Raw genomic sequence first — 57,481 nt, 5'->3', positions numbered from 1 at the left:
GGCACAACGCCGTCGACAAGGTCATCGGATGGGCGGTCGAGCAGGACCGCATTCCGCTCGCGGGAACCGTGCTGCTGGTCAGCGGACGCGCTTCCTTCGAACTGACGCAGAAAGCCGTGATGGCAGGTATTCCGGTTCTCGCCGCGGTGTCGGCGCCGTCTTCGCTGGCCGTCGACTTGGCCAGCCAGTCCGGGCTGACGCTGGTGGCATTCCTACGGGGGCGGTCGATGAACGTCTACACCCGGCCCGACCGCGTCGTGCACTGAAGCTGACGACGGACGGGCCAATGTTGCGCGCAGACAACGCGTTTCGAGCGTGCGGGTCAGGCGGACTTGTCGCGACGCTCAGGGCGTGAGGGCTTGCGCGGCACGATGGTCGGCAGCACGTTGTCCTGCACGGTCTCCTTGGTGACGACCACCTTGGCGACGTCGTCGCGGCTGGGGATGTCGTACATCACCGGCAGCAGGACTTCTTCCATGATTGCGCGCAGCCCGCGGGCGCCGGTGCCCCGGTGGATGGCCTGATCGGCAATCGCCTCCAACGCCTCGTCGGTGAACTCGAGTTCGACGCCGTCCATCTCGAACAGGCGCGTGTACTGCTTCACCAACGCGTTCTTGGGCTTGGACAGAATCTGCACGAGCGAATCCTTGTCCAGGTTCGTCACCGACGCCACGACGGGCAGCCGGCCGATGAACTCCGGGATCAGCCCGAACTTGATCAGATCCTCGGGCATGACCTCGGCAAAGTGGTCGGCGGTGTCAATGTCGGCCTTCGAGTGCACCTCGGCGCCGAAGCCCAGGCCGCGCTTGCCGACGCGGTCGGAGACGATCTTCTCCAGACCCGCGAACGCCCCCGCCACGATGAACAACACGTTGGTGGTGTCGATCTGGATGAACTCCTGGTGGGGATGCTTGCGGCCGCCCTGCGGAGGCACCGACGCCTGCGTTCCCTCCAGGATCTTCAGCAACGCCTGCTGGACGCCCTCGCCGGAAACGTCGCGGGTGATCGACGGGTTCTCGCTCTTGCGGGCGATCTTGTCGACCTCGTCGATGTAGATGATGCCGGTCTCGGCGCGCTTGACGTCGTAGTCGGCCGCCTGGATCAGCTTGAGCAGAATGTTCTCGACGTCCTCGCCCACGTATCCGGCTTCGGTCAGCGCGGTGGCGTCGGCGATCGCGAACGGCACGTTAAGCATCTTGGCCAACGTCTGCGCCAGGTAGGTCTTGCCGCAGCCGGTCGGCCCGAGCATCAAGATGTTGGACTTGGCCAGTTCGACAGGCTCAGAACGTGAATCCCGCGTCTTCTCTCCTGCCTGAATCCGCTTGTAGTGGTTGTAGACGGCGACCGCGAGCGTGCGCTTGGCGGTGTCCTGTCCGATGACGTAACCCTCGAGGAATTCGCGGATCTCCGCGGGTTTCGGTAGCTCGTCGAGTTTTACGTCGTCCGCGTCGGCGAGTTCCTCTTCGATGATCTCGTTACAAAGATCGATGCACTCGTCGCAGATATAGACGCCCGGACCCGCAATGAGCTTCTTGACCTGCTTTTGACTCTTGCCGCAGAACGAGCACTTCAGCAGGTCACCGCCGTCTCCAATGCGCGCCATGGTGGTGGGGCCCTACTTTCCTCGCAGCCGATGAAGCTTGATTTCTGTGGTTGCCTCGGGTGGTGAACCCGACGCTACCCGTTTGTTCCCGCGCGAGGCGACCGATAAAGCCGAATCGCGCCAGTGGTATTCATCTGTGTTCGCGCCAACATATCGTCTGATTACCCTCGGACCCCGGCGAACGCGCTACCGTGTCTTTGGCGTGTCGTCGCCGTGACCGGACCGAGAGAGCGTCGGCACCCAAAGTACCCGTTAATCAGCGCGACGCACGCCTCCGTCGAGCGGTGTGACGCTGTCGGCGCCCGCGGTCGGCGGGACACACCCCGGCCGGTGCTGAGCAGACCGGGCCCGGCCCCACGGGACCGGGAGCAAACGGTCAGGCGGTCTGGGCGGACAGCTTGCGGTACTCCAGAACCGTGTCGATGACGCCGTATTCCTTGGCCTCTTCGGCGGTCAGGATCTTGTCGCGGTCGGTGTCCTTGCGGATCTGCTCGGGGGTCTTGCCGGTGTGGTTGGCCAGCGTCACCTCCATCAGCGTGCGCATCCGCTCGATCTCCTTGGCCTGGATCTCGAGGTCGGAGAACTGGCCCTGGATGACGCCGGCCAACGCGGGCTGGTGAATCAGCACACGAGCGTTCGGCAGCGCCATGCGCTTACCGGGGGTACCCGCCGCCAGCAACACCGCGGCGGCCGACGCGGCCTGGCCCAGGCACACCGTCTGGATGTCGGCGCGCACGTACTGCATGGTGTCGTAGATCGCCATCAGCGAGGTGAACGAGCCGCCCGGCGAGTTGATGTACATCGTGATGTCGCGGTCGGGATCGAGCGACTCCAGCACCAGCAACTGGGCCATGATGTCGTTCGCCGACGCGTCGTCGACCTGCACACCGAGAAAGATGATGCGTTCCTCGAAGAGCTTGTTGTACGGATTGGACTCCTTGACGCCGAAGCTGGAGTGCTCGATGAACGACGGCAGGATGTAGCGGGCCTGCGGCTGCATCACGGCACCGCCGTGGGGCTGCAGGCGAGCGTCCGCCTGAAGGTGCAAGTGGTCGGTCATTTGTCTAGTCCCGCTCCTGGTCCTGAGCCGTTGACGCTCGCGCTGGTGATGATGTGGTCGACGAAGCCGTACTCAAGGGCTTCCTGCGCGGTGAACCAGCGGTCGCGGTCGGAGTCCGCTTCGATCCGCTCGATGGGCTGCCCGGTGAACTCCGCGTTCAACCGGAACATCTCCTTCTTGATCACCGCGAACTGCTCGGCCTGGATTGCGATGTCGGCCGCGCCGCCGGTGATGCCGCCGAGCGGCTGGTGCATCAGGATCCGCGCGTGCGGCAGGGCATAGCGCTTACCCTTCGTGCCCGCCGCGAGCAGGAACTCGCCCATCGAGGCGGCCATGCCCATGGCGTAGGTGGCGACGTCGCACGGCGCGAGCACCATCGTGTCGTAGACCGCCATGCCGGCGCTGATGGAACCGCCGGGCGAGTTGATGTAGAGATGGATGTCCTTGGTGGGATCCTCGGCGGACAGCAGCAGAATCTGTGCGCAGAGCTTGTTGGCGATGTCGTCATCGACCTGTGAGCCCAGGAAGATGATCCGCTCGGCCAGCAACCGCTCATAGACCGAGTCGACAAGGTTGAGGCCTTGCGAGGCGCCACGCATGTGGGTCACGACTGGATACCTGCTTTCTTCACGAGCTTGATACTCACCGACACTAACCGTCCCGCGCGGACGCGCAGTCCCTAGCCGGGCCGCGTTCGCTCACAGCGTCACTTCGCGTCGGCCGACTCCTCGTCCGCTTCAGCCTCCGCGGTGTCCGGGGCCTCGTCGGCAGCATCCTCGATCTGCGCCTCCTCGGTCTGAGCGTCGGACCGGCCGAAGAACTCCGTGGTGTCGATCACGTTGCCGTCGGAGTCGGTGACGGTGGCGCCCTCGACGACCGCTGCGAGCGCCAACCCCCGACGCACGTCGGCGAACAGGGCGGGCAGCTGATTGTTCTGCTGCAGCGTCTGAATCAGCTGCTGGGGCTGCAGACCGTATTGCTGAGACATCAGCATCAGGCGCTCGCTGATGTCGTTCTGGCCGACCTGGACGTCGAGCTTGTCGGCGATCGCGTCGACGAGCAATTGCGTCTTGACAGCCTTTTCCGCATTGCTGCGGTTGTCGGCGTCGAACTTCTCCCGGCTGCTGCCCTGGGCCTCGAGCACGTCGGCCAAGCGTGCCTCGTCGTGGTCCAACCCGTGGATCGCGTTGTGCAACGCGTCGTCGACCTGGGCCTGCACCACCTTCTCCGGCAGCGGCACCTCGACCTGCTCGAGCAACGTCTCGAGCACCTTGTTGCGGATCTTCTCGGCCTGCTGGGCTCGCTTGACCCGGCGCACCTGGTCGGCCAGCGACTCCTTGAGCTCGTCGATGGTGTCGAATTCGCTTGCCAGCTGGGCGAAGTCGTCATCGGGCTCAGGCAGTTCGCGCTCCTTGACCGACTTGACGGTGACGGTCACCTGCGCGTCCTTGTCCGCGTGCTCCCCGGCGGCCAGCTTGGTGGTGAAGACGCGAGTCTCCCCCTCCTTGAGGCCGACGATCGCGTCGTCGAGACCGTCGATCAGCTGACCCGAACCGACCTCGTGCGACAGACCCTCGGTGGCTGCCTCGGGCAACTCCTCGCCGTCCACGGTGGCCGACAGGTCGATGGAGACGAAGTCGCCGTTCTCGACGGCGCGGTCCACGCCCTTGAGCGTGCCGAAGCGTGCGCGCAGCGATTGCAGTTCGGCGTCGACCTCCTCGTCGGTGACCTCGATGGCGTCGACGGTCACCGTCAGCGCCGACAGGTCGGGAAGCTCGATCTCCGGGCGGATATCGACCTCGGCGGTGAAGGTGAGGTCCTGGCCGTATTCCTTGTTGGTGATCTCGATCTCGGGCTGGCCCAGCGGCTGCACCTCGGAGCTGGTGACCGCCTCGCTGTAGCGGCCGGGTAGGGCCTCGCTGACGACCTGGTCCAGCATCGCTTCGCGGCCGACGCGGGCCTCGAGCAGTTTGCGCGGCGCCTTGCCGGGACGGAAACCGGGGAGCCGGACCTGCTTGGCCAGCTGCTTGAACGCGCGGTCGAAGTCGGGTTCGAGCTCGGTGAAGGGCACCTCCACGTTGATGCGCACCCGGGTGGGGCTCAACTTCTCGACGGTGCTCTTCACGATCTGCTCCTCATAAATCTGGGTGGATCTGGTGTTCGGTCGGTGTCGCAGTCGGGGTGACAGGATTTGAACCTGCGGCCTTCCGCTCCCAAAGCGGATGCGCTACCAAGCTGCGCTACACCCCGTGCTGTGCTCGTCGCGCCGGCGCTTGAGCGCTGCGCCCGCGCGGGCCGTCCGCAAAACACGGAACGACCACGCGAGATACTACGGGCCGGACACGCGAAGCCTTCAATTGGATTTGATTTGGCTGCCGCCGGTACGATCTGGTCTTGCTGTACATGCGGGCGTAGCTCAATGGTAGAGCCCTAGTCTTCCAAACTAGCTACGCGGGTTCGATTCCCGTCGCCCGCTCTGGTGACAATGCGACAGTCGCGGCGCTGTGCGTGGATGCCGGGGTGGCGTCAGATCATGACGATCTGACCGCCGCTGCGCCCCGAGGAGACCAACGAAGTCGTCTCCTCGCCTTGACGCGCGTGCCGTGGCCGGCGACCCCACTCACGACGAACGGCGACGTCTATTCGCTGAAATTGACGCCGCGGGAACAAGAGTGACGCCACCACTTGGCGCGCACCCCAACCCTTGCACTCGGTTCGTCGCCGAGAAGGTTACCCGCGCGAGCGTGATGGACACCCCTTAGCAATTTGCTGTATCTGCGCATTGACGACACATTTTTACATCGCTAATGCAAGCTTTCGACACTCGATGCCGTATTTCGGCGACATCTCGAGCGCCGAGGAAGGCGTTTTTTCGTCGTTGGCTTGACTCATGACCGGAGGTGGCATACCTATCTAGAAGAGACCATTAAAAAGGGCGGTGCGTGGGGCCCAAACGAGGTCTCGTGCGAGTGCCGCAGATCGCCGATCGCGGCCGAACTGGGGCGTGGAGAGCCCCTGTCCCCCTTCCCCCGACTGCCGTCCGGAGCTGCGACTTCGCCCCTTGGTGCCCTCCGTTCGTCTTCCGCAGGCGGCTTCGTGGCGGAACCGCCTCGAGAATGTTTGAATGACCGATCTCATGGACAGACAATAAGTACACTTACCCAGGGTTATGAGTGCGCTTAATTGGGGGGCCAGGTTGCACGTATTGACGGGCTGCGAGCCTGCACATGTCGGTTTGATCCCAGACGGTATGCGCCGGTGGGCAAAAAGCCACGACATTCCGTTGGCTGAGGCGTACCTACGGGGCGCGGAAAAGGTCGCCGACATTCTTCAGGTGCTGCGCCGACACAACGTAGGGACCGTGTCGGTGTACAACCTGAGCCGCGCCAATCTCGCCCGCACTCAAGACGAGCTCCAGCCGGTGTTCAAGGCCTCGATCTACTTCCTGACCTGCCTGATCCCCGCCCGCTTCGAGCCCGGTGAGTGCAGCGTGCGGTTGTACGGTGATCGGACAGCCCTTCCAGAGGAGTACGTCGCGGCGGCTCGGCGCGCCGAGTCCGTCATGCACGGAGACCAGTTCCGCATCAACATCCTTGCCGCCTACGACGCGAACGACGAGCTACGCGCAGCTCTTCGGCGAGCGCAGCAGCGGGGCGGCGAGATTCGCGGTGCCTTTGACATCGAAGACGTCGACCTGGTCATCCGCACCTCTCCCGAGCCCCTGCTGAGCGGCTTCCTTCCGCTGCAGACCCAGTACGCACAGCTGCGGTTTTCGGCGACGCCGCTCAACGAACTCGAGGAGCGGCACATCGACGAGTTCATCGACGACTACCGGCGCACACCGCAGCTGCGGGGACGGTAGGCGCCAATGCGCTCGGACAGGCGGCCCTTGATCATCGGCGCAGGCCCCGCGGGGCTGACCGCCGCTCTCGAACTGGCTAAGAACGGCGTCGCCGCCCGGGTGTTCGAGGCATCGCCCAACGTCGGGGGCCTGGCACGTACTCCGGGTGAGCACGGGTTCCGGGTCGACCCGGGGGGCCACCGGTTCTTCACCAAAAACCAGCAGATCCTCCAACTCTGGAAATCTCTGCTTCCTGCCGACCAGTGGCATGCGGTGTCGAGGCGCTCCGCCATGCTCGTCGACGGCCACTACGTGCCCTACCCGCTTGTCGGTCGAAACCTGCTGACCCAGTTGGGTTATGGACGTGGAGCGCGCGGCCTGGGCAGTCTCTTGTGGTCCAGGCTTCGGCGAGGAATGCGCTCGGTCGACGACTCGGCGACCTTCCTCGAGTGGGGCCGGTACCAGTTCGGCGACTACTGGTACCGCATGTTCTTCGACGGGTATGTCCGCAAGACGTGGCTCGCCGAACCCGCTCAACTCACCAGCGACTGGGCCGAGCAGCGCATCAAGCCGATCGTGTGGGGCGCCCGCGACGCGATGCCCACCGACGCGTTTCTCTACCCCCGCCGCGGGCCAGGTCAGCTGTGGGAGGCCGCAGCGTCGGAGCTGGCGGAGTTCGGTGTCGAACCCTCGCTTCAATCGTCGGTCGTCAAGCTGAGGTTCGACGGCAGGAGGTGGACGATCGAACTGGGCAACGGGGACAACGCGACCGGAGACGCGGTCTTCTCCAGCATGCCACTGCAGATGCTGGTCAATGCCCTGGAACCTGCACCGCCACAGGAGGTTTGGGAAGCTGCCGCTCAGCTCAAGCACCGAGGGCTGATCACCGTCGCAGTAGCACTCGGACAGCACCGCGAACTCCCCTTCAACTGGGTGTACACGCCCGGTGAGAACGTGCGGGTGGGCCGTATCCAGAACTACCGCCGGTGGTCGGATGATCTCACTCCACCGCAGTGGAATGGGACCTACCTGGGGTTCGAGTACTTCATCGGTACAGGATCAGCGCTGTGGACCACCGACGACGAACACATGCGACGGATCGTCGAAAGCGACCTACGCACAGTGGGTTTCGACCCCGCCACGATCGAGCGGGTCATGGTCGTCCGGTCGCAGTTCGCCTATCCGATCTGCAATCCGGCGATGGATACCAGCGTCGCCCGCATCCGGACGTATCTCGGCAAGCACTACCCGTCTCTGCATCCGATCGGACGCAACGGGATGCACCGCTACGACAACCAGGATCACGCGATGCTCAGTGCGATGCACAGCGTCAAGCGGTATTTCGGCGCGAGCGTCGACCCCTGGCAGGTCAACAAGGAACGCCGCTATCACGAATCCGGGTTGCTGAAGGTGTAGCGGCCCTATTCTGCGGGTTTCAGCACCGCGAGAACGGTCAGCAGCAGGATCTTGACGTCGAGAAGAAGCGACCAGTTCTCGATGTAGTAGTTGTCGAATTCGGCCCGGTCGGCGATCGAGGTCTGGCCCCGAAGTCCGTGCACCTGTGCCCAGCCGGTGATGCCCGCCTTCACTCGGTGCCGGTCGCCGTAGCGCCGCACCTGCATCTCGAACAGCTCGACGAACTCCGGGCGCTCGGGGCGCGGGCCGACCAGCGTCATGTCCCCGCGTAAGACGTTGACCAGTTGGGGCAGTTCGTCGAGGGATGTCCTGCGCATGAACTTGCCGATCGCGGTGCGTCGGTCGTCGCCTTCCACTCCCCCCGGCGCCGAGCCCTCCTTCAGTGCGAACGACTTCGTGGCCGGGGCGACAGATCGCATGCTGCGGAACTTCAGGCAGTCGAAAACCTTGCCGTCGCGACCGACGCGCTGCTGACGGAAATAGACAGGTCCCGGGGAGCTCAGCTTGACCAGAATCGCGAGCGTCAGATACAGGGGCGAAATCACCAGGAGCAGGACCGCAGCGATTGCCCGACCCAAGGCGTGCTTGACCGCGAACTGCCAGCCCTTCGGGTCGGTGTGGCGGAGCACCAGCAGAGGTATGCCGCCGAGGTGCTCGACGTAGGTCCCCCCGCCGATGACATCCATCAAGCGGGGCACTACCCGCACGCGCAGTCCGAGGTGGTGCGCCAGCTGAGCCGTGAGGGCCAGCTCATCGTCGGGGGTCGACGACGGCCCGACGATGAGGTCCTTGGCGCCGGTGGCCTGAGCGACGACCTCCAGGTTGGCAGTGGATCCGAAGTACGGCACGTCGCCCAGTTCGGTGGCCGCCGGGCGAACGTCGTCGAGCACGCCGACGGGGTGCAAACCGTAGTCGGGGATCTGGCGCATCCGGGTGATGAGTTGGTTCACAAACGGACCGGAACCGATGATCAGCGCGGACGATCCGAAGCCGTGTCGCCGCCTCAGGTAGCGCTGGGCCAGCGATCTGACGAGACGGTTCGCCGGCAGCAGGACGGCTGCACATATCCAGATGCGGATGATCAGTTCGCTTGGGCGAACGTATTCCTCGACCACCGAGCCGGTCGGCAATGGGGGCACGAGCAACAGCAGAATGGTGAGCGTCGCCAGCGCCGACACCGCCACCGACGTTTCGACGGGTTCGAAGTCGTCGAGGAAGCTGTGGCCGAGCTTGCGCTTGTACATCGACCGGGTGTGCATGACCAACAGGAGGATCGGTACGAAAAGCCACGAGATCGCGGCGATGTTTCGGTCACCAACGGGGCCGGTCGTCCACCATTGGGCGATTGCGACTGCCCACACGGCGGCCCAGATGTCCAACCCGACGGTGAGCGCCACATAGCCCGACTCGGCGCGAAGGGTCTCGATCCACCTCGACTTGCCACCCCGAGACGAGGGCGACGGCACGGCGGTGAGCTGCGGCACCGTGGTCCTGAGTCGAGGTTGTGAATCACGAGTGGACGCGTTCGCGTCTGCCTGCATGATCCCCCCGATGAGAACCCCAGCGTATGGAACTGTCTGCCACCGAAAACGTTGCCAGTTTAAGGCATGCCAGCGAAGTTCCAGCAAGCGATGGGTGTCACGATGGCCTGCCTCATTGCTGCTAGCCCGCGTCGGCGCGGAACATCCTTTCGGCGGCCAGCGCGGCGAGATCACTCAGAACCTGAAGGTGCCCGGTGCTCCAGAGACGTGGCTTCGTGTCGTACACACACAGTGTCCCCACGGCATTGCCGACGTCGTCGATGAGCGGTATGCCGAGATAGGCGACCACCGTTCCGTCTCGTACCGCGGGATGCTGCTTGAAAATCGGATCGACCCTCGCGTCCTCCAGGATCAGTGGCGCCCTATTTGCCACCGCGTACTGACAGACCGATCTCTCCAGCGGCGTCTGCCTGTCCTCCGGTGAGGTGCTCTCTTGACCGGCCGCGCTCTTGAAGAACTGTCGATCGAGATCGACAAGGGAGACCAGGGCGAAGGGCGCGTCGAGCGCGTCGGCGGCGGCGCGGGTGATCCGGTCGTAGATCGCCTCCGGCGGAGAGTCCAGCAAGCCGGTCTGACGCAGGGCGGCGAGTCGGTCGGGGTCGGTGATCGCCGTCGAGACGTCCGGCATCGCGGTCTCCTCGAATACTCCTGACGCCGCCAAGTGAGTTTGCAGTTCGTCGACCCGCGGATCTTTGGCGCGTCGGAGATCGGCGGCCATTTGTCTCGCAACCGCACGGGCGACGTAGGCGTCGACATTCTCGCCCGCCTCACGCGCATGCTGCTCAAGCAGGCGGTTGAGGAAGTCGTCGAATCTACGTACCCACTCCGTCACCCGATTGACGGTACGCAAATTGACGGTCGAACAGAAATCGGGCGGTGCCGTCGATGGAGTTTGCCCAAGACCACCACGAGCCATCTGCGGTGCGGCGCACCGACGGACAACACCGTGACCACCCCGTCGCACCGTTCGCGCTCCGGTGCACGCGTTCACGCTGGGTACGCTGGGTGCCATGAACGGTGTTCTGCTCGTTCTCGTCGTCCTGGTCATCGTCGCTCTCGGCGCCGTTGCCTACGCCGCGATGAGGGCTTCCGACCGGCGCAAGGCCGCTTCGCTGGACGACGCCAAGGCCGACGCCCGTCGCGTCATCGAACGCCTCGGCGGTCAGGTGATCAGCTTGACCGGCACCGACGAGGCGTCCAAGCAGGCGCTGGCCGACGCATCCGAGCGCTACACCGCCGCCGGATCGCAGATCGACCAGGCGAACACCGCCAAGCAGGCATTGCTGGCCAAGGAGAGCGCCCTGGAAGGCCTTTACTATGTCCGCGCCGCTCGCATCGCGATGGGCATGGACCCCGGACCCGAACTCGAGACGCTCGCCGACCAGCGGTCGGCGGGCGCAGTCACTGAGGATCGCAAGGTCGACTTCGAGGGTCGCGAGATCGAGGCGTCGCCGACCCCCTCGGAGCGCACCCCGAACTACTACCCCGGCGGTCGGGTGGCGGGCCGACCGGTGCCTGCCGGCTGGTATTCCGAGCCGTGGTGGAAGCCCGCGCTCGTCGCCGGCGCATGGGGTCTGGGTTCGGTGCTGTTGTTCGACGCGTTGTTCTCGGGCATGCACGGCAGCGGCTACGAGCAGGGTTTCGCCCAGGGCTACGACCAAGGCATCGACCAGGGCCAGGGGGATTTCGGCGGCGACGGCGGAGACTGGGGCGGCGGCGACTGGGGTGGCGGCGACATCGGCGGCGGTTTCGGCGATTTCGGCGGCTTCTAGGTTTCGCGCCAAGCCCGCTCATCTGGGCTTGGCTCCGCCCCAACGGCGGTCGGGCACATCTCTTTACGATTGATCGGTCGGACACCAGAACAGGTTGCGGCCCTCCATCACCTCGGTGCGGATCTCGGTGCCGCACAGTCGGCACGGCTCGCCGGCCCGCCGATAGACGTAAGTGCGGGGGCGGCCGGGCCCATACGACGGCAGCCCGTGGTCGTCCTCCGGACGGATGGTGTGGATCTTGCCGCGCCGCAGCCCGATTCGCATCAGCTCGACGAGGTCGGTCCACATTGCGTCGAACTCGTCCTCGTCGATGCGGATGCCTGGCCGGTGCGGGTCGACACGGTGCCGGAAGAGCAACTCGTTGCGGTAGACGTTGCCCACCCCGGCGATCACTGACTGGTCCATCAGCAACGCCCCGATCGGCCTGCGAGACTTACGAATTCGCGCCCACGCGAGCGATCCGTCGGCGTCGCGGCGCAGCGGGTCGGGCCCGAGCCGGTCGATGACGTCGGCGATCTCCGGCTCGGCGAGCACCTCACACACCGTCGGCCCCCGCAGATCGGTACCGTACTCGGCGCCGACCATCCGCATCCGAACCTGACCGACCGGCGCCGGCGGTGTCGTCCACGCCGGCAGCGGCCACTCGGTGAACGCGCCGTACAGACCGAGATGCACATGCACCACGCGGCCGCCCTCGTAGTGATGGAACAGATGCTTGCCGTACGCGGTGGCCTTCTTGAGAACCCGGCCGTTGACCGCGGCGGCGCCGTCGGCGAACCTGCCCTGCGGACTGGACACCACGACCGGTGCCCGGCCGAAGCGACGCTGGTGCAACCGGGCAAGCCGGTGCAGCGTGTGGCCCTCTGGCATTCCTAGGCGCCGGGCACCGGGGGCGCGACGTGGGTGCGTTCGTACTCGGCGAGGATGTCGATACGACGTTGGTGCCGTTCGGCTTCCGACCACGGCGTGCTCAGGAACGCATCGACGATCGCCAACGCCTCCTCGACACTGTGCATGCGCCCGCCGATGCCGATCAGCTGAGCGTTGTTGTGCTCGCGCGCCAGTTTGGCGGTCTCGACGCTCCACGCCAATGCGCACCGCGCGCCGGGAACCTTGTTGGCCGCGATCTGCTCGCCGTTGCCCGAGCCGCCGAGCACGATGCCGAGGCTGCCCGGATCGGCGACGGTCTTCTCCGCCGCCGCGATGCAGAACGCCGGATAGTCGTCGTCGGGGTCGTTGACGAAGGCTCCGCAGTCGATCGGTTCGTGCCCGGAACCGCGCAGGTGCTCGATCACGGCCTGCTTGAGGTCGAAGCCGGCGTGGTCGGCTCCCAGGTAGACGCGCATGGCGGTCATTGTGGCAGACGTCGCCGGCGCGACCCGGGCGCGATCAGTCGAACTGCGGCGACTCCGTGCGGGTGCGCTTGAGCTCCCAGAAGTGCGGATAGGACGCAAAGGTCACCGACGCGTCCCACAGCTTTCCGGCTTCCTCGCCGCGCGGGATCTTCGACAGCACAGGACCGAAGAAGGCGACACCGTTGACGTGGATGGTCGGGGTGCCCACGTCCTCACCGACCGCGTCCATGCCCTCATGGTGGCTTTTGCGCAGCGCCTCGTCGTACTTGTCGGTGGTGGCGGCGTCGGCCAGATCGGCCGGTAGGCCCACTTCGGCGAGCGACTCCTTGATCACCACGTCGAAGTCCTGGTTGCCCTGGTTGTGGATGCGGCTTCCCATCGCGGTGTACAGCGGACCGAGGATCTCGCGGCCCTTGGCCTGTTCGGCGGCGATGGCGACGCGCACGGGCCCCCACGCCTTCTTCATCGCCTCGGCGTACTCCTCGGGCACGTCCCGTCGCTCGTTGAGCACCGCGAGGCTCATCACCCGGAACCTGACGTCTATGTCGCGGACCTCCTCGACCTCGAGGATCCAGCGCGAGGTGATCCAGCACCACGGACACAGCGGGTCGAACCAAAGTTCTGCGACAGACTTCTCGGACATGGCGAATCCTTCCGGCACGGATTGGGCAGTGGCCAATTCTGAGGCCAATTCTGTGGCCACTTCTGACAACTGCGGTCGCGTATGGAGTGTTCCCGTGTCGTGCGCCCATAGCCGCCCACTTTGCGGACTGCGCTATGAGAAACGCCTAAGAGCGCAAACGGTGACCCAACCGTGCTCCTGATGTGACCAAAGTGAAGAATCGTTACCGAAGTGAATAGACCCGTTGATCGTCGAGTACGCGCTGTGGCGTTTGGGGTCGGTCTGGCGGCGGTCGCAACGACGTTCGCCGCACCGGCCCAGGCCGACACGACCGACGACGCCTTCCTGGCCGCACTTCGCGGCGCCGGCATGGCCGTCGACAACCCCGTGGACATGGTCGCCCTCGGGGAGTCCGTATGCCCGATGCTGGTCGAACCCGGCAAGAACGCCGCGAAGGTATACAGCCGGGTGGCCGACAACGGGGTCCCGCCCGACATCGCGGCGTTCTTCACCGGTATCGCGATCTCGATGTACTGCCCGCAGATGTTGGCCTCGGTGGGTAACGGCACCGTGCTGGACTGGCTGCCCGCGGCGCGGGCGATTCCGGGTTTCTGACGCCGGACGTGCGACGCGCCGCCGCGCGGTGCGGGCTATAGGTTGGTCGTGTGGCACTTCCCAACCTGACCCGCGACCAAGCCGTCGAACGCGCCGCCCTGGTCACCGTCGACAGCTATCGCATCGAACTCGATCTGACCGATGGCACCGGCAAGCCCAGCGAGCGCTCCTTCCGGTCCACGACGACCGTCGAGTTCGACGCCCTTCCCGGCGCCGACACCTACATCGACATCGCGGCCGACGCGATCCACAGAGCCACCCTCAACGGCCGCGACATCGACGTGTCGGGTTATGACGAATCGACCGGCATCCCGCTGACGGGACTGGCCGCCCACAACGTCGTCGTCGTCGACGCCGACTGCCGATATTCCAATACCGGAGAGGGGCTACACCGCTTCGTCGATCCGGTCGACGACGAGGTGTATCTGTACTCGCAGTTCGAAACCGCCGACGCCAAGCGGATGTTTGCGTGCTTCGACCAACCGGACTTGAAGGCGGCCTTCGACATCACGGTGACAGCACCCTCGCATTGGGAGGTCGTGTCCAACGGCGCCACCCTCGACGTCGAGGACGCCGGTGCAGCCAAGCGGCACACCTTCGCCGCGACACCGCGCATGAGCACGTATCTGGTGGCGCTCATCGCGGGTCCGTACGCGCGCTGGGACGACATGTACAGCGACGACCACGGCGACATCCCGCTGGGCCTGTTCTGCCGCAGATCGCTGGCCGATTTCATGGACGCCGACCGGCTGTTCACCGAGACCAAACAGGGATTCGGCTTCTACCACAACAACTTCGGCATCCCCTACGCGTTCGGCAAATACGACCAGTTGTTCGTGCCGGAGTTCAACGCCGGCGCGATGGAGAACGCGGGCGCGGTCACGTTCCTCGAGGACTACGTCTTCCGTAGCAAGGTGACACGAGCGTCCTACGAACGGCGCGCCGAAACCGTCTTGCACGAGATGGCGCACATGTGGTTCGGCGACCTGGTGACCATGCAGTGGTGGGATGACCTGTGGCTCAACGAATCCTTCGCTACGTTCGCGTCGGTGCTGTGCCAGGCGGAGGCCACCGAGTACACCGAGGCGTGGACGACGTTCGCGAACGTGGAGAAGTCATGGGCCTACCGGCAGGACCAACTGCCCTCCACCCATCCCGTGGCCGCCGACATCCCGGATCTGGCGGCCGTCGAGGTGAACTTCGACGGAATAACCTACGCCAAGGGCGCCAGCGTCCTCAAACAACTGGTCGCCTATGTCGGCGAGGAGGAGTTCCTCTCCGGGCTGCGCGACTACTTCCGCGACCACGCCTTCGGCAACGCCACATTCGGTGATCTGCTGGGGGCCCTGGAGAAGGCGTCGGGTCGCGACCTGTCGGGATGGGGCCGGCAGTGGCTCAAGACGACGGGCCTCAACACGCTGCGGCCCGACTTCGATCTCGACGCCGACGGTCGGTTCACCCGCTTCGCCATCGACCAGAGCGGGGCCGCGCCGGGCGCAGGTGAGACCCGTGTGCACCGCCTGGCGGTCGGGATCTACGACGACGACGGGTCCGGCAAGTTGGTACGTGTGCATCGCGAGGAACTCGACGTCGAGGGTCCACGCACGGAAGTGCCTGCACTCCAGGGAGTTTCACGCGGCAGGTTGATCCTCGTCAACGACGATGATCTGACGTACTGCTCGCTGCGGTTGGACCACGACTCGCTGCAGACGGTGCTGACGCGCATCGCCGACATCGCCGAGCCGCTGCCGCGCACCCTGGCGTGGTCTGCGGCGTGGGAGATGACGCGCGAGGCTGAGCTCAAGGCGCGCGACTTCGTGTCGCTGGTCTGCGGGGGCGTGCACGCCGAAACCGAAGTCGGTGTGCTGCAACGGCTTCTGCTGCAAGCCCAGACGGCGCTGAACTCCTACGCCGACCCGGAGTGGGCGCGGTCGTCGGGCTGGCCCGAGTTCGCCGACCGGCTGCTCGACCTGGCCCGCGACGCCGAGGGCGGATCCGATCACCAACTGGCGTACGTCAACGCGGTGTGCGGATCGGTGCTGAGTCCGCGGCATGTCGAGGTGCTCTCGGCGCTGCTGGACGACGACCCCGCGGTCAAGGGACTGCCAGGTCTGGTCGTCGATACCGACTTGCGCTGGCGCATCGTGACGGCGCTGGCCGCAGCGGGCGCCGTCGACGCCGAAGGCATGAAGACACCGTTCATCGACGCCGAAGCACAACGCGATCCGACCGCGGCGGGCAGGCGGCACGCGGCGGCCGCGTCCGCTGCCCGCCCGGAACTTGCGGTCAAGGAAGCGGCGTGGGAGCGGGTCATCGAGGACGACACGCTGGCCAACATCACCGCACGCGCGATCATCGGCGGCTTCGTGCAGCCGGGTCAGCAGGAGCTGCTGCAACCGTTCGGCGCCAAGTACTTCGGCGCGATCTCGGGAGTGTGGCAACGGCGGTCCAGCGAGGTCGCGCAGACCGTCGTCGTAGGGTTGTACCCGTCGTGGGACATCAGCGAGGCCGGCTTGGCCGCCGCCGACGACTTCCTCGCCGACCCCGATGTGCCCCCTCCGCTGCGTCGCCTGGTCGTCGAGGGTCGCGCCGGTGTCGAGCGGTCCCTGCGCGCCCGCGCCTTCGACGTCACCTGACCGTCCCGCACCCCCCTTCCCTGCACCGCGAGAACCGAGTTCCCCTCGCAAGCGGTGGGCCCAGCACACGACACGCCGCCTCGGGCCGTACAACCGCGGTCGCTCGCGGTGCATGCTGAGCGCGTGGCGGTCAGCAGAACTCGTCGGGCCAGGGCGGCCCGCAGGCGCAAGCGTCGACTCGGCGCTGTCGACAACGACCTCACGCCGCAGCAGTGGCAAAAGCTGAAAGACGCGTGGAAAGGCTGCGCCTACTGCGGCGCGACGGATCGGGCGCTACAGCGCGACTGCGTCATGGCGATCTCCCGCGGCGGCCGGTACACCATCGACAACGTCGTACCGGCCTGCGCAGCGTGCAACACCAGCAAGTGCAACGACGAGGTCACCGCGTGGCTGCGGCGCAAGCGTCTGGATGAGCGGCGGTTCCTCGAGCGCTACGTCGAAATCCGTGCTGCGCTCGCACTCGACGCACGGTGACGCGCACCCGAGCGTGCGCGTGACGCTGCCCTGCAGCGGCGTGGCGGGGAACAGACACGCACTCTCGCGCAGCGAGGCGGCGGCTGCTTCAGGCCGGGGGGGTGACGCCGGCGCTCATCACCCGCACCGCGCTGATCAGTCCGTCCATCAGGTTGCCCTCTTTGAAGGAAGCGGCCGCTGCGGAGACACCCAGCGGTGCGGCCTCCTCGATCCCACGTCCCTTGACGTCGGCGCCGTAGACCACCTCGATCGCGCGCTGGTCAGGCGAGACCGCCAGCAGCACGGCGTTGTTCGGAGTGGGTACCTGAGCGAGGATCTCCCGCGCGGTGGCTGCCGTGTCGACGCCGAGATCGCCGATGTACACGGCGAACCGGGCCTTGGCAGCGCGCGAACCGTACTTGAGCGCGTCGTCGAGGAACACCAGATCCTTGGTCGGGAAGGGATAGTCCAGCGACAGCTCACCCGGCTGCGTGACACCGGAGATCCGGCCGCTCGACGTCACCACCCAGCCCAGCGGAAGATCCGTGCGCTCGACCGCGGCCCGATGGCCGGTTACAGCAACGTCACCACTTGCCACTGGCGCCGCCTCCAATCGTCACCGCGTGAGTGTCGTGTTCACCCACGTTTCCACCGTGGGCCGCAGAATCGGCCGCCAGACTGCGTCCGGTGGCGTGACCGTGGTCTGCCGGCTCGTCGGCCGCCCACAGGATGGGGGCGTGCTTCCAGGGGTCGGACATCTTGTAGCTCGCCGGGTGCGGGCCCTTCTTGCTCCAGATCATCACGGCAAGCACGGCCGTCAGCCCGAGCGGCACCAGAGTCAATAGCGCGTATGTCAGTGTGGTGCTCACGTCGCAAACCGTATACCAGCCGCGTTTACGCCGCGCCTTCGCCTAGATATCGCACCCACGACGGGTCGAGTTCCTTGACGCTCGACAGCAGCCGCCAATGTTGGCCCTTCGGCGGCACGGGCACCGTGCGCAGCGACCACCCCAGTTCGCCGAGCAGTCGGTCCGCCTTGCGGTGATTGCACGTCGAACACGCGGCCACGCAGTTCTCCCAGGAGTGCGCTCCCCCGCGGCTGCGCGGCACCACGTGGTCGACCGTGTCGGCCTTGGTCCCGCAGTAGGCACAGCGAAACCGGTCCCGGTGCATCAGCGCCGCGCGCGTCATCGGGATGCGCGCCCGGTAGGGCACCCGCACGTAGGAGCGCAACCGGATCACCGACGGCACCACGATCGAGCGAGTCGCGGAGTGGATCACCGGTCCACCGGGATCGTCATGGACGACGTCGGCCTTACCGCACATCAACATGATGACCGCCCGCCGCATGGGCAGAGCGGTCAACGGTTCGTAGGTGGAGTTCAGCAGTAGGACGCGGCGACGACCCCAGATCGAGCCCTCGTTGGTACTCGGCGGATGGATGTCGACGCTGTGGAGGACGCGTGTCTGCGCGCCCGGTACCACCGACCCGGCCAGGGCGGTCGCGGCACCGTGACTCCGTTGGCCGGCCCTCCTGGACGAGCCTTTCTTGCGATGCGCCATACGTCCTCCGTCCGACAGTTCACCACGGATTCCTGTGAATCGCACGACAATTCTCGACGTGTTCGCAGGTCAGTCAGGTGAACATCGGGTGGTGCGCCCGCCTGACCTGGTCAATCCAGCAACAGGGAACAATGGTGGCGTGACACAGCCACAGAGGTCGTTCTACGACGAAGTCGGTGGCCACGAGACGTTCCGCGCGATCGTGGCGCGGTTCTACGAGTTGGTCCGCGAGGACGAAATCCTGCGTCCGCTGTACCCCGAGGAGGACCTCGGACCCGCCGAGGTGCGGCTGCGGATGTTCCTCGAACAGTACTGGGGCGGGCCCCGCACATACTCCGACCAGCGTGGGCATCCACGGTTGAGGATGCGCCACGCCCCGTTTCGGATCGGCTACATCGAACGCGATGCGTGGCTGCGGTGCATGCACACCGCGGTCGCGGAGATCGACTCGCAGACCCTCGACGACGAGCACCGCAAAGAGCTGCTGGCCTACCTGGAGATGGCGGCCCATTCGATGGTGAACGCGCCGTTCTGATGGCGAGCCCGTGGTGGTCTGACGCGCTGTTCTACCAGGTCTATCCGCGCTCCTTCCGGGACAGCGACGGCGACGGCGTAGGCGACCTAGACGGTGTGACCGCCGGCCTGGGCTATCTCGAGGCGCTCGGCGTCGACGCGATCTGGCTCAACCCGGTCATGGTCTCGCCGATGGCCGACAACGGCTACGACGTGGCCGATCCGCGCGACGTCGACCCGCTGTTCGGCGGCATGGCGGCGTTGGAGCGACTCACCGCCGCCGCGCATGACCTGGGCTTGAAGGTGACGATGGACCTGGTGCCGAACCACACCAGCTCCGCGCATCCGTGGTTTCAGGCCGCGTTGGCCGCGAGCCCCGGCAGCCGGGAGCGCGAGCGTTACATCTTCCGGGACGGCACCGGGCCCGGCGGCTCGGAACCTCCGAACAACTGGGTGTCGATCTTCGGCGGGCCGGCTTGGACTCGGGTGACCGAAGCCGACGGCAGCCCCGGGCAGTGGTATCTGCACCTGTTCGATGCCGAGCAGCCCGACCTCAACTGGGAGAACCCCGAGGTCTTCGACGACCTCGAACAGACGCTGCGGTTCTGGCTCGACCGCGGCGTCGACGGCTTCCGCATCGACGTCGCACACGGTATGGCCAAACCGCCCGGGCTTCCCGACATGTCCGTCGTGAGACGCGAGATGCTGTTGGCGGAGATGGACGACGATCCCCGGTTCAACAACGACGGCGTGCACGAGATCCACCGCCGGATCCGGCGGGTGTTCGACGACTACCCGGAATCCGTTGCCATCGGCGAGGTCTGGGTCTACGACAACGAACAGTTCGCGCGGTATGTGCGCCCCGACGAACTGCATCTGAGCTTCAATTTCCGCCTTCTGCGTGCGACGTTCGACGCTGCCGACATTCGTCATGCGATCGAGAACTCGATGGCCGCCGCCGGTTTGGTCGACGCCGTTCCGACGTGGACGCTGGCCAACCACGACGTCGACCGCGTGCCCACCCGCTACGGCGGCGGTGACGTCGGCTTGGCTCGCGCCAAGGCGATGGCCTTGGTGATGCTCGCACTGCCGGGGCCGGTGTTCGTCTACAACGGTGAGGAACTGGGCCTGCCGAACGTCGACCTACCCGACGATGCGCTGCGCGACCCGGTGTGGGAGCGGTCCGGTCGCACCCGCCGCGGGCGCGACGCCAGCCGCGTTCCGATGCCGTGGAATGGGGACGCTCCCCCGTTCGGGTTCTCCGCCAACCCCGACACCTGGTTGCCGATCCCCCCGGAATGGGCGCCGCTAACGGTCGAAAAGCAGTTGGCGGATCCGGATTCGACGCTGGCATTCTTCCGGCGCGCTTTCGAATTACGTTCGCTGCGTGCGGAATTCGACGGATCAACGATCGAGTGGCTGGACTCGCCCGCTGACAGCCTGGTGTTTCACCGCAGCGGCGGGCTGGTGTGCGTGCTGAACGCGGGCCCGCGGCCGATACCGCTGCCGGAGGGAACGGTCCTGCTAGCGAGTGCCGAAGTGTCCGACGGAGCCCTGCCGCCCGACGGCGCCGCGTGGCTGGTGTAGTTGTCCTGCCGAGCGACCGCGTTTGTACGACATCCTGCCGCGTGTCGTGTGCAAACACGGTCATCCCCAGCTTCGTGTGGGCCCACGCGGCACGAGAGGGCCTAGCGCAGGACGACGGCCGGGTCGCCGCGGCGCCGGTACACCGACCCGAACCGCGCGTCGATACGCAGCCACGTCGGCGTCACCCGCACCCGCACGATCTCGTCGGCCGCTACGGCCGACCCCGCCTCGGGCAGGAAACCCATTGCGGTCAGGGCGAATACACACCTCATCGGGATGCCGACGCTGTCGTCGCCGGAGCTGACCGAGACGACCTCCTGATCCAGCAGCGAGACCGGCGGACCGTGACTGCTGGAATGCTCTTTGGCCAGCGCCCCGCCGCGCTGCGCCAGGTCGAGCACGGCGCGGGCGGGCACATCGTCGAGGTGGACGAAGCCGGAGTCCGGCGGAAGCGCTCCGCGCCAAGCGGAATCGAGCGCGAAGCCGGGTTCGACGAAGCCGGTGTGGTCCATGGCCCGCAAACCCGCGACCAGCGTGTCGGCGCCCGCGGAAAGATCGGACGGATTGACCCGGCCCTCGACCACGCGACTGGCCAACACATCGAATCCCGTTGCCACCCAGGCAACCAGCACCCCGTCGGACCGTTGACGCAACCGGATGACCGCGGCTTCGTCGAGACGCAACGCCCGCTCGGCGAACGTCGCGAGGTCTTCACGATGCGGTTGGCCGGTCAGCCAGATACCCCGCTCGGATCGCGTCATCGTGTCCAGCGCCGCAGATACTCTTTTTGCTGCGGCGAAAGGCGGTGCAGCCGCTGCTCTTTGATGTGCACGGCGGCCAACTGGGTGTCCGCGATCACCGCAGGCTTCGAGTCGGGCGACGCCCCCACCGATCGCACTTCGTACCCGACGGTGAAATCGACCGAGCGCACGCGCTTCGACCACATGGTCACCTGCAGCGGTGAGTCGATCAGCCGCAGCTGGGCCTTGTACGAGACGTTGACCTCGGCGATGAGCAAGCCGATGGTCTCGATCTCCGGGCCGAAGGGCTCACGCAGGAACGGGATGCGGGCCTCTTCGAGGATCGTCACCATGGTGGCGTGGTTGATGTGCTGGTACATGTCGATGTCGGACCACCGCACATGGACCGGCGTGACAAACCCTGCCTCACTGGTGTTCTGCGCGAGATCAGCGCCCGTCATCGAGAAGTCCCCGTTCCACTGGTCCGTGTCATGCTGCGAATCTGACGCGCCGCCACCGAGAGCGTCGCAAGGTCGTGCTGACCGCTCTCATTGATCTCGCTGAGCGTGCGTCGAGCGCGGTCCACCCGTGAACCGTTGGTGGTCTCCCACTCTGCGATCTTCTCCTCACCCGTCTCCTCAGGTTCGCCCACCGCCAGCACATCCAGGCACAGCGCCCGCAGTGATCCGTAGATGTCATCGCGAATCGCCAACCGCGCCAACGAGTGCCAGCGGTCGTCGCGCTCCAGCCGCGACACCGCGGTGAGCAGGGTGTCGGTGTTGAGGTAGTTCATCAGCGCGAAGTAGGTGTCTGCCACTTCGTCGGGTTCGCGGTCGACGATGTCTCCGATGTCGATGACGTCGAGAAGGCTGAACTGGTACAGCCCCGTGGCCACGATGTACGCCAGATCCTTCGGCACTCCACGCGAGGCGAAATCGTCGGCCTCCTTGGTCACGATCGCCTCGTCGTCGCCACGCAGCCATTCGGACATCCGCGGTGTCAGCGCCGCCACCTTGGCCGCGAACCGGTTGGTCTCGGCGCCTACGGCCAGCGGCTGCGGGCGGTAGTTGAGTAGCCAGCGACCGGCCCGGTCGACCAGCCGCCGAAGATCGAGGGTCATCCGGTCGGTCACCGCAACTGAAACACCGTCGTCCCCCGCCGCCCGGATCTGCCGCCAGACGTCGTTGATCCGAAAGATCGCGTTAGCCGCGGCGTAGCTGCGCACGGCGTCCACCGGACCGACCCCGGCGTCCTCGCTGATGCGGTACGCGTAGGTGATCCCGCTGGTGTCGACGAGGTCGTTGACCAGCATGGTGGTGACGATCTCCCGGCGCAGTTGGTGCGACCGGATCTCCGCGGCGAACGGTTCACGCAGCTTCTCGGGGAAGTACCGCGGCAGCCGGGAGGCGAACGCGTCCTGGTCGGGCAGCTCGCTGGCCAAGACGTCGGCTTTCAGCGCGAGTTTGACGTGCGCCATCAGAGTCGCCAATTCCGGTGAGGTCAGACCGATTCCGGCGTCGGTGCGGCGGTCGATCTCCTTCTCCGACGGCAGCGCCTCGAGTTCGCGGTTGAGACCACGGTCGGCGACGAAGGCCTTGATCATGCGCGAGTGCACCGGCAGCAGGCTCGCGGCGTTGGCGCGACTGGTACCCATCAGATCGTTCTGGTCCTCGTTGTCACCGAGCACCAGCCGGCCGACCTCGTCGGTCATCGACAGCAGAAGTTCGGTGCGGTCGTCGGGGCTGACCTTGCCCGCGGTGACCAGCGAGTCGATCAGGATCTTGATGTTGACTTCGTGGTCGGAGCAGTCGACTCCGGCGGAGTTGTCCAGCGCGTCGGTGTTGATCCGACCGCCCGCGAGGTCGAACTCGATACGCCCCAGTGCGGTCACACCGAGGTTTCCGCCCTCACCGACCACCTTGACCCGCAACTCGTTTCCATTCACCCGTACCGGGTCGTTGGCGCGGTCACCGACGTCTGCGTCGGATTCGCTCTCGGCCTTGATGTATGTGCCGATGCCACCGTTGAACAACAGGTCGGCGGGCGCCTTGAGAACCGCCTTGATCAGGTTCGGCGGGGTCAACTCCTCGACGTCGTCGTCGATGCCCAGCGCGGCTCGGGCCTGCGGGCTGATCTGAATCGACTTGTGCTCCCTGCTGTAAACGCCGCCGCCCTCGCTGATCAACGAGGTGTCGTAGTCCTCCCAGCTCGACCGCGCCTGGTCGAACAGGCGCTTGCGCTCCTCCCAGGAGCGCGCGGCGTCGGGATCGGGATCGAGGAAGATGTGCCGGTGGTCGAAGGCGGCCAACAAGCGAATGTGCTTGGACAGCAACATGCCGTTGCCGAAGACGTCGCCGCTCATGTCGCCGACTCCGACGACGGTGAAGTCCTCGGACTGGGTGTCGACACCCATCTCGCGGAAGTGTCGCTTGACCGATTCCCACGCGCCTCTGGCGGTGATCCCCATGGCTTTGTGGTCGTAACCCACTGAGCCGCCCGAGGCGAACGCGTCGCCCAGCCAGAAGCCATACGACTTGGCGACCTCGTTGGCGATGTCGGAGAACGTGGCGGTTCCTTTGTCTGCGGCGACGACGAGATAGGCGTCGTCTCCGTCGCGGCGCACCACATCCGGCGGCGGGATGACCTCTCCGGAGACCTTGTCGACGTTGTCGGTCACATCGAGCAGGCCGGCGATGAACAGCTGATAGCAGGCCACACCCTCGTCTCGCTGAGCTTCGCGGTCGGCGGCGGCGTCTTCCGTGGGTGGCGGCGGCTGCTTGACGACGAATCCGCCCTTGGCGCCGACTGGCACGATCACCGCATTCTTGACGGCCTGCGCCTTGACCAGACCGAGGATCTCGGTGCGGAAGTCCTCGCGGCGGTCAGACCACCGCAGGCCTCCGCGCGCAACGTAGCCGAATCGAAGGTGCACACCCTCAACCCGCGGTGAATACACGAAGATCTCGAATTTCGGTCGCGGCAGCGGCAATTCGTCGATCAGGCCCGGATCGAGCTTGAACGACAACACATCCTGCCCGCGAGCCGACTCCTGCCGCCTGACGAAGTAGTTGGTGCGCAGGGTCGCCTGGATCATCGACGCGAAGGCGCGCAGCACGCGGTCGGTGTCCAGGCTGACCAGCGCGTCGATGTCGGCGGTCACGGCCGCTGCGGCCGCCTGGGCGTCGCGGCGTCTGGGCCCATCGCCCTGCTGGTCATCGGACGGACAGAACAGCGCCTCGAACAGTTCGACCAGCGAGCGCGCGGTCTTGGCGTGGTCGTTGATGACGGCCTGGATGTGCGACTGGCTGTACGGGAAACCCGCCTGCTTCAAGTATCTGGCATAGCTCCGCAGGACCGACACCTGCTGCCAGTTCAGCCCGGCGCGCATCACCAGTTCATTGAACCGGTCGGTCTCGGCGCGGCCCTGCCAGATCGCGGTCAGTGCGTCGGCGAAGCGGGTGGCGATATCGGCTCGTTCGGATTCGGACTCGACGTGCGGAATGGACTTGTGCGGCGAGATTCTGAACTGGTAGATCCACACCGCGAGCCCGTCGGGCCGTTCGACCGTGAACGGTCGTTCTTCGAGAACCTCGACGCCCATCGACTGCAGCATCGGCAGCAGGTCGCTCAGCGACGCGGAGTGCCCGCCCAGATACAAGGTGAGCCGCGCGGTGCCTTCCTCGAGATCGGCGAGCACCGGTTGGATCGAATCGTCCTTCAGCTCTTCGATGAGCGCGATGTCACCGATCGCGTCGAGCGGTGTGACCGCCTGCTTGTAGGCCTCGGGAAAGGCGGCGGAATAGTGCTGTGCGGCGCGCTGGTCGATCGCACCCGTTTTGACCGCGCCGATCAGCCGGTCGCCCCAGGTGCGTGCCGCTTCGGTGAGCAGATCCTGGATGCGTGACTCGTTCGCCGCGGATGTGTCGATGTCGCGGACGTGGGTGCCGTCGGGCATACGCACCGCGAAATGGACCACTGCCCAGGGTGATTCGCTCACGCGCGCGGTGTACTCGATGCTGACGCCGCCGAGCTCGCGGACGAGGATGTCCTGCATCTCCAGCCGCACCGCGGTGGTGTAGCGGTCGCGCGGCAGATAGACCAGGCAGGAGACGAAGTGGGCGAGCGAATCGGCTCGCATGAACAGCAGCGTGCGCCGGCGGGACCCGAGGTCGACGACCGCCTTCACCATGTCGAGCACGTTCTGCGCCGACAGGGCGAACAATTCCGCGCGCGGGATGGTCTGGATGATGTCGAGCAGCAGCTGTCCGGGGTGGCTGGGGTCGTTGCGGGACAGTGACAACGCCTCGTTGACCCTGCGCGAAACCAGCGGGATCTCAAGCACATTCGCGTTCATCGCCGCCACCGTGAACAAGCCGACGAAACGGTGTTCGATGGCGGTTGGTCCACGCTGTTCGCGGACGACCACGATGTGGGGATACGCGCCGTAACGCAGGTAGCTCGGAATGGTGGCCTGCGCCAGCACGAGAAGGTCGTCGTCTTCGGTCAGCGGCGGCAGCACATCATGCCGCAGCCGAAGCGCCCCCAACCGGCTGGAAGGTTCGACCGACGACCGGCCGTCCTGGATCGAACATCGCTGGTAGCCCAACAGGACGAAATGCCCGTCGGCCAGCCACCGCAACAGCGCGGCGACGTCCTCGCGGTCGGGTCCGTGGAATCTGCCGCGGGCGTCGGTGGCGATATCGTGCGCCAACTTCCGCAGCGTCGACGACAGCTCGTCGGCATCGAGCGCGACGTGACGAGCATCGGCGAGAACGCTCGGCAGCATCTGCGCCACCTGGGCCAGTGCCTTGGGATCGACGGTCGCCGCGAGCTGGACGTGAATCCAGGTCTCGAACACTCCGTCGCGGGAGCTGCCGGCTTGCGCTGCGGGCGCGACGTCGAGCAGTTCGCCCGCCCGCGCCCGGTGCACCAGTAGCACCGGGTTCATGATCGCGGTGTAGGCGACGCCGAACCGGTGCAGCAACACCGTCACCGAGTCCATCACCATCGCGGTGCTGTCGGTGACGATCTGCAGCGCGGGGCCGAACCCGCCCGGGTCGTCGGCGGAATACACCTCGACGCGGGTATCGCCGTAGGGGCGGAATCGGCCGAGCCGGTGATGCGCCGCGATGAGGCGGGGCGTGACGACCTGACGCGCCATGGCCGCCACCGGCATGGTGACCGTGGCGTCGGCGGTGGGGGCGTCGGCGTGTGGACCCCGGTAGGTTTCGAGATAGGCGCGCGCGAGCCGCGTGACGGTCTTGTCGTCGAGTCCAGGAGCGTCGTTGGCACCGGTGACGCCGACGCCGGCGCCCGCTGATCTCCCGACGTCTCCCGGATTCACCGACATGCGACGCTCCTGAACTGTAGGCACGGACCTCCGCCATTGGATGTCACCACCAGCCCCGATGAGCGAAGCGGCTCCGCAGTCCGCAGAAGACGACCCTAGTAGCCCACGCCCGGGCTTTGCGGCTACCCCGTCGGATCAGTCGCGCGTGAGCTTGCGGTGCGTCACGCGATGCGGGCGGGCGGCCTCGATTCCGAGTCGTTCGACCTTGTTCTCCTCGTAGGCACCGAAGTTGCCCTCGAACCAGAACCACTTGGCCTCGTTGTCCTCGTCGCCCTCCCACGCCAGGATGTGCGTACACGTGCGGTCGAGGAACCACCGGTCGTGGGAGATCACGACCGCGCAACCGGGGAAGCTCTCGAGCGCGTTCTCCAGCGACGAGAGCGTTTCGACGTCGAGGTCGTTGGTCGGCTCGTCGAGCAGGATTAGGTTGCCGCCCTCCTTGAGCGTCAACGCCAGGTTGAGCCGGTTGCGTTCACCGCCGGACAACACACCGGCCGGCTTCTGCTGGTCAGGACCCTTGAAGCCGAACGCCGAGACGTATGCCCGCGACGGGATCTCGTTCTGCCCGACCTCGATGTAGTCCAGCCCGTCGGAGACGACCTCCCAAACCGTCTTCTTCGGGTCGATGCCCGCACGGGTCTGGTCCACGTAGCTCAGCTTGACCGTCTCGCCGACCTTCACCGTCCCGCTGTCGGGCTGCTCGAGGCCGACGATGGTCTTGAACAGCGTCGTCTTACCGACACCGTTGGGACCGATGACCCCGACGATGCCGTTGCGCGGCAGCGTGAACGACAGATCCTTGATCAAGGTGCGCCCGCCGAAGCCCTTGTCGAGGTGCTCGACCTCGACGACGACATTGCCCAGGCGTGGCGGCGTCGGGATCTGGATCTCCTCGAAGTCAAGCTTGCGAGTCTTCTCCGCCTCCGCAGCCATCTCCTCGTAGCGCTGCAGCCGAGCCTTGCTCTTGGCTTGCCGCGCCTTGGCGCCCGACCGGACCCACGCGAGCTCGTCCTGCAGCCGCTTCTGCAGTTTGGCGTCCTTGCGCCCCTGCACGGCCACGCGCTCGGCCTTCTTCTCCAGATACGTCGAATAGTTGCCTTCGTAGGGGTAAGCCCGTCCGCGGTCGAGTTCGAGGATCCACTCGGCCACGTTGTCCAGGAAGTACCGGTCGTGGGTGACCGCGAGAATCGCGCCCTTGTACTCCGCGAGGTGCTGTTCGAGCCACTGCACGCTCTCGGCGTCCAGGTGGTTGGTGGGCTCGTCGAGCAGTAGAAGGTCGGGCTTGGACAGCAACAGCTTGCACAACGCGACCCGTCGGCGCTCACCTCCGGACAGATGGGTGACCGGTTCGTCGGGCGGCGGGCAGCGCAACGCGTCCATCGCCTGCTCGAGCTGGGAGTCGATGTCCCAGGCGTCGGCGGCGTCGAGCTCCTCCTGCAGCCGACCCATCTCCTCCATCAGCTCATCTGAGTAGTCGGTGGCCATCAGCTCGGCGACCTCGTTGTACCGGTTGAGCTTTTCCTTGATGGCCACGCCTTCTTCGACGTTCTCGCGAACCGTCTTCTCCTCGTTGAGGGCCGGTTCCTGCTGCAAGATGCCCACCGTCGCGCCGGGCTGCAGAAACGCATCGCCGTTGTTGGGCTGGTCCAGCCCGGCCATGATCCGCAAGACGCTCGACTTGCCGGCCCCGTTGGGGCCGACGACGCCGATCTTCGCGCCCGGAAGGAAGTTCAGGCTGACGTCGTCGAGGATGACCTTGTCGCCGTGCGCCTTGCGGACCTTCCGCATCGAATAGATGAATTCGGCCATGCCGTGTGGTGCCTTTCAAAAGTTGCGAGTCTCTCGGGTGATGCTCGCGGACCATCGTAGGCGGGGCCTCGCCGGCGCAGCCGAGTGAGCTACTCGGGGTACTGCGCCGGCGGCGTCCACGCGCTACGCGGTCAGGGGCAGTGCCGTCTCGGGCTGCTCCGTGTCGTCGTCATCACCGGTGTCGTCGGACTGGTCGTCCGACTCGGTGAACCGCTGCTCTGCCTGCTGCCGTCCCCGGTCGAGGCGTGCCGAGCACCGGGCCAGGTCCGGCCCAACGGACGTGGCGCGCACTTCGACCGACGAGCGTCGGTTGCCGTCACGGTCGTCGTACTCGCTGGTGTAGACGTGTCCGACGACGATGACGGGGTCGCCCTTGACCAGCGTTGCACTGGTCCCGGCAACCACCCGCCCCCAGCAGTTCACCGTGACGAACAACGAATTCCCGGGCTCCCATGTTCCCTCGGCCGTGCGGCGGCGCGAGTTGCTCGCGACCCGGAACCTGACCATCTCCTGATCCCCGACTCGTCGGTGAATCGGGTCGGTGACGATGTTGCCGACGATGGTGAACGGTGTCTCGAACATAGCGATCTCCTTCAACTTGATTCTTGTGTTTGCGTGCCGACGCCTCGCGGCGTGTCGGTGACACCGCAATTGAGCGTCAGCGCACCGACGGCGTGCGGTCGCGATCGGTCGGGCAGCCCCGCAGTTGTGGATGAGTCGCTCGTTGGGGATCGTTCCCGACGCACGCGCGTCGAGGCCGACGCTTTGGTTGGTTGACAGGCCCGCGATCGACCAATACGTCGGTTTCGAGCGAGCAAGCCGCACCCTACGGGCGCCATCCCCGCGACAACAGGGCGTTTCGCGCCTGCTCGACGATGTCGGCCCCGGTGTCCTCTTTGATGACGTGGATGACGTGCCAGTCGAGGCGCTGCAACGTGCGTTTGACCTGAACGTCGAGGACATATTGTCGCCGGCTGGTGAGGTGTTGTTCTCCGTCGTATTCGGCGCCGACTTTGAAGTCCTCCCAACACATGTCGATGCGTCGGACATAGCGACCGAACTCGTCATAGACCACGAATTGCGTCGAGGGACGAGGCAGCCCAGCATCGATGAAGAGCAGCCGCAGCCACGTTTCCATCGGCGACTCGGCACCTCCGTCGACAAGTGGAAGCGCCACTCGTAGCCGCCGCAGACCACGCACACCTCGATGACGTTTCGCCAGAAGCGCGACATCCTCGGGTGCGAACGGGCGGGCTCTCATCAACGCGTCCAGGCGTGCGACAGCCCGGCCGCGCGGCTGATGCCGGCCAAGGTCGAACGCGGTCCGAGCCGGGGTGGTCACCCGCACGCCCGCGACCACGGTGATCTCGTCTTCGTCGAGGGTCTCGTTGCGGACGATCAGCCCTCGCTGGTGCCGGACCGCCGCGACCAGTTCGAGGGGAACGTCGTCACCGACCCATTTGGCACCGTGCATCGCGGAGGCGGCCACCCCGGCGATCACCGCTGACGGTGAGGCGAGGGAGACGCCGACGATCCTCTCGCGCAGCGACACTTCGTGACGTCGCGGGACGTAGACACCGCGGTACAGCGGCCGGTAATGACTGCGCAGATGGGCTCTGGTGAGGTGGCCGGCGGCTACGGCGTCGCTGCCGACGAAGGGAATCTCCACACCAGTTTGGACGCCGCGACCGCTGGTTCAGCTCCACAGTTCTCGGATGTCCTCGAAACCGACGCAATGGTCGATTCGGCGGCGGTAAACCAGCCAAAGCGTCGGTCTCGAGGCCAACCGCCCGACGGCCGACGCCCGACGCCGACGCCCGCGCCCGAGGCCCAACCGGCTCAGCGGGCGTCGCGGCGGGCGAGCGCGGCCAGCATCGCGTTGTAGGCGGCCAGGTCCGCATCGTCGTCGCGGTCGGCGGCCCGGTCGATCCGCTTTGCCATGCGTCGGTCGCTGCGCGACCACTGGATCAGCAGCGCGAACATCACCAGCACGAGCGGCACCTCACCGGCCGCCCAGGCGATCCCTCCACCGGTGCGCTGATCGGCGAGCAGATCGGTGTGCCAGTCCAACTGCAGCGACCGGTAGAACGGCTCGCCCAGCACCGTCTTGGTGCCCATCAGCACCACACCGAAGAACGCGTGCAACGGCAGCGACGCGAACACCATCGCGACCTTGCCCAGGTGCGGAATCTGGCGCGGCGCCGGATCGATGCCGATCGTCACCCAGTAGAAGAGGTATCCACTGAGCAGGAAGTGCACGTTCATCAGCAGATGGGCGCCGTGTTTGTCGACCGCGGCGTCGAACAGCCCGCCGAAGTACAGCCCGTAGAAACCCGCGACGAAGATCACGGTCGCCACGATCGGCTGGGTGAAGAACCGAGACACCCGCGAGTGCAGCGCGGCCAGTAGCCACTCCCTCGGACCGGGCGGATCGCCGCGGCCGGCGGCCGGTAGCGCCCGCAGTGCCAGCGTCATCGGCGCGCCGAGCACCAGCAGGATCGGCACCAGCATCGACAGCATCATGTGCGCGATCATGTGCATCGAGAACATCGCGGGCATGTAGCGGCCCAGCCCCGACGACGTCGCGATCAGCAGAGCCGCGCAACCGCACAGCCAAGCCAGCGTGCGGCCCACCGGCCAGGCGTCGCCCCGACGGCGGAGGCGACGCACCCCGAGCAGGTAGACGACCGCGAAGACGATCGCGGCGGTGCCGAAGATGAGGTCGAAACGCCAGTCGAGCAGGATCCGCTCGAAGGTGGGCGGGCCGGCGAGGTCGTATCCGATCGCGACTTCGACGGGACTCGGCTGTTCGGCCAGCGGCGGCGGAGGAGTACGGCCGAGTCCGACCGCGATTCCGAACGTCGCTCCGAACAGCAGAGCCTCCAGCAGCGCCAGCCGGATCAACGGGCGCCGCGCCGAAGGGTCGGCTTGCAGCGCGGCCACCGCGGAGCGGCGTTGCCACCAGCCGACCACCGCCAGCAGCACCAATGCCGAGATCTTGGCGACGATCAACCAGCCGTACTCGGTGCGGACCAAGTCAGCGGGTTCGACGCGCACGAGTGCGTTGATCACTCCGCTGACGGCCATGACGACGAAGCACCACAACGCGAGCGCCGAGAACCGGCGCGCGGCGAGGTCGGCGTGCTTGCCGCGACGCATCGCGTGAACCAGCAGGGCGAGCAGCCCGCCGGCCCACAGCGCTGCGCCACCGAGGTGAAACAACAGGCTGTTGGTGGCCATGTCGTGGGCCCCACCGGTGGACGAATGCCCGGTCAACCCGAGCGGGACGAGCGTCGTCAGGGCCCCGGCCAGCAGGACCGGTGTCCAGGACCAGCGCAGCACCGGAAGGCTGGCCACGGTGACGGCGGCGGCGATGAACGCGGTCCACCGCCATGCGCTCGCCGTTTCGACGAGGTCGGCCGCCGACCAGACGGTCACCGGGTCGAGGGTCTGGCTCAGCGGCTGGCCGGAGACGTCGGACACCGTCAGCGGAACCATCAGCGCTGCGCACGCCGTCCACGCCGCCGACGCGCCGGTGCCCAGGCGCAGCGCGCGGTAACCGCCGGCGTCGAGGACGCCGTTGGCCTGGGGCGGAGTCAGAAACGCGGCGAACAGGAAGGACCCGACGGCGATGACTGCGGCGATCTCGCCTGCGGCCCGTACGAACGGCAGGCCGTAGGTCGTGATCGGGCCGGGATCCGGCAGTCCGGTCGCACTCAACGCGTCGGCCAGCGACAGGGCGCCGATACCCGCGGCCACCAAACCCGCCAGCACCGCGACCCCGACGAGCACCGGCCATACCGCGCTGGTGCGCACGCCCGATGCCGTCGTCGTCATCCCACCAGCGTATGGCGTGCTCGCACCACGCCCGCATGACCGTTGTCTCCCGGACTCCTCGCGTGCCTACAAGAGTCAGGCCGATTGGCGACGCGCCGCGCGGTGGGCGACCTCGCGGGCGATGAACTGCTCACGCGCGATCTGCTCGACCTTGTCCATATCCCGGAGGATGGCCCGCAACTCGTCGCGAAACGCGGTGCGGCGCTCTTGGAGGTCCGCGGCCGGTTCGAGCAGGTCCTGGTCGGCCGCGACCTGACGGGCGGTCGCGAACAGCAGCGCCGACACCGATTCATTGCTGCGGACCCGGCTCTGTGCGACGTACTGGTTGCCCAGCCCGAGCGCCTTCTTCGTCAGGTCCTTCTCGGCGATCTCGGCGGGGGCGTCGAGCAACACGTCGGCGACGATCTCGTACGCCTCGAAGAACGGGCGCAGCATGGCGCCCGCCAACAGCGGCGACTTTGTCCGCAGCAGTTCCTCGACCCGCTGCTCACCGGCCGTCACCTGCTCCTCCCAGCCGTCCTGCCAGGACAGTTCCTCGGCGACGTGCTCACGGAACGCCGCGGAATCGGCGAAGTAAAAGTCGAACTTCAGCAGGTCGCGCAGCCGCATCACCTGCGACCAGAACGCCTCCAGCCGGTCGGACTCCGCGCGGCCGGCGTGCACCAACGCCAACTCGACCAACGAGGGTTCGAGGAAGGCGTCGATGAGCGTGTTGCGATAGAACGCCGCTTCGTGTTCGTCCTCCGGGGCGATCCGCCAAACGGGTTCGCGTCCGCCCTCGACGCAGGTGACGGGGTGTCGGTTGGACAACGCGTCGAGAGCGGCCCGCACACCGTCCGGAGTGCGCAACCGCAACGCGCTGTTGGTCATCGGTGTCTGCTTGCGCTCGAGGTAGTCCAGCGACGGCTGCAGCGTGTGATGAATCTGGCCCAGCGTCAACGCGATTCCACGCGTGGTGAGCAACAGCGCCGACACCAGCGCCGTGGCGTTGACCGGTGTGGCCCGCAGGATCCGCCACGACACCTCGAACGCCATCTTCTGCAGGGCAAGGCGTTTGGCGCTCTCATCGGTGGTCATCGGCCCGTGCGGCGCACCGAGATACTCGCGCATGGACACGGCCTCCGGAAAGCGGACGTAGATCTTGCCGTAGTTGCGCTCACCTTGTGCCTTGATGAAGTTGTACATCCACGAGAGGCTTTCGGGCGTCTTCTCGCCGCCGCGGGCGTAAGCGGCATATTCACTCGTCTCGTGCAGCTGGTCGAAGCTGATCGACACGGGCTGCAGCAGGATGTCCTCGCTGCGGCCGTCGAGGTAGGCGTCGGCCACGTAGGCGAGCAGACCGAGCTTGGGCGGCAACATCTTTCCTGTCCGAGACCGGGTGCCCTCGATCGACCAGCTGAGGTTGAACCGCTTCTCCACGATGTAGCCGACGAACTGCCGCAGCACATACTTGTAGAGCGGGTCGTCGAGCTTGCGGCGCAGGAAGATCACACCCGAATGGCGCATCAACGGCCCCATGAAGCCGAACGAGAGGTTGATGCCCGCGAAAGTGTGCACCGGCGGTAACCGGTTCTCCTGCATCGCGACCGGCACGATCACGCCGTCGAGATAGGAGCGGTGCGAGAAGAGCAGCACGGCCGGATGGTTCTCGAGGTTGCGGCGCATCAACTCGACTTCGTCGCGGTCGTAGTCGATGTTGGGATCGAAGCCGCGGCTGAAGATCGCACGGCCGAGCGACGGGATGAGGTCGACGGAGAACCGACTCCATCCCGTCGACAGCTCGTCGAGCATCTCGCCCGCGGTCTCCAGGTCCGCGCCCGGGATCTTCTCCAGCCCTTCGCGGAAGCGCGCCGAAGCCATCAACTCCGGTTTGATCAACCGCGGCGACTTGTACTCCGGCCCGAGCAGGCGCAGCTCGACCCGTTCGATCGCCAGGATCGCGCGCCGAATCACGAAACGCGCGAATTCACGGGGGTTTTCGGCGACGGTGGTGTCAGCCCACTGCTGCCGCAGCTCGGAGACCTTCGCGGGCTCACCGGCGACGACACGGGCCCGCGAGGGGTCGCGGCGCAGGATGCGGCGCTGCAGGATCTCGGGTGGACGGTAGGTGTCACGACCGGAGATCAGGGCGACCACCTTGGACCGGGTCGGCAGGCCGCCGGGCACCCAGAACACCCGCACCGGCACCACCGAGCGGTCTTCTCCGGCTTCGAGCTCGGACACGAGTGAAGCCAGCACACCGGCCGGCGGGTCGTCGTACGGCAACAGGAGCACGTCGATCTTCGCCTCGGGGTGCTCGCGCCGTTGCTGCTCGAGCCAGTCGTCGAGCAGATCCCGTTCTGCGGCAGAGGAAGCCGACGCCAGCACCAGCGCGTCACCGGTCGGCGTGAAGGGCGTGTACTGGTCGACGGACGGCTTCACCGACGACCCCTCCCCGCGGACTTCGGTGCCGACTTCTTGGTGGCGGGCGCCTTGCGCAGCGACTTTGTCGCGGACTTCGTCGCGGACTTGGCCGCTTTCTTGGTTGTCTTCTTTGCCGCCGACTTCTTGGCGGGCTTGCCCTTCGACCGCACGGTGCGGTCGTAGAGCTCGCTTAGAGACGACTCGTCGTGCGGCCAGTCCGCCAAGGTGTCGAGGTAGAGCTGACGCACCCCGGCGATCCGCTCCTCGAGGTCGTCGTGCGTCCAGTCGTCGACCGGAATCGGCGGATAGACCACCACGTCGACCGTGCCCGGATTGAAGGTGCTCGAATCACGCGCCGCGATCACCTCCGCATTGCGAATCACAATGGGCACCACCGGGATTCCGGCCGACATCGCGATCCGGAACGGACCCTTCTTGAACGGGCCCACCTCGGTCGTGTCCAACCGGGTGCCCTCCGGCGCGATCAGGATCGAGAGGCCCTTGCGCGCGAGTTCCTCGACCTTCTTGAGTCCCTCGACCGCCTTCTGCGGATCCTCGCGGTCGATGAACGCGGCGTCCATGATCTTGCCGAGAGTGCCGACGATCGGATCCTTCTCCAACTCCTTCTTGCCCACCGACGTGAAGTTGGTGTCCACCAGATGGCCGGCGATCAGGGGGTCCGCCTGGTTGCGGTGGTTGAAGAGGAACACCGCGGGACGCTTCTTCGTCAGGTTCTCCCTCCCGATCACGTTGATGTTGATGCCGAGAGTGCTCATCAACGCCCGGCCGAAGGCGGCGGTGAAGAAGTTGACACCGTTGCGCTTGCTCCGCGTCAGCAGACCCAGACCCAGCGCCCCGGCAGCGATCGGTCCCATGGTCGCGATCCCCGCCGCGGTGCGCAGTTGCGAAACCGGGCTTGCGCCACTGCGACTGCTGAAGCGCAGCACCGGCCAACCCCGCTTGGCGGCGACCGCGGCGAGCTTGCCTCCCGGATTCGTCGGGCGGGGATTGCCCACCAAGTACATCAACGCGACGTCCTCGTCGCCGTCGGCGTAGAAGTAGCTCTTCGACAGGTCGACACCGTGCTCGGCGGCGAACTTCTGCACCGCCCTGGCCTTGCCCGGCCCCCAGATGATCGGGCGCTTGACCTCACCGGTGAGCAACCCGTGCTCGTCGATCTCGAACTTGTTGCTCAACACATTGGAGATGCCGAGGAACCGCGCGACGGGCTCGACCTGCACCGTCAGCGCCGACGAGCTGAGCACGACGGTGTGGCCGCGGGCCATGTGGGCGCGCACCAGCTCCCGCATCTCGGGATAGATCCGTCCGACGATCTTCTGGACGAACAGCCGCTCGGCGAGTTCGTCGACGTCTTCGAGCGAATTGCCACGCAGCATGCGCGCACCCTTGCCGATCAGGTCTTCGAACTCCGACCGACCCAGCTGATGGTTGAGCCCGGCCTGCACCATGCCGATGAACTCACCCATCGACATCTGACGACGACGGAATCGGTCCTGTGTCATCACAACACCGGTGAAGCCGGCGACCAGGGTGCCGTCGAGATCGAAGAACGCACCGACTTCGGGCCCCTGCGGGCTGGCCTGGATCTCGGCGACAGAGCCGGGCAGTCGCATGGTGCGCCGCGAGCCCTGACCGTTTGGCGAAGTCATTGCGCTGCACTCCCATTGGATGACGAGACAGTGGACGGGGCCGCGTCGACGGTGAACGAGGCGGGTTCGGCTCGACCGTCGCCGCCGAGGGCGAGTACCTCGTCGAAGCCCGACAGCAGGCAGCGGGCCCACAACTCCTGATCCGTGATCGCCGCCCGGTCGTAGCGGGTGGTGATCGTGCAGTACCCCGAGCGCGAGATCAGCACCACCATCATCGCCACCCCCGGCAGCGGGCCAAGTCCGTACTGGCGCAGGACTTTTGCGCCGGCGATGTAGGTGTCTCCGGCGTACACCGGAACATTGCTGGCCTGGACGTCGGAGTTGACGATCGAGCCGGCCACCGACTCGAGGGCCGTGTCGGGTAGCAGGCCGACCAGCGGAGCGATGGCACTGACCATGTCGATCGCGCGCTCCTCGCGCTTGGTGGTCACCTGCGAGCGGATGTTGCGGATACGGACCTCGGGATCGGTCAGGCCGATCGGCGCGGCGAGATTGATACCCGCGAACCGGTTTCCGCCCGCCGGGTCCGCGTCGGATCGAAGGTTGACCGGAACCGCCATCGGCAACGTCTCGATCGGCACGCCCTTGGCTTCGTGGTAGAGCCGCAGCGCGCCGCACAGGCCGGCCAGATACGCGTCGTTGATCGAACCACCGGCCGCCTTGGCGGCCCGGTGCAGGATGCCGAACTCGATGTCGATGGCTTCGCTGCGCGACGACAGGCTGCGCCTCCGCAGCACGGGCGACGGATCGGCGACGGGACCGATCACGCGCGCACCCGAAACGGCGTACCCGACGGCGCTGCCGAGCCGGGAGATCGGGTCGCGGATCACCTCGCCTGCGACGTGTGCGGCGCCGAACAGCGCGCCACGCACCCGGCCCGCGATGGTGCCCGGCAGCCGGACGAGCCCCTGCCGCATCAGGTCGTTGGACGACAGGTCCTGCGGGATGGGAAGGGGCGGCAGGGGCTGTGGCGGCGGGTCGCGCTCGAGGTCGTAGAGATTGGCGAACATCTCGACTCCCCCGACACCGTCGGTGACCGCGTGGCTGAGGTGAACGACCATCGCGGCGCGGTCGTCGGCGAGTCCCTCGACGAGCGTTGCCGTCCACAGCGGCCGGGAGATGTCGAGCGGCGATTGTGCGGCGACCTCGGCGAGGTCGAGCACCTGACGGAATGTCCCGGGTTGTGGAGCACGCACCCGCCGGAGGTGGAACTCGAGGTTGAAGTCGGGGTCCACGACCCACCTCGGTGCCACCGTCGGCAGCGTCGGCGTCACCACCTTCTGTCGCAGCCGCAGTACCTTGCGCGAGGCGGCGTCGAACTTGGCGCGGAACGTGTCCCAGGCCGGCGCGCAGTCCAGAATCTCGACGGTCATGATCCCCGAGCGGGTGCGCGGATTGGCCTCGCCGCGGTGCAGGATCTGGTCGAGCGGGCTGAGTTCCTCGGGGAGTCCCGCCGCATCGAGTTGCGGCACGTCGCTCATGGGCCGTCGCGTCCTCCTGCTCGTGATCGTGTGGCCACCACGCTAGTCGGCGGTCCGCGGGCACGAGACGGCTTTAATCGGTGAGCCTGCGGGCCCAGGCGATAGACTCCCGTGACGTTGCCCCCGTAGCTCAGCGGATAGAGCAGCCGCCTTCTAAGCGGCTGGTCGCAGGTTCGATCCCTGCCGGGGGCGCTCATCGCGAGATTACGTCCCCGACATACTTGACCCGATGCCAACCAACGACGTCGAGCACCGGCTGAGCCCGCTGCCGGACACCGGGTACGTCTATCGCACGGCCTGGCGGGTCGCCACGAGCGACATCGACGGCGACCTGCACCTGCGCCTCGACGGCGTTGCCCGCTACATCCAGGAGGTCGGGGCCGAGAACCTCGTCGACGCCGGCGAGGCCGACGACCACCCACACTGGCTCGTCCAACGCACGGTCATCGATGTCATCGAGCCGATCGAGTTCCCGAACGAGATCTCGTTCAGCCGCTGGTGCTCCGCGCTGTCCACCCGGTGGTGCACGATGCGCGTCGACCTGGTGGGCAGCGACGGCGGCCGCATCGAGACCGAAGGCTTCTGGATCGCCATCAACAGCAAAACCCTTACGCCACAACGCGCCTCGGACAGCCTGATCGCGCGTTTCGCCACCACCACCGACGAGCTCCGCCTCAAGTGGCGGCCCTGGCTGAGAAACCTCGACGAGGCCGACGAGGTGATCCCGTTCCCGCTGCGTCGCACCGACATCGACATCTTCGAGCACGTCACCAACACCGCCTACTGGCACGCCATCCACGAGGTGATGGCGCACGTGCCCGACGTCTGCCGCGCCCCGTACCGCGCCGTGGTCGAGTACCGCCGGCCGATCCGCTACGGCGAGGACGTCACCATCCGCTGGGCGCGCCGCGGCGACACCGTGCAGATCGCGATGACCGTCGACGACGACGTCCGTGCCGCCGCTCTGATCGCCACGCTGGAGCGGGCCTGACGGGTTCGCCAATCGACCGCGGCCTGCACCGATACCTCCTTCGCCGAAGCGATCGGTCGATAGACTCGGCGACGTGAACCCAAGGCGTGGGATAGCCGCCGTCGTGTCCGCCGGCGTGATGGCCCTCGCGCTCGCGATACCCGCACACGCCGGCCCGCCGAGCTACGGCAGCAACGGCGTCTTCAACGTCAGCACGAACCCACGGCCGGGCTGGACGACCGCGTCGATCGAACCCGGCCGGTATCGGGTGGATCAGGCGCCGAGCATGTTCCCGTACCAGAGCGCACCGGGCTTCTGGTATCGGTGCCACAACTTCCCGTGCAGCCCCAGCTATCCGGGCAATCTGATCGCCTCGGGTGGGGCGATCCGCAACGTACCGACGTTCGTCGACATCTCGCCCACCGATGTCGCGGTGGCGCTGCACAACGTCACGCTCACCGTCGCCAACTGACGGCGCAACGGGGGTCACTAGGCTGAACCGGTGACTGATCCGGTACTGATCCACATCGAGGACCGCATCGCCGTCCTGACCGTCAACGACCCGGAGCGCCGCAACGCGGTCACATTCGAGATCTCCGCCGCGCTGCGCGAAGCCGTCGACGCCGCCGAGGCCGACCCGGATGTGCACGCGCTCATCGTCACCGGGGCGGGTAAGGCGTTCTGCGCCGGTGCGGATCTGAGTGCGCTCGGTTCGGCCACCGAGGACGGGTTGCGCAAGATCTACGACGGCTTCCTCGCCGTGGCCAACTGCGCACTGCCCACCGTCGCCGCGGTCAACGGTGCTGCCGTGGGCGCCGGGTTGAACCTGGCTCTGGCGGCCGACGTGCGAATCGCCGGGCCGGCCGCCCTGTTCGACCCGCGCTTCCAGAAGTTGGGCATCCATCCCGGCGGAGGCGCGACCTGGATGCTGCAGCGAGCGGTCGGTCCGCAGGCCGCCCGCGCGTCACTGCTGTTCGGCATGCGGTTCGACGCCGAAGCCGCGGTCCGGTACGGCCTGGCACTCGAGGTCGCCGACGACCCCGTGGCCGCGGCGAGGGAGCTGGCCACCGGGCCGGCGGGCGCGCCGCGCGAGGTGGTACTCGCGACCAAGGCGTCGATGCGGGCGACGGCCAACCCCGGCGTCGTCGACGTCGACCAGCATCGCATCGCGGTCGACACCGAACTCGGTCCGCAAGCCGCCTCGATCCTGTCCCCGGAGTTCCAGCAACGCCTGGCCGCGGCGCAACGGAAGTGACCGTGCTATAGATCGAGCAGCGCCGTGTCCGGTGCTTCGATCAGCCCGCGCAGTTCGCACAGAAACGCGGCCACTTGCGCACCGTCGGCGATCCGGTGGTCGAACGCGCAGGTCAGGTTCATCGTCGGCCGCGCGACGACCGCGTCGTCGACGACGACCGCACGGGGCTTGAGCGACCCGATGCCGAGGATGGCGGCTTCCGGGTGATTGATCACGGGCACTCCGTCGTCGAGGCCGAGCGCGCCGAAGTTGGACACGGTGAACGTCGAGCCCTGCAGTTCGGTCGGTCTCAGTGTGCCCGCCCGCGCACTGCGAATCAGCCGGGCCACCTCTTCGGCCAGTTCTCGGGTCGTCTTGAGGTGGGCATCGCTGACGACGGGAACCAACAAGCCACGCGGTGCCGCGACGCCGAATCCGAGGTGTATCGCCGAATGCAGGTGAATCTGCGCGCCGTCGGTGGTGTCGACCCACGTGGCGTTCAAGTTGGGGTGATGCCGCAGGGCGATGGTCAACAGCCGCAGCGTGAGCACGAACGGCGTGATCGGCGCTTCCTCGTCGGCACAGCCGCGCAGCCGATCGCGCAACCGCAGCAGGTTGGTCCCGTCCACCTGCACGGCGGTGTGGGCATCGGGGATCTGCTTGCGCGACATCACCATTCGACGCGCCATCTCGGCATGGACACCGCTTACGGTCACCATGTCGGGGCTGGGCGCGGACCTGCCCGCCGCAGCGAGTACGTCTTCGCGGGTGACGACTCCGTCGGGCCCGGAGCCCGTCAGCGCGCCCAGATCCACGTTCAGCTCGGCGGCCAGCTTGCGCACCGGCGGCTTGGCGCGGGCGCGGTGTGACGGCGGTGCGGCCGCTCGCCTGCTGTGGTCCATCGCGTCGTCGGCGCCGTACCCGACCAGCACGGGCTTGCGCTTCCCGGCGGGCGGTTCGGCCCCGGTGGCGATGCGCACCAGCGTTGCGCCGACCGATAACGTCTCGCCTTCGCGGCCGCCCACCTCGACCACGCGGCCCGCGTACGGGCTGGGAATCTCGACCTCGGCCTTGTTGGTCTCGACCGTGCACAGTGTCTGGTTGAGTTCGACGTCGTCGCCGACTGCGACGCTCCACGCGGTGATCGTCGCGTCCTCGAGGCCCTCCCCGAGATCGGGCACCAGGAAGTCCATCACGGTCATGGCTGCTCCAGGGTTCGTTCGATGCAGTCGAGCAGCCGATCGACCCCCGGCAGCCAGAGCTTCTCGAGTCGCGCCGGCGGATAAGGGGTGTCGAATCCGGTGGCCCGCAACACCGGCGCCTCGAGGTCGTAGAACAACTCCTCCTGGATGCGGGCCGCCAATTCGGCGCCGAAGCCCAACGTGCGGGGACCCTCGTGCATCACGACCACCCGGCCGGTGCGCCGCACCGATTCCGAAATCGCCTCGAAATCCAGCGGATTGAGCGTGCGCAGGTCGAGTACCTCGATGCTCCAACCATGGTGCTCGTCGGCGATGTCCGCCGCGCTCAGCGCGGTGGCGACCAGCGGGCCGTATGTCACGACGGTGACGTCGGCACCGCCGCGCCGTGTCGTCGCCCGGCCGAGCGGCAGACCGGGGGTGGAGGTGTCGACCGGCTCGCGTGCCCAGTACCGACGCTTGGGCTCGAGGTAGACGACGGGGTCGCGGCTCGTGATCGATTGCCGCAGAAGCCAATACGCATCCGATGGGGTGGACGGCACCACGACCTTCAGGCCCGCGGTGTGCAACCAGTAGGTCTCGGTCGACTCGGAATGGTGTTCAACCGCGCCGATGCCCCCGAAGGAGGGGATGCGGATGGTCACCGGCATGTCGACGTCGCCGTGCGTGCGCAACCGGTATTTCGCCAAATGGCTGACGATCTGATCGAAGGCTGGTGCGGCGAAGCCGTCGAACTGGATCTCGGGAACCGGGATCAGCCCGCGGACGGCCATGCCGATCGAGATCCCGACGATCGCCGACTCAGCCAGCGGAGTGTCGAAACACCGCTGGCTGCCGAAGGTTTCGGCCAGGCCCTCGGTGACCCGGAAGACACCGCCGAGGGTCGCGACGTCTTCACCGAACACCAGTACCCGGTCGTCGGAGGCCATCGCGTCGTGCAGTGCGCGGTTGATGGCCTGCGCCATGGTCAACGTGGGCGCATCGGTGACCGTAGGCACCGGCGTCATCAGCCGATCCGGCGGTTCGTCCTCGCCGAACATCGGTGGCCGTTCGATGATCTGCGTCATGTCACGCCTCCTTGGCGAGTTCGGCAGCGAGTTGCTCGCGTTGGGCGGCCAGGTCCGGCGTGATGTCGGAGTAGACCGCGTCGAACACCTCGGTGACATCGAAGTCCCCGGCACCGACGACCGCGTCACGTAGTTCGGCGCGCAGCCGTTTCGACCGGGCACTGATCCGCTCCTCGAGTCGGTCGGTCCACACCCCGGCCGACTGCAGATACGTGCGCAAGCGCGTGACCGGGTCGCGAGCCGCCCACTCCTGCACTTCTTCGAGCCTGCGGTATCGGTTCGGGTCGTCGGAGGTCGTGTGCGGGCCCATCCGGTAGGTGATGGCCTCGATCAGCGTCGGACCGCCGCCGTCGCGTGCCCGGTGCGCGGCCTCGGCGGTGACGGCGAAGCAGGCGAGCACGTCGTTGCCGTCGACGCGAACCCCCGGCATTCCGTAGCCGACGGCGCGGTGCGCGATGGAGGGCCCGGCCATCTGCTGGCGAACGGGCACCGAGATCGCCCATTGGTTGTTCTGGACGAAGAACACGCACGGCACGCGGTACACGGCGGCGAAGTTCAGCGCCTCGTGCACGTCACCCACGCTGGTGGCCCCGTCGCCGATGAACGCCAGCGTCACCGAGTCCTCGCCCAACCGCTGCGCCGCCATCGCCGCACCGACCGCGTGCAGAGCCTGTGTGCCGATCGGGATCGCGATCGGGGCCACACATTTGTCGGTGAAGCCCAACCCGCCGTGCCATCTCCCCCGCCACACCGCCGCGATCTGCGCCGGCATGATGCCGCGCACCAGAAAGGCGCCGATCTCGCGGTACTGCGGGAACAGCCAGTCCGTCTTGCGCAGGCACGCCGCAGCGCCGATCTGCGCGGCCTCCTGGCCCCGACACGATGCGAACAGCGCAAGCTCACCTTGTCGCTGCAGGTTGACGAACTCGCCGTCGAGATCCCGGGTGACGACCATCGTCTCGTAGAGCCATGCGAGCGTCTCCGGTGGAAGGTCTCGGCGGTATCGAGTCTGGGCGGTCGGCGTCCCGTCCGGGGCGACCAGTTGAACCGGCTCCATCTCGACGTCGAACGACTCGGGGGATGCCGAAACGGTCCCTGCCATACCGCCTCCTTGGGTCACTGACGGCGGATCGCGCCGTCAGGCGACTGAGGTGCTCAGCACGGAGGCGGTAGAGCAAAACCTCTGGTGTAGAGGCTGTCGGCTAGTCGCCGGGGTGGGGCGCTAGCTGGACGATGCGCTCTGCTCGCCGCAGCACTGGGGCATCCACCATTATGCCTTCGAACTGGAAGACGCCCCGGGCATCGCGGGCCGCGGCCAGCACGTGTCGCGCCCACTGCACCTGTGCGGCGGTCGGCGCATAACCCTCGCGGATCACCGCGACCTGGGTCGGATGGATAGCGACTTTCACGTCGAAGCCCACCGCCACCGCGTCGTCGACCTCGCCGCGCAGCCCGTCGAGGTTCTTGATGTCGAGGTACACCGAGTCCAGCGCCAACCGACCGTAGGCCTTGGCGGCCAGCAGCGTCTGTGACCGCACGTGCCGCGCCACCTCGCGGTAGCTGCCGTCGGGATACCGGTTGGCGGTGCCACCGGTCACCGCGAACAGGTCCTCGGCCCCCCACATCAACGCGACCGCGTTGCCGGTGCGCGCCAGGTCTGTCACGGCGAGCGCGCCGAGCGGGGTTTCGATCAGCACCACCACGTCCAGCGGCGCCAGTTCTCGCACCTGCTGTGGGTCCTCGGTCTTGGCGAGCATGACGGTGGTGTAGTCGGTCTTGGCCAGCGCCTCCAGGTCGAGGGGATGGTCGTTCGTGCCTGCGGGGTTGACGCGTACCACCGTCCGGTCCGGGTCGAGACGCGTCTCGATCAGCGCCGTGCGAGCGGCATCCCGGTCCTTGGCGGCGACGCCGTCCTCGAGGTCGAGGATCACGACGTCGGCTGCCGCGGCCGCCTTCTCGAACCGCTCCGGGCGGTCGGCCGGGCAGAACAGCCACGCGGGGCCCGTCGCGAGCGCCACTATGCTTCTCCTTCCGGGCGCTTGCGCACCATGGTCTTGCGCGACGCGGTGGCCACGATGTCGCCGTGCTGGTTGCGGCCGACGTGTGAGAACGTCACGATGCCCTCACCGGGCCGGCTCTTGGACTCCCGCTTCTCGAGCACCTCGGACTCCGCGTACAGCGTGTCGCCGTGGAAAAGTGGCTTGGGAAAAGCGATTTCGCCGAAGCCGAGGTTGCCGACGATGGTGCCCTGCGTCAGCTGCGTCACCGACAACCCGACCAGGGTCGACAGTGTGAACATCGAGTTGACCAGCCGCTGGTTGAACGGCGGCAGGGCGTCGGAGAATGCGGCGTCCAGATGCAGCGCTTGGGTGTTCATGGTCAACGTCGTGAACAGAACGTTGTCGGCCTCGGTGATGGTGCGTCCGGGTCGGTGCTGATAGAGCACGCCGGTCTCGAACTCCTCGTACCACAGTCCGCGCTGGACGACTATCTTCTTCTCACTCGGTGTCTGATCGTTCGATCCGTTCACAGGCCCAGCTCCCGACCGATCAGCATCAACTGCACTTCGGTTGTGCCCTCACCGATTTCGAGAATCTTGCTGTCGCGGTAGTGCCGCGCGACGGAGTACTCGTTCATGAAGCCGTAACCGCCGAAGATCTGAGTGGCGTCGCGCGCGTTGTCCATCGCGGCCTCGCTGGCCACCATTTTGGCGATCGACGCCGCCTTCTTGAACGGCTTGCCGGCCAGCATCAGCGCGGCGGCGTCGTAGTACGCCGTGCGGGCGACGTGGGCCCGCGTCTCCATGCGCGCGATCTTGAAGGCGATCGCCTGGTAGCTGCCGATCGCGGCGCCGAACGCCTCACGTTCCTTGGCGTACTTGACCGATTCGTCGACGCACCCCTGGGCCGCGCCGACCGACAGCGCGGCGATCGCGATGCGGCCCTCGTCGAGGATGCGAAGGAAGTTCGCATATCCCCTGCCGCGTTCGCCGAGCAGGTTCTCCTCCGGCACGCGCACGTCGTCGAAGCTCAGCGGGTGGGTATCGGAGGCGTTCCAGCCCACCTTGTTGTACGCCGGTTCGGCGGTGAAACCGTCGATGGGCACCGGAACGAGGATCGACGAGATCTCTTTCTTGCCTGCGGTTTCGCCGGTGACGGCAGTGACGGTGACGAGCTTGGTGATGTCGGTGCCCGAGTTGGTGATGAACTGCTTCGACCCGTTGATGACCCAGTGGCCGTCGTCGAGCCGAGCGGTCGTCTTGGTGGCGCCCGCGTCGCTACCCCCGCCGGCCTCGGTGAGGCCGAACGCGCCGAGCGCCTTACCACTTGCCAACAGCGGCAGCCACTCCTGCTTCTGCTTGTCGGTGCCGAACCGGTACACCGGCATCGCGCCCAGCGACACACCCGCCTCCAGCGTGATCGCCACGCTCTGGTCGACCTTGCCGAGTTCTTCCAACGCCAGGCACAGCGCGAAGTAGTCGCCGCCCATACCGCCGAACTCCTCGGGGAACGGCAGACCGAACAGTCCCATGTCGGCCATTCCCGCGACGACTTCGTACGGAAACGAGTGTTCCTCGTCGTGTTTGGCGGCGACGGGTGCCACCACGCTCTGGGCGAAGTCGCGGACCGTCTTGGCCAGCTGCTCGTAGTGGTCGGGAAGTGCCCCGGTGGCCAGAACGTTATTCATGCGCGATCCGCTCCGCTTCTCGCTTGCGTGTCATGATTTCTCCTCCTCGACGGTCGGGTCCGCTGTGACCTTCGCCAGCTGTTGCCCCACCTTGACCTGATCACCTTCGGCGACAAGGAGTTTCACCACGCCGTCGACCGGCGCGGCCAGCGCGTGTTCCATCTTCATGGCCTCGACCGTCACCACGACGGTGCCCGCTGTCACCCGATCGCCGTCGGTCACCCCGACGGCCACCACCGAACCCGGCATCGGGCTGGTCAGTTCCGCGTCGCCGCTGTGCGCGTCGTCGGGTCGCACCGGCGCTTCGCGAACCTCGTCGACCGCCAGGGTGCGGCCTGCACCCGCCAGCCAGATCCGGTGGTCATCGGCGGCCACGACGTAATCCGTACGCATTCCGTCGAAGGTGACCGCGAGCCGGTCGTCGGCCAGTGACACCGAGAGCGAACGCGGTCGGCCGTCCTCGATCGCCGCACTTCCCGACGACGGTGTCCCGGTGAGGTGAACGTGGTCGACACGGTCACCGGACCGCAGCCGGTACGTCGTCGGCGCGTGACGGCCCATCCGCCAGCCCGAAGGAACCGCCCATAGGTCACCGACCGGGTGTGGCCACGCATGCAGCCAGGTGTACGCCGCTGCGGCGACCAGGTCGACATCCTGCGCGGTCGCGGCGCGGAAGTCCGGACTGCGACGGTCAAGCAGACCGGTATCGAGGCGTCCCGCCGCGACGTCGGGATCGGCGAGCAGGAACCGCAGGAATTCGACGTTGGTGGTGAGCCCCAGGACCGCGGTGTGCGCCAGCGCCCGGTCCAGCGCCCGCAGGGCCGCCGTCCGGTCGACGGCATGCGCGATGACCTTCGACAGCATGGGGTCGTAGTCGCTGCCGATCACCGAACCCGGGGCGAGCCCCGAGTCAACGCGAATGCCGGGCCCCTGTGGCTCGGCGAGGTCCAAGACCCTGCCGCCCGTGGGCAGGAACCCGCGTCCGGGATCTTCGGCGTAGACCCGGGCCTCGATCGCGTGCCCGGTCATGGAGATGTCGTCCTGCGCGATGGCCAGCTTCTCGCCCGCGGCGATCCTCACCTGCTGTTCGACGAGGTCGATGCCGGTGACCATCTCAGTGACCGGATGCTCGACCTGGAGGCGTGTGTTCATCTCCATGAAGAAGAACTCGTCGGGCCGGTCGGCGGACACGATGAACTCGACGGTGCCCGCACCGGTGTAGTCGACGCTGCGCGCCGTATCGCATGCCGCCGCACCGATTCTCGTGCGCGTCGCCTCGTCCAGTAACGGTGACGGCGCCTCCTCGATGACCTTCTGATGACGGCGCTGCAGGCTGCATTCGCGTTCGCCCAGATGTATGACGTTGCCGTAGCCGTCGGCGAGCACCTGCACCTCGATGTGCCGCGGATTCAACACGAACCGTTCCAAGAACAGCGTGTCGTCACCGAACGCGGCGGCCGCCTCCCGGCGCGCACCGGCCAGCGCGGCCGGTAACTCGGTCGGCTCGTGCACGACGCGCATGCCCTTGCCGCCGCCGCCCGCCGAGGGTTTCACCAGCACAGGGAAACCGACATCGCCGGCACCGGCGATGAGGTCCTCGTCGGTCAGACCGGGGCGGGAAACACCGGGCACCACCGGCACACCGAACGCCGACACCGCCGCCTTGGCCGCGATCTTGTCGCCCATGGTCTGGATCGCAGCGACCGGCGGGCCGATGAACACGATTCCGGCGTCCTGCAGCGCCGCGGCGAATTGCGCGTTCTCCGACAGGAATCCGTACCCCGGGTGCACGGCTTGTGCGCCGGTGCGCCGAGCCGCTGCGACCACAGCGTCGATATCGAGGTAGCTCTGTCTGGCCGCAGACGGTCCGATGTGGACCGCGACGTCGGCCTCAGCGACATGGCGGGAACCCGCGTCGGCGTCACTGAACACCGCGACCGATCGGATGCCCATGGCGCGCAGTGTGCGGATCACGCGGACGGCGATCTCGCCTCGGTTGGCCACAAGGACGGTGTGAAAGTTCATGTCCTCACATCCGGAAGACGCCGTAGGAGATGGACTCGAGCGGTGCTTGACCGACCGCCGACAGGGCCAGTCCGAGAACCGTTCTGGTGTCGGCCGGGTCGATCACCCCGTCGTCCCACAGTCGGGCCGTCGAATAATACGGATTGCCCTGGTGCTCGTACTGCGCGCGGATCGGCGCCTTGAAGTTCTCCTCCTCCTCGGGGGTCATCTCGCCGCGTACGGTCGCCAGCACCGATGCGGCCTGCTCGCCGCCCATCACCGAAATCCGGGCGTTGGGCCACATCCACAGGAACCTCGGCGAATACGCGCGCCCGCACATCGAGTAGTTACCCGCCCCGTACGAGCCGCCGATGACCACGGTCAGCTTCGGCACCCGCGCGCACGCCACCGCGGTGACCATCTTCGCGCCGTGTTTGGCGATGCCGCCTGCTTCGTAATCGCGTCCGACCATGAATCCGGAGATGTTCTGCAGGAACACCAGAGGCGTGTTGCGTTTGTCGCAGAGCTCGATGAAATGGGCTCCCTTGAGGGCCGATTCGCCGAACAGCACGCCGTTGTTGGCGACGATGCCGATCGGATGGCCGTGGATGCGGCCGAACCCGGTGACCAGGGTGGTGCCGTATTCGGCCTTGAATTCGGCGAATTCGCCCCCGTCGACGATGCGCGTGACGACTGCGTGGACGTCGTAGGGAACGCGCGGGTCCACCGGCACCACATCGTAGAGCTCGTGCTGATCGGCCACCGGGTCCACAGTCGGCCAGACATCCCAGGGCAGCGGCTCGCGGGGGCCGAGCGTGGCGACGATGCGGCGCACGATGCGCAGGGCGTCGCGGTCGTCGTGCGCCAAATGGTCTGTCACACCGGAAGTTCTGGAATGCAGATCGCCCCCGCCCAGTTCCTCGGCGGTGACCACCTCGCCGGTCGCCGCCTTCACCAGCGGTGGGCCGCCGAGGAAGATCGTGCCCTGGTTGCGCACGATCACCGCCTCGTCGCTCATCGCGGGCACGTAAGCCCCACCGGCAGTGCAGGATCCGAGTACCGCCGCGATCTGCGCGACGCCCTGGGCGGACAGGTTGGCCTGGTTGTAGAAGATGCGCCCGAAATGGTCGCGGTCGGGAAACACCTCGTCTTGTCGCGGCAGGAACGCCCCGCCGGAATCGACGAGATAGATGCACGGCAACCGGTTCTGGCCGGCGACTTCCTGGGCCCGCAGGTGCTTCTTGACCGTGATCGGGTAGTAGGTGCCGCCCTTGACGGTGGCGTCGTTGGCGACGACCACACATTCCCGGCCCGACACACGACCGATGCCCGTGATCATGCCCGCGCCCGGACACTCGTCGTCGTACATGCCGTCGGCGGCTAACGGGGACAGTTCGAGGAACGGACTGCCCGGGTCCAGCAAGCCGTCCACCCGGTCGCGCGGCAACAGCTTGCCGCGGCTGACGTGACGTTCGCGCGCCCGCTCGGGACCGCCCAGTGCCGCCGCGGCGAGCTTGGATCGCAGTTCGTCGACCAGCGCGAGATGCTGCTCGCGATGTGAAGGCCGCGGTGCCATCGGAGAACCGTTCGTTGAGTTAATGACGACTAACCCGTGGTATGTTAGTCACGATTAACCGAGATGTCTACAGCGGGCGGAGGCACGGTGTCCCCTACTCCTGTCTCTCAGGCGTCCACGACCACCCGGCGCAGTAAGGCGAAATCCGACCGCCGATCCCAGTTGATCGCCGCGGCGGAACGCCTGGTGGCCGAGCGAGGCTACCTCGCGGTGCGGCTGGAGGACATCGGCGCCGCGGCAGGAGTCAGCGGGCCCGCGATCTACCGGCACTTCCCCAACAAGGAGGCGCTGTTGGTCGAGTTGCTGGTCGGCATCAGCACGCGCCTACTCGCCGGCGCCACCGACGTCGTCGCGCGTGCCGACGAACCGACGTCCGCCCTCGACGGCCTGATCGACTTCCACCTGGACTTCGCCCTCGGCGAGTCGAACCTCATCCGCATCCAGGATCGCGATCTCGCCAATCTGCCGGCAGCGGCCAAACGCCAGGTGCGCAGGGCGCAACGGCAGTACGTCGAGATCTGGGTTGATGTGCTGCGGCAGGTCAACGACTCACTGGCGGAGGCCGATGCCCGGCTGATGGCACACGCGACGTTCGGGCTGTTGAACTCGACGCCGCACGCCCTCAAACCCAGCAACACGAAAACGGCCGGGGCCAGACCGCGGACCGTCTTGAAAGCCATGACGGTCGCGGCGCTGACCTCGGCCGCTCGGGACGCTTGAGGCGTCTACGACCAGGACGCTTAGTACCAGGCTCGTCTGCCGCCGACCGGGCGGCCCATGGATCCCAGGATCCAGAAGACCGCTCCGATGACCATGAGCACGATGCCGATGGTCCACAGAATATTGATCCCGAAGATCAGTCCGAGGATGAGGAGGATCGCTCCGAGGATGATCATTGGTATTCCTTTCGAATAGGCGAAGCCAGTGCACTACTGGCTTGGTTGGGGCACGTTGCAGTTTTCAACCTTGGGGTTGACACCCGCATAGTTCAGCGGACCGACAACCACCGTCAAAGCGATGCTTCCCGCTGTTGCGCAATTGGTTTCGCTGGTCTGAAAGTAGCCACGTTGATACGCGGCGAATGCGCCGATCAGCAACCAGACGAGCACCAGAACGCCGATGATTCCGCCACCACGCATGCTGCGCCTCCTTTGTCGCGCCCAATCGACGCGTGCGAGGCGTTTACCCGGCAGGCAATTTCGGTAAACGTGGCTACGGCGACGATTCGGTCACGACCTGCGACGCGGTCACGCGCTGCGGTGCGGGCCGAAAGCCGCAATCAGCCACTCGCGCATGGCTTTGACAAGTACTGCGCGATTCTCGCGCCGGTCGATTTCGTGGCCGTCGTCGTCGAACATCAGCAGTTCGACTCTCCGGTTGAGCGCCTGCAGCGCTTCGAACATTTGCTGAGATTCGCTTGGGGGAACGTTGGTGTCGTTGGCGCCGTGCACCAACAGCAACGGCGCGGTCATCTTCTCGACTCGCTGCAACGGCGACAGCCGTTCGAGTAGTTCGCGGTCGCCGACCGGGTGGCCGTACTTCGGATATGCAGCGGCTGCGATCCACGGTTCGGTGTTGCGGTACCAGGTGTTCAGATCGCTCATACCGCAGATGCTGATCCCGGCGGCGAACCGGTCGGCGTGGAAGGTGAGCGCCGCCTGGGTGAGGTAGCCGCCGTAGGACCACCCGCAGCACGCGATCCGGTCGGCCGGAGCGACCCCACGCTCGACAAGATAGTCGACCGCGTCGGCGACGTCGTCGATCGCGGCGAACCGTCGCTCCTTGTCGTCGGCGTGCATGAACGTCCTGCCGAAACCGCCCGAGCCGCGGACGTTGGGCAGGAACACACTGATGCCTTCCTCGAGCAGCGCCGGGAAGAACTCGTTATAGCCGGGTCTGCCCTGGCCCTCCGGACCACCGTGCAGGAACAGCATCGCGCCGATCGTCGGGACGCCGTCGCGCGGCCGGAAGAGCCAACCGGTGAATTCCATGCCGTCGCGTGCCGTGACCTTTTCCAGTGTCGGGTCGGGCGCCACCGGTCCGGAGCTGGGCTCGCGGTCGACGATCTCCCACTCCCCCGTACGCGGGTCGACCAGCTCGACGGTCGGCGGGGTCGACGGGCCTTCGACGGTCATCGCCAACATCGAGCCACCCGCGCTGATGCTCAGCTGGCTGGCCACCATCCCGGGCAGCGGTATCGGCGGCTGGGGCGTGTGGTCGGTCCGTTCGATGATCTGTAATTCGCTGGCGCCGTGGATGTTCCAGAGGACGGCCACGGTCGACAGATCGTCGCTCACGGTGAACTCGTCGAGTTCATAGCCGGGACGTTCGGCGACGACCTGATAGGCCACGCCGTCGGCGGTGACCGTCACCTCCAGAAGCCGCGCATGCTCGACACCGTTCTCGCTGCGGATCAGGGCCCGCACATAGCCTTCCGTGCTGTTGGCGTCGCCGTAGCTACTCGCCGGCTGGTACAGCTTGGTGAGCTCGCCTTCGAGCCCGGCTCGCAGCCGGCGTGCGTAGTGGTCGTCGAGGATGATGCCGGTGTCCGTGGTCGATCCTGGATCGTATGGCAGCAGTGCGGTTTCGGTACCTCCGCGCAGCATGATCAGATCCCGGTAGCCGCGTGGTCCCACCCGCACGAGTGCGGCGCCGGCCCAGGCGTCGACGAGACGGCCGCCCGAGCGGCGGTCCAGCACGGTGGTGCGACCGGAGGCGGGGTCGATCAGGCACGAGCTACCCACACCGTCCTCGCCGGTGAGGATCGCCGCCACCAGGGTGCCGTCCCAGTTGATCAGTTCGGCGGTGCCCTCGGGCGCTCCAGCCGGCCACGAGTCGATGCGGCGGGCGTCGCGATCGTCGGGATCGGTTGTCACGACCCAGATCTGGGTGCGCGTGCTGCCTTCGGGCGCGACTTCGCAGGCGAGCCAGTGGCCGTCGGCCGAGTGCAGTACCCGCGTCACCGGGCCTTCGACCGGCAGCTCGACGTCTCGCGACGAACTCGCCCGCCAACCCCGAAGGAAACGCTGTACCGCTCGGGGGAAGCCACCGTCGTCGACCAGATGCGCGAATGCGGTGGCGTCCGGCGACATGGATGCGCCGTAGACTCTGCGAACCTGCTCTCCCACCGGACCAATTGTGCATACCCAGGCAAGTCGAGTGACGACCTGCACCTGTTGGGCGGGCGCACAGGTACCCTCGCACGCATGAGGTGGGTATGACCGGTACACCACAGCCCGGCCGCGACGAGCAGTCGGGCTTCGGCGGTCGCGGGGAGCAACCGCAGGGATACGGCTACTCCGGATACAGCGATCCGGCATACGCCAGCCAGGCCTACGGCCCCACCTATCAGGCGCCGCCCGAACCCGCTCCGACGCAGCATCTGCCGCCGTACGGCGCGTACGGGTACGAGGCCTACGGCTCCGGCCAGTACGGGGCGCCCTACCCGTCGGGCGATCCGACCCCGCCGCCGGAGGACCCGAAGTCACCCCGCTGGTTGTGGGTCGCGGCGGGTATCGCGGTGCTGACCGTGCTCGGCCTGGTGATCGCGCTGGTCGTCGTCAACAGTTCACAGCAGCAGACGGTCGTCGCGCCGCCCCCGATGCAGGAACCCGACTTCACCACGCCGATCCCGACGACGACACCGCGCCCGACGGTTCCACGCACGACGCGGCCGACCGTTCCCGCGGTTCCCACGCCGCCCAGTACTCCCAGCACTCCCGGCACGACGACTCCCGGCGTCACTCAGAGCGTCGTCTACGTCGTCAGCGGCTCCGGGCGAGCGATCAACATCACCTACGTCGACACCGGCGGTGTGCTGCAGACCGAGTTCAACGTGATGCTGCCCTGGAGTAAAGAAGTGGAGTTGTCCGAGTCCGCGGCGGCGACGGCGAGCATCAGCATCATCAACGTCGGTCGCGAGGTGAACTGTTCGATCTCCGTCGACGGCTCGGTGGTGCAGAAACGCACGGGGTCGGGTCTGACCATCTGCACGGCCAGCAGTTAGGCGGGCGCGCGGCGCGGAACCCGCACGGCGAGCATCGCCACCAGTCCGGCAGCCAGGACCACGACCAGCCCGCCCATCCCCGCACGGTCGGTGCCGAAGACGGCGATGAAGACGGAGAACAGCATCGGCGCAAGGTACGAAACAGCACGGCCCGTGGTCGTGTAGAGGCCGAACGCGACGCCCTCCTTACCGTGGGCGGACATGCGCAGCATCAGCGTCCGCGCGGCGGACAGCGTCGGCCCGATGAACAGGCAGAGCAGCAGTCCGCAGATCCAGAACGCCAGCCCCCCGTTGAGCGACATCAAAATCAGGCCCACGGCGATCATCGCGCTCAGCGAGACGACGATGACGGGTTTGGCGCCGAACCGGTCGTCGAGCCATCCACCGCCGACGGCGCCGACTGCGGCGACGGTGCTGGCGCACACCCCGAACAGCAGCACATCGGCCTCGGAGACGCCGTACACCCGCACGCCGAGCACCGCCCCGAACGCGAATATGCCTGTCAGACCGTCGCGGAACACCGCGCTGGCGATCAGGTAGTACACGACGTTGTGGTCACGGCGCCATTCGCTGCGGATGTCGGTCCACAGCTTGCGGTATCCGCCGATGAACCCGACGCCCCGCTCCAGCGGTCCCGGTTTCTCCGTGGGAACGGCGATGAGCACCGGCAAGGCGAACAGTCCGAACCAGACGGCCGTGAACACCATGGCAGCCCTGACGTTCTGGCCGTCGTCGACCGGCAGGTGCAACATCCCGCCGTCGCCCGAGATGAACCCGAGGTAGACCACCAGCAGCAAGGTGACACTGCCGAAATAGCCTAGCCCCAAACCGAATCCGGAGATCTGGCCGGATGTCTGCGGTGTCGAGAGCTGTCGCAGCATCGCGTTGTAGGGGACTGTGGCAAGTTCGTTGCACGCCGACACGCAGCCCATGAGCACCAGGCCGAGGGCCAGGTAGCGGTAGTCGTCGCGAACCAGGCTCATCGCCGAGATGAGCACCACGGCCACCGCGCTGAGCACGGCCAGGACGCGGCGCCGTCGCCATGGTGCGTCGACCCACACCCCGGTGACCGGTGCGAGCAGGGCCACGACCAATCCGGCCGCGCCCAGCGCCCAGCCGAGCCAGCTGGTCGCGCTGGTCTCGCCGGGCAGATCATCGCCGACGGAGTTCGTCAGGTAGATCGAGAAGACGAAGGTCACGACCACCGCGTTCAAACCGGTCGCCCCGAAATCCCACAGTGCCCACGAGACGATCTGCCGACGCGCAGCCGGGGACCGGTCGGAATCGGGTGGGTGGCTCATGGTCCGCCCACGATATAGTCCGCCCCATGTCAGTACCCGCACCCAGCGCGGACGCCCGGGCAGTCGTCACCGGCGCGTCGCAGAACATCGGCGAGGCGCTGGCCGCCGAGCTCGCTGCCCGCGGACACCACCTGATCATCACTGCGCGCCGCGAGGACGTGCTGCGGGCGTTGGCGGACCGGCTCACCGAGCAGTACGGCGTGACGGTGGAGGTGCGACCCGTCGATCTGGCTGATCCGACCGAGCGCACCAAGCTGTGCGACGAGTTGGCGGCGCGCGACATCTCGATCCTGTGCGCGAACGCTGGCACCGCGACGTTCGGTCCGGTGGCGGCGCTGGATCCAGCGGACGAGAAGGCACAGGTTCAGCTCAACGTGCTCGGCGTGCACGACCTCGTGCTCGCCGTCTTGCCGGGAATGGTGCAGCGCAAGGCCGGCGGGATCCTCATTTCCGGTTCGGCCGCGGGCAATTCGCCGATCCCCAACAATGCGACCTACGCGGCCACCAAGGCGTTCGTCAACACGTTCAGCGAGTCACTGCGGGGGGAGCTCAAGAAGGTCGGCGTGCACGTGACGCTCCTCGCGCCCGGACCCGTGCGCGAGACCCTGCCCGATTCCGACGAGCAGTCGTTGGTGGAGAAGCTTATTCCAGACTTCCTGTGGATCTCCACGCAGTACACCGCCAAACAGTCGTTGGATGCGTTGGAGCGCAACAAGATGCGCGTCGTCCCCGGCGTGACGTCGAAGGCGATGTCGGTTGCGGCGGGGTACACGCCGCGGGCGATCGTGACACCGATCGTCGGTGCGGTCTACAAGAAGCTCGGCGGTGGCTGAGCCGTCTTCCTCCCGCGAATAGGAATCCCGGTCCTCAGGCTCACAGCCGCGAAGCTGTTTGGTGCTTGCCGCTCAGCGACGGCGACGGCTGCGCCTGCGGCCGGTGCCGAAGATGCTGCGGGTGATTTCGCGGCCGATCACCGTGCCCGCCGAACGCATCGCGCTCCTGAACGCCGGGCTGTTGACCACTTTCTCCACCGTCGAGGGCTCGGCGGTTTCACGCGACCTCACCGGACCCGAGGCGCTCGCATCGCCGGCCTCCGGGGGCAGCGGCGGCGGCAAAGCGGGTTCGTCCGGCGGCGCCAACCGTGCGTTGAGGCGCTCATAAGCCGACTCCCGGTCGATGGTCTGCCCGTATTCCCCTTGTAGCGCACTGGCTTTCGCGGCGGCAGAGATCGCCTCGGTACCGATGGAGTCCATCAGCGACCGCGGCGCGCGCATCCTGGTCCACGCCACCGGGGTCGGCGCGCCCTTCTCCGACAACACGGTGACGATCGCCTCACCGATGCCGAGCGATGTCAAGGCCGACTTCAGTTCGTACACATCGGTTTTCGGGTACGTTCGCACGGTCTTGGACAGCGCCTTGTCATCGTCGGGCGTGAACGCGCGCAGCGCGTGCTGAATGCGGGCACCCAACTGGGAAAGCACGTCGTTGGGCACGTCGGTCGGCAGTTGCGTGCAGAAGAACACGCCGACTCCTTTGGACCGGATCAACTTGACCGTCTGCTCGACCTGTTCGAGGAATGCCTTGGACGCGTCGGTGAACAATAGGTGAGCCTCGTCGAAGAAGAACACCAGCTTCGGTTTGTCGACGTCGCCGACCTCCGGAAGCGTCGCGAACAGGTCGGCGAGCACCCACATCAGGAAGGTGGAGAACATCACCGGACGGGCGGCCGTGCTGCCGAGCTCGAGCAGCGTGATGATGCCGCGACCCTGCTCGTCGACCCGCAGCAGGTCCTCGGGCTCCAGTTCGGGCTCGCCGAAGAACGTGTCGCCGCCGTCGGCCTCGAGATTGATCAGCGCTCGCAGGATCACCCCCGCGGTCGCGGTCGACACCGCGCCGAGCGCCTTGAGCTGGGGCTTGCCCTCGTCGCTGGTCAGGTACTGGATCACCGCGCGCAGGTCCTTGAGGTCCAGCAGCGATAGCCCCTGCTGGTCGGCCCAGTGGAAGATCAGGCCCAGGGTCGACTCCTGCGTAGCGTTGAGCCCCAGCACCTTCGACAGCAGAATCGGCCCGAAGCTGGAGATCGTCGCTCGGACCGGCACCCCGATACCCGCGGTCCCCAACGACAGGAATTCGACCGGATAGGCCGTCGGCGCCCAGTCGTCACCGGTCTCGGCGGCCCGTGCGGTGATGTTCTCGTTGGCCTCGGCGGGCCGCGACAGCCCCGAGAGGTCCCCCTTGACGTCGGCCATCAGGCACGGCACGCCCGCCGCCGAAAGCTGTTCGGCCAGCGCTTGAAGGGTCTTCGTCTTGCCGGTGCCGGTGGCGCCGGCGACCAACCCGTGGCGGTTGACGGTGGCCAGCGGAATTCGCACTTGTGCGGCCGGATCACACACCCCGTCGACGACGACCGAACCGAGCTCGAGAGCGGGCCCCTCGGGGGCGTAGCCTGCGGCGATCTGCTGCGCCGGAGTGGGCGTGGACTCAATGGCCATGGGTTTCTCCTATGTCAAGCCGCTGCCGGTTGGCAAGGCTCTTGTCGGTTGGTTTGGTCGGTGTGGAGATGGCCGAAG

The 57,481-nt window shown here is 66.8% G+C and carries 49 protein-coding genes, 3 tRNA genes and 1 pseudogene (1 of these 53 cut by a window edge); 17 read left to right on the top strand and 36 right to left on the bottom strand.

Annotation, left to right across the window (positions count from 1 at the left end; translation table 11 throughout):
• Positions 1 to 266, top strand: the 3' portion of a protein-coding gene (gene fdhD / locus AU193_RS11495) for a formate dehydrogenase accessory sulfurtransferase FdhD (RefSeq protein WP_064422505.1). 571 nt of this gene lie to the left of the window's left edge; 266 of the gene's 837 nt are visible here — the last part of the coding sequence; its start codon lies off the left edge, out of view; its stop codon occupies positions 264 to 266.
• A 56-nt stretch (positions 267 to 322) separates the two neighbouring features.
• Here fdhD and clpX read toward each other — a convergent pair whose 3' ends face one another.
• The 5 genes and pseudogenes from clpX to AU193_RS11470 all read right to left on the bottom strand — a co-directional run bounded on the left by clpX (position 323) and on the right by AU193_RS11470 (position 4,913).
• Positions 323 to 1,603: an ATP-dependent Clp protease ATP-binding subunit ClpX gene (clpX, locus tag AU193_RS11490; protein WP_064422504.1), complete on the bottom strand. Its 1,281-nt coding sequence runs from the start codon at positions 1,601 to 1,603 to the stop codon at positions 323 to 325.
• Between the two features lie 376 nt (positions 1,604 to 1,979).
• Complete coding sequence (locus AU193_RS11485; protein ID WP_156425181.1) at positions 1,980 to 2,603, bottom strand: ATP-dependent Clp protease proteolytic subunit; 624 nt, start codon at positions 2,601 to 2,603, stop codon at positions 1,980 to 1,982.
• A 56-nt stretch (positions 2,604 to 2,659) separates the two neighbouring features.
• Positions 2,660 to 3,283 (bottom strand): annotated as a pseudogene (locus AU193_RS11480) (ATP-dependent Clp protease proteolytic subunit); the annotation flags it as partial.
• Between the two features lie 86 nt (positions 3,284 to 3,369).
• A complete protein-coding gene (tig, locus tag AU193_RS11475) occupies positions 3,370 to 4,788 on the bottom strand; it encodes a trigger factor (RefSeq protein ID WP_064422541.1) in 1,419 nt (472 codons plus the stop codon).
• Positions 4,789 to 4,839: 51 nt separating this feature from the next.
• Positions 4,840 to 4,913: transfer RNA gene (locus tag AU193_RS11470), tRNA-Pro, on the bottom strand.
• A gap of 155 nt (positions 4,914 to 5,068) precedes the next feature.
• On the opposite strand from AU193_RS11470, the gene AU193_RS11465 reads away from it, so the two are divergent.
• From AU193_RS11465 to AU193_RS11455, 3 genes are all read left to right on the top strand, one after another.
• Positions 5,069 to 5,139 (top strand) — tRNA-Gly (locus AU193_RS11465).
• A 693-nt stretch (positions 5,140 to 5,832) separates the two neighbouring features.
• Positions 5,833 to 6,525 carry an undecaprenyl diphosphate synthase family protein gene (locus AU193_RS11460; protein ID WP_064422502.1) on the top strand — a complete coding sequence of 231 codons (693 nt, stop codon included), beginning with the start codon at positions 5,833 to 5,835 and terminating at the stop codon, positions 6,523 to 6,525.
• Between the two features lie 6 nt (positions 6,526 to 6,531).
• Entirely contained in the window at positions 6,532 to 7,920 is a 1,389-nt protein-coding gene (locus AU193_RS11455; protein WP_064422501.1) for an FAD-dependent oxidoreductase, read from the top strand.
• 5 nt (positions 7,921 to 7,925) lie between these two features.
• Here the strand turns inward: AU193_RS11455 and AU193_RS11450 are convergent, their stop codons facing one another.
• Positions 7,926 to 9,461: a sugar transferase gene (locus AU193_RS11450; protein WP_064422500.1), complete on the bottom strand. Its 1,536-nt coding sequence runs from the start codon at positions 9,459 to 9,461 to the stop codon at positions 7,926 to 7,928.
• A gap of 121 nt (positions 9,462 to 9,582) precedes the next feature.
• Positions 9,583 to 10,293 carry a GAF domain-containing protein gene (locus AU193_RS11445; protein WP_064422499.1) on the bottom strand — a complete coding sequence of 237 codons (711 nt, stop codon included), beginning with the start codon at positions 10,291 to 10,293 and terminating at the stop codon, positions 9,583 to 9,585.
• A gap of 178 nt (positions 10,294 to 10,471) precedes the next feature.
• On the opposite strand from AU193_RS11445, the gene AU193_RS11440 reads away from it, so the two are divergent.
• Complete coding sequence (locus AU193_RS11440) at positions 10,472 to 11,233, top strand: hypothetical protein (RefSeq protein ID WP_064422540.1); 762 nt, start codon at positions 10,472 to 10,474, stop codon at positions 11,231 to 11,233.
• Between the two features lie 63 nt (positions 11,234 to 11,296).
• Here the strand turns inward: AU193_RS11440 and AU193_RS11435 are convergent, their stop codons facing one another.
• From AU193_RS11435 to AU193_RS11425, 3 genes are read right to left on the bottom strand one after another with little or no spacing between them, the layout of a single operon-like run.
• Positions 11,297 to 12,103 carry an Fpg/Nei family DNA glycosylase gene (locus AU193_RS11435; protein ID WP_064422498.1) on the bottom strand — a complete coding sequence of 269 codons (807 nt, stop codon included), beginning with the start codon at positions 12,101 to 12,103 and terminating at the stop codon, positions 11,297 to 11,299.
• Positions 12,104 to 12,105: 2 nt separating this feature from the next.
• Entirely contained in the window at positions 12,106 to 12,579 is a 474-nt protein-coding gene (locus AU193_RS11430) for a ribose-5-phosphate isomerase (protein WP_064422539.1), read from the bottom strand.
• A gap of 43 nt (positions 12,580 to 12,622) precedes the next feature.
• Positions 12,623 to 13,231 carry a DsbA family protein gene (locus AU193_RS11425; protein WP_064422538.1) on the bottom strand — a complete coding sequence of 203 codons (609 nt, stop codon included), beginning with the start codon at positions 13,229 to 13,231 and terminating at the stop codon, positions 12,623 to 12,625.
• A gap of 243 nt (positions 13,232 to 13,474) precedes the next feature.
• Between AU193_RS11425 and AU193_RS11420 the strand changes: the two genes are divergently transcribed.
• The 3 genes from AU193_RS11420 to AU193_RS11410 all read left to right on the top strand — a co-directional run bounded on the left by AU193_RS11420 (position 13,475) and on the right by AU193_RS11410 (position 16,935).
• A complete protein-coding gene (locus AU193_RS11420) occupies positions 13,475 to 13,825 on the top strand; it encodes a DUF732 domain-containing protein (protein ID WP_064422497.1) in 351 nt (116 codons plus the stop codon).
• A 50-nt stretch (positions 13,826 to 13,875) separates the two neighbouring features.
• Positions 13,876 to 16,461, top strand: coding sequence for an aminopeptidase N (gene pepN / locus AU193_RS11415; protein WP_064422496.1), 2,586 nt, complete (start codon positions 13,876 to 13,878; stop codon positions 16,459 to 16,461).
• Between the two features lie 123 nt (positions 16,462 to 16,584).
• Positions 16,585 to 16,935, top strand: coding sequence for an HNH endonuclease (locus tag AU193_RS11410; protein WP_082682933.1), 351 nt, complete (start codon positions 16,585 to 16,587; stop codon positions 16,933 to 16,935).
• Between the two features lie 88 nt (positions 16,936 to 17,023).
• Here AU193_RS11410 and AU193_RS11405 read toward each other — a convergent pair whose 3' ends face one another.
• Genes AU193_RS11405 through AU193_RS11395 form a run of 3 tightly spaced genes read right to left on the bottom strand, consistent with a single transcriptional unit; the run spans position 17,024 to position 18,477 of the window.
• Positions 17,024 to 17,512 carry a DUF5130 domain-containing protein gene (locus tag AU193_RS11405; RefSeq protein WP_064422494.1) on the bottom strand — a complete coding sequence of 163 codons (489 nt, stop codon included), beginning with the start codon at positions 17,510 to 17,512 and terminating at the stop codon, positions 17,024 to 17,026.
• Positions 17,499 to 17,783 carry a hypothetical protein gene (locus tag AU193_RS11400; RefSeq protein WP_172798276.1) on the bottom strand — a complete coding sequence of 95 codons (285 nt, stop codon included), beginning with the start codon at positions 17,781 to 17,783 and terminating at the stop codon, positions 17,499 to 17,501. The genes AU193_RS11405 and AU193_RS11400 overlap by 14 nt, the downstream gene beginning before the upstream one ends.
• Positions 17,784 to 17,808: 25 nt before the next feature.
• Positions 17,809 to 18,477 (bottom strand): HNH endonuclease, encoded by a 669-nt coding sequence (locus tag AU193_RS11395; protein WP_064422493.1) that lies wholly within the window; start codon positions 18,475 to 18,477, stop codon positions 17,809 to 17,811.
• A 139-nt stretch (positions 18,478 to 18,616) separates the two neighbouring features.
• On the opposite strand from AU193_RS11395, the gene AU193_RS11390 reads away from it, so the two are divergent.
• Positions 18,617 to 19,012 carry a globin gene (locus AU193_RS11390; protein ID WP_064422536.1) on the top strand — a complete coding sequence of 132 codons (396 nt, stop codon included), beginning with the start codon at positions 18,617 to 18,619 and terminating at the stop codon, positions 19,010 to 19,012.
• Positions 19,012 to 20,577: a glycoside hydrolase family 13 protein gene (locus tag AU193_RS11385; RefSeq protein ID WP_064422492.1), complete on the top strand. Its 1,566-nt coding sequence runs from the start codon at positions 19,012 to 19,014 to the stop codon at positions 20,575 to 20,577. Before AU193_RS11390 ends, AU193_RS11385 begins: the two co-directional genes overlap by 1 nt.
• A 101-nt stretch (positions 20,578 to 20,678) precedes the next feature.
• Here AU193_RS11385 and AU193_RS11380 read toward each other — a convergent pair whose 3' ends face one another.
• From AU193_RS11380 to AU193_RS11335, 10 genes are all read right to left on the bottom strand, one after another.
• Complete coding sequence (locus AU193_RS11380) at positions 20,679 to 21,338, bottom strand: hypothetical protein (RefSeq protein ID WP_371259185.1); 660 nt, start codon at positions 21,336 to 21,338, stop codon at positions 20,679 to 20,681.
• Positions 21,335 to 21,778 (bottom strand): thioesterase family protein, encoded by a 444-nt coding sequence (locus AU193_RS11375; RefSeq protein WP_064422491.1) that lies wholly within the window; start codon positions 21,776 to 21,778, stop codon positions 21,335 to 21,337. The genes AU193_RS11380 and AU193_RS11375 overlap by 4 nt, the downstream gene beginning before the upstream one ends.
• Entirely contained in the window at positions 21,775 to 26,667 is a 4,893-nt protein-coding gene (locus tag AU193_RS11370; protein ID WP_064422490.1) for an NAD-glutamate dehydrogenase, read from the bottom strand. The genes AU193_RS11375 and AU193_RS11370 overlap by 4 nt, the downstream gene beginning before the upstream one ends.
• Before the next feature lie 135 nt (positions 26,668 to 26,802).
• Entirely contained in the window at positions 26,803 to 28,476 is a 1,674-nt protein-coding gene (ettA, locus tag AU193_RS11365; protein WP_064422489.1) for an energy-dependent translational throttle protein EttA, read from the bottom strand.
• A gap of 123 nt (positions 28,477 to 28,599) precedes the next feature.
• Positions 28,600 to 29,058: a single-stranded DNA-binding protein gene (gene ssb, locus AU193_RS11360; protein ID WP_064422488.1), complete on the bottom strand. Its 459-nt coding sequence runs from the start codon at positions 29,056 to 29,058 to the stop codon at positions 28,600 to 28,602.
• Positions 29,059 to 29,302: 244 nt separating this feature from the next.
• Positions 29,303 to 30,145 (bottom strand): hypothetical protein, encoded by an 843-nt coding sequence (locus tag AU193_RS11355; RefSeq protein ID WP_064422487.1) that lies wholly within the window; start codon positions 30,143 to 30,145, stop codon positions 29,303 to 29,305.
• A gap of 170 nt (positions 30,146 to 30,315) precedes the next feature.
• Positions 30,316 to 32,313, bottom strand: a complete 1,998-nt coding sequence (locus AU193_RS11350) for a cytochrome c oxidase assembly protein (protein WP_064422486.1) — start codon at positions 32,311 to 32,313, stop codon at positions 30,316 to 30,318.
• A 75-nt stretch (positions 32,314 to 32,388) separates the two neighbouring features.
• A complete protein-coding gene (locus tag AU193_RS11345) occupies positions 32,389 to 34,734 on the bottom strand; it encodes a glycerol-3-phosphate 1-O-acyltransferase (protein WP_064422485.1) in 2,346 nt (781 codons plus the stop codon).
• Positions 34,731 to 36,386 (bottom strand): HAD-IB family hydrolase/lysophospholipid acyltransferase family protein, encoded by a 1,656-nt coding sequence (locus AU193_RS11340; RefSeq protein ID WP_064422484.1) that lies wholly within the window; start codon positions 36,384 to 36,386, stop codon positions 34,731 to 34,733. Before AU193_RS11340 ends, AU193_RS11345 begins: the two co-directional genes overlap by 4 nt.
• Positions 36,383 to 37,867, bottom strand: a complete 1,485-nt coding sequence (locus tag AU193_RS11335; protein ID WP_064422483.1) for a wax ester/triacylglycerol synthase family O-acyltransferase — start codon at positions 37,865 to 37,867, stop codon at positions 36,383 to 36,385. The genes AU193_RS11340 and AU193_RS11335 overlap by 4 nt, the downstream gene beginning before the upstream one ends.
• A 119-nt stretch (positions 37,868 to 37,986) precedes the next feature.
• Here AU193_RS11335 and AU193_RS11330 point away from each other — a divergent pair.
• From AU193_RS11330 to AU193_RS11315, 4 genes are all read left to right on the top strand, one after another.
• Positions 37,987 to 38,059, top strand: a tRNA-Arg gene (locus AU193_RS11330).
• Between the two features lie 37 nt (positions 38,060 to 38,096).
• Entirely contained in the window at positions 38,097 to 38,858 is a 762-nt protein-coding gene (locus AU193_RS11325) for an acyl-[acyl-carrier-protein] thioesterase (RefSeq protein WP_064422482.1), read from the top strand.
• Positions 38,859 to 38,976: 118 nt separating this feature from the next.
• Entirely contained in the window at positions 38,977 to 39,309 is a 333-nt protein-coding gene (locus AU193_RS11320) for a hypothetical protein (protein ID WP_064422534.1), read from the top strand.
• Positions 39,310 to 39,339: 30 nt separating this feature from the next.
• Entirely contained in the window at positions 39,340 to 40,092 is a 753-nt protein-coding gene (locus AU193_RS11315; RefSeq protein ID WP_064422481.1) for an enoyl-CoA hydratase, read from the top strand.
• A gap of 5 nt (positions 40,093 to 40,097) precedes the next feature.
• Here AU193_RS11315 and AU193_RS11310 read toward each other — a convergent pair whose 3' ends face one another.
• The 8 genes from AU193_RS11310 to AU193_RS11275 form a co-directional block, all read right to left on the bottom strand.
• Positions 40,098 to 41,273, bottom strand: coding sequence for a dihydrolipoamide acetyltransferase family protein (locus AU193_RS11310; protein ID WP_064422480.1), 1,176 nt, complete (start codon positions 41,271 to 41,273; stop codon positions 40,098 to 40,100).
• Positions 41,270 to 42,277 (bottom strand): alpha-ketoacid dehydrogenase subunit beta, encoded by a 1,008-nt coding sequence (locus AU193_RS11305; RefSeq protein ID WP_253867769.1) that lies wholly within the window; start codon positions 42,275 to 42,277, stop codon positions 41,270 to 41,272. The genes AU193_RS11310 and AU193_RS11305 overlap by 4 nt, the downstream gene beginning before the upstream one ends.
• Positions 42,278 to 42,338: 61 nt before the next feature.
• Entirely contained in the window at positions 42,339 to 43,439 is a 1,101-nt protein-coding gene (pdhA, locus tag AU193_RS11300) for a pyruvate dehydrogenase (acetyl-transferring) E1 component subunit alpha (RefSeq protein ID WP_064422478.1), read from the bottom strand.
• A gap of 100 nt (positions 43,440 to 43,539) precedes the next feature.
• A complete protein-coding gene (locus AU193_RS11295) occupies positions 43,540 to 44,355 on the bottom strand; it encodes a CoA ester lyase (RefSeq protein ID WP_064422477.1) in 816 nt (271 codons plus the stop codon).
• Positions 44,355 to 44,867 carry a MaoC family dehydratase gene (locus AU193_RS11290; protein ID WP_064422476.1) on the bottom strand — a complete coding sequence of 171 codons (513 nt, stop codon included), beginning with the start codon at positions 44,865 to 44,867 and terminating at the stop codon, positions 44,355 to 44,357. The genes AU193_RS11295 and AU193_RS11290 overlap by 1 nt, the downstream gene beginning before the upstream one ends.
• The gene (locus AU193_RS11285; protein ID WP_064422475.1) at positions 44,864 to 46,024 is read right to left on the bottom strand and encodes an acyl-CoA dehydrogenase family protein; all 1,161 of its coding nucleotides are present in this window, start codon (positions 46,022 to 46,024) and stop codon (positions 44,864 to 44,866) included. The genes AU193_RS11290 and AU193_RS11285 overlap by 4 nt, the downstream gene beginning before the upstream one ends.
• Before the next feature lie 30 nt (positions 46,025 to 46,054).
• On the bottom strand, positions 46,055 to 48,049 hold the full coding sequence (locus AU193_RS11280) for an acetyl/propionyl/methylcrotonyl-CoA carboxylase subunit alpha (RefSeq protein WP_064422474.1): 1,995 nt from the start codon (positions 48,047 to 48,049) through the stop codon (positions 46,055 to 46,057).
• A 4-nt stretch (positions 48,050 to 48,053) separates the two neighbouring features.
• Positions 48,054 to 49,604 (bottom strand): carboxyl transferase domain-containing protein, encoded by a 1,551-nt coding sequence (locus tag AU193_RS11275; protein ID WP_064422473.1) that lies wholly within the window; start codon positions 49,602 to 49,604, stop codon positions 48,054 to 48,056.
• A gap of 63 nt (positions 49,605 to 49,667) precedes the next feature.
• On the opposite strand from AU193_RS11275, the gene AU193_RS11270 reads away from it, so the two are divergent.
• On the top strand, positions 49,668 to 50,324 hold the full coding sequence (locus AU193_RS11270; RefSeq protein ID WP_064422472.1) for a TetR/AcrR family transcriptional regulator: 657 nt from the start codon (positions 49,668 to 49,670) through the stop codon (positions 50,322 to 50,324).
• A gap of 20 nt (positions 50,325 to 50,344) precedes the next feature.
• Here the strand turns inward: AU193_RS11270 and AU193_RS23345 are convergent, their stop codons facing one another.
• The 3 genes from AU193_RS23345 to AU193_RS11260 all read right to left on the bottom strand — a co-directional run bounded on the left by AU193_RS23345 (position 50,345) and on the right by AU193_RS11260 (position 52,696).
• Entirely contained in the window at positions 50,345 to 50,500 is a 156-nt protein-coding gene (locus tag AU193_RS23345) for a DUF6131 family protein (RefSeq protein ID WP_165595612.1), read from the bottom strand.
• Positions 50,501 to 50,533: 33 nt separating this feature from the next.
• A complete protein-coding gene (locus AU193_RS11265) occupies positions 50,534 to 50,743 on the bottom strand; it encodes a hypothetical protein (protein ID WP_064422471.1) in 210 nt (69 codons plus the stop codon).
• Between the two features lie 108 nt (positions 50,744 to 50,851).
• Positions 50,852 to 52,696 carry a S9 family peptidase gene (locus AU193_RS11260; protein ID WP_064422533.1) on the bottom strand — a complete coding sequence of 615 codons (1,845 nt, stop codon included), beginning with the start codon at positions 52,694 to 52,696 and terminating at the stop codon, positions 50,852 to 50,854.
• A 125-nt stretch (positions 52,697 to 52,821) separates the two neighbouring features.
• Here AU193_RS11260 and AU193_RS11255 point away from each other — a divergent pair, with 125 nt between their 5' ends.
• Complete coding sequence (locus AU193_RS11255; RefSeq protein WP_064422470.1) at positions 52,822 to 53,610, top strand: MmpS family transport accessory protein; 789 nt, start codon at positions 52,822 to 52,824, stop codon at positions 53,608 to 53,610.
• Here the strand turns inward: AU193_RS11255 and AU193_RS11250 are convergent.
• Complete coding sequence (locus AU193_RS11250) at positions 53,607 to 54,911, bottom strand: MFS transporter (RefSeq protein ID WP_064422469.1); 1,305 nt, start codon at positions 54,909 to 54,911, stop codon at positions 53,607 to 53,609. The two genes, AU193_RS11255 and AU193_RS11250, sit on opposite strands and share 4 nt — an antisense overlap.
• A 26-nt stretch (positions 54,912 to 54,937) precedes the next feature.
• Between AU193_RS11250 and cmrA the strand changes: the two genes are divergently transcribed.
• On the top strand, positions 54,938 to 55,744 hold the full coding sequence (cmrA, locus tag AU193_RS11245; RefSeq protein ID WP_064422468.1) for a mycolate reductase: 807 nt from the start codon (positions 54,938 to 54,940) through the stop codon (positions 55,742 to 55,744).
• 72 nt (positions 55,745 to 55,816) lie between these two features.
• On the opposite strand, the gene AU193_RS11240 is transcribed toward cmrA, so the two are convergent.
• Positions 55,817 to 57,403, bottom strand: a complete 1,587-nt coding sequence (locus tag AU193_RS11240) for a helicase HerA-like domain-containing protein (RefSeq protein WP_064422467.1) — start codon at positions 57,401 to 57,403, stop codon at positions 55,817 to 55,819.
• Between the last annotated feature and the right edge of the window lie 78 nt (positions 57,404 to 57,481).

Origin of the sequence: Mycobacterium sp. GA-1285 (assembly GCF_001499905.1) — a bacterium.
Lineage (GTDB): Bacteria > Actinomycetota > Actinomycetes > Mycobacteriales > Mycobacteriaceae > Mycobacterium.
This window is presented reverse-complemented; position numbering and strand designations above follow the sequence as displayed.

What these genes read in the sequence shown, in the direction of transcription:
- AU193_RS11460 (WP_064422502.1), top strand. Translation starts at nt 5,833, where the DNA reads ATGAGTGCGCTTAATTGGGGGGCCAGGTTGCACGTATTGACGGGCTGC.
- AU193_RS11260 (WP_064422533.1), bottom strand. Translation starts at nt 52,696, where the DNA reads ATGTCGCCGGACGCCACCGCATTCGCGCATCTGGTCGACGACGGTGGC.
- pdhA (WP_064422478.1), bottom strand. Translation starts at nt 43,439, where the DNA reads ATGGCAGGGACCGTTTCGGCATCCCCCGAGTCGTTCGACGTCGAGATG.
- AU193_RS11425 (WP_064422538.1), bottom strand. Translation starts at nt 13,231, where the DNA reads ATGTCCGAGAAGTCTGTCGCAGAACTTTGGTTCGACCCGCTGTGTCCG.
- AU193_RS11285 (WP_064422475.1), bottom strand. Translation starts at nt 46,024, where the DNA reads ATGAATAACGTTCTGGCCACCGGGGCACTTCCCGACCACTACGAGCAG.
- AU193_RS11320 (WP_064422534.1), top strand. Translation starts at nt 38,977, where the DNA reads ATGGCCCTCGCGCTCGCGATACCCGCACACGCCGGCCCGCCGAGCTAC.
- cmrA (WP_064422468.1), top strand. Translation starts at nt 54,938, where the DNA reads ATGTCAGTACCCGCACCCAGCGCGGACGCCCGGGCAGTCGTCACCGGC.
- AU193_RS11250 (WP_064422469.1), bottom strand. Translation starts at nt 54,911, where the DNA reads ATGAGCCACCCACCCGATTCCGACCGGTCCCCGGCTGCGCGTCGGCAG.
- AU193_RS11485 (WP_156425181.1), bottom strand. Translation starts at nt 2,603, where the DNA reads ATGCAGCCGCAGGCCCGCTACATCCTGCCGTCGTTCATCGAGCACTCC.
- AU193_RS11335 (WP_064422483.1), bottom strand. Translation starts at nt 37,867, where the DNA reads ATGAGCGACGTGCCGCAACTCGATGCGGCGGGACTCCCCGAGGAACTC.
- AU193_RS11370 (WP_064422490.1), bottom strand. Translation starts at nt 26,667, where the DNA reads ATGTCGGTGAATCCGGGAGACGTCGGGAGATCAGCGGGCGCCGGCGTC.
- AU193_RS11325 (WP_064422482.1), top strand. Translation starts at nt 38,097, where the DNA reads ATGCCAACCAACGACGTCGAGCACCGGCTGAGCCCGCTGCCGGACACC.
- AU193_RS23345 (WP_165595612.1), bottom strand. Translation starts at nt 50,500, where the DNA reads ATGATCATCCTCGGAGCGATCCTCCTCATCCTCGGACTGATCTTCGGG.
- AU193_RS11440 (WP_064422540.1), top strand. Translation starts at nt 10,472, where the DNA reads ATGAACGGTGTTCTGCTCGTTCTCGTCGTCCTGGTCATCGTCGCTCTC.
- ssb (WP_064422488.1), bottom strand. Translation starts at nt 29,058, where the DNA reads ATGTTCGAGACACCGTTCACCATCGTCGGCAACATCGTCACCGACCCG.
- AU193_RS11270 (WP_064422472.1), top strand. Translation starts at nt 49,668, where the DNA reads ATGTCTACAGCGGGCGGAGGCACGGTGTCCCCTACTCCTGTCTCTCAG.
- AU193_RS11385 (WP_064422492.1), top strand. Translation starts at nt 19,012, where the DNA reads ATGGCGAGCCCGTGGTGGTCTGACGCGCTGTTCTACCAGGTCTATCCG.
- clpX (WP_064422504.1), bottom strand. Translation starts at nt 1,603, where the DNA reads ATGGCGCGCATTGGAGACGGCGGTGACCTGCTGAAGTGCTCGTTCTGC.
- ettA (WP_064422489.1), bottom strand. Translation starts at nt 28,476, where the DNA reads ATGGCCGAATTCATCTATTCGATGCGGAAGGTCCGCAAGGCGCACGGC.
- AU193_RS11430 (WP_064422539.1), bottom strand. Translation starts at nt 12,579, where the DNA reads ATGCGCGTCTACCTGGGAGCCGACCACGCCGGCTTCGACCTCAAGCAG.
- AU193_RS11455 (WP_064422501.1), top strand. Translation starts at nt 6,532, where the DNA reads ATGCGCTCGGACAGGCGGCCCTTGATCATCGGCGCAGGCCCCGCGGGG.
- AU193_RS11265 (WP_064422471.1), bottom strand. Translation starts at nt 50,743, where the DNA reads ATGCGTGGTGGCGGAATCATCGGCGTTCTGGTGCTCGTCTGGTTGCTG.
- AU193_RS11310 (WP_064422480.1), bottom strand. Translation starts at nt 41,273, where the DNA reads ATGACCGTGATGGACTTCCTGGTGCCCGATCTCGGGGAGGGCCTCGAG.
- AU193_RS11350 (WP_064422486.1), bottom strand. Translation starts at nt 32,313, where the DNA reads ATGACGACGACGGCATCGGGCGTGCGCACCAGCGCGGTATGGCCGGTG.
- AU193_RS11375 (WP_064422491.1), bottom strand. Translation starts at nt 21,778, where the DNA reads ATGACGGGCGCTGATCTCGCGCAGAACACCAGTGAGGCAGGGTTTGTC.
- AU193_RS11395 (WP_064422493.1), bottom strand. Translation starts at nt 18,477, where the DNA reads ATGGCGCATCGCAAGAAAGGCTCGTCCAGGAGGGCCGGCCAACGGAGT.
- AU193_RS11340 (WP_064422484.1), bottom strand. Translation starts at nt 36,386, where the DNA reads ATGACTTCGCCAAACGGTCAGGGCTCGCGGCGCACCATGCGACTGCCC.
- AU193_RS11280 (WP_064422474.1), bottom strand. Translation starts at nt 48,049, where the DNA reads ATGAACTTTCACACCGTCCTTGTGGCCAACCGAGGCGAGATCGCCGTC.
- AU193_RS11305 (WP_253867769.1), bottom strand. Translation starts at nt 42,277, where the DNA reads ATGACGCCGGTGCCTACGGTCACCGATGCGCCCACGTTGACCATGGCG.
- AU193_RS11275 (WP_064422473.1), bottom strand. Translation starts at nt 49,604, where the DNA reads ATGGCACCGCGGCCTTCACATCGCGAGCAGCATCTCGCGCTGGTCGAC.
- AU193_RS11450 (WP_064422500.1), bottom strand. Translation starts at nt 9,461, where the DNA reads ATGCAGGCAGACGCGAACGCGTCCACTCGTGATTCACAACCTCGACTC.
- AU193_RS11380 (WP_371259185.1), bottom strand. Translation starts at nt 21,338, where the DNA reads ATGACGCGATCCGAGCGGGGTATCTGGCTGACCGGCCAACCGCATCGT.
- AU193_RS11240 (WP_064422467.1), bottom strand. Translation starts at nt 57,403, where the DNA reads ATGGCCATTGAGTCCACGCCCACTCCGGCGCAGCAGATCGCCGCAGGC.
- AU193_RS11255 (WP_064422470.1), top strand. Translation starts at nt 52,822, where the DNA reads ATGACCGGTACACCACAGCCCGGCCGCGACGAGCAGTCGGGCTTCGGC.
- AU193_RS11435 (WP_064422498.1), bottom strand. Translation starts at nt 12,103, where the DNA reads ATGCCAGAGGGCCACACGCTGCACCGGCTTGCCCGGTTGCACCAGCGT.